General features: G+C 66.0%; 66 protein-coding genes (1 of these 66 only partly in view). 31 read left to right on the top strand and 35 right to left on the bottom strand.

What is annotated here, in order from left to right; genetic code table 11:
- Window positions 1-775, bottom strand: partial view of an alpha/beta fold hydrolase gene (locus tag F5544_RS06260; protein WP_167472295.1) — the 5' portion only. 101 nt of this gene lie to the left of the window's left edge; the window shows 775 of its 876 coding nt (coding positions 1-775); its start codon is at window positions 773-775; its stop codon lies off the left edge, out of view.
- Window positions 776-842: 67 nt separating this feature from the next.
- Between F5544_RS06260 and F5544_RS06265 the strand changes: the two genes are divergently transcribed.
- The 3 genes from F5544_RS06265 to F5544_RS06275 are packed head-to-tail and all read left to right on the top strand — an operon-like array spanning window position 843 to window position 2577.
- Window positions 843-1631 (top strand): exodeoxyribonuclease III, encoded by a 789-nt coding sequence (locus F5544_RS06265; RefSeq protein ID WP_174867283.1) that lies wholly within the window; start codon window positions 843-845, stop codon window positions 1629-1631.
- A complete protein-coding gene (locus F5544_RS06270) occupies window positions 1628-2101 on the top strand; it encodes a ribonuclease domain-containing protein (protein WP_167472297.1) in 474 nt (157 codons plus the stop codon). The genes F5544_RS06265 and F5544_RS06270 overlap by 4 nt, the downstream gene beginning before the upstream one ends.
- Complete coding sequence (locus tag F5544_RS06275) at window positions 2101-2577, top strand: barstar family protein (protein ID WP_167472298.1); 477 nt, start codon at window positions 2101-2103, stop codon at window positions 2575-2577. Before F5544_RS06270 ends, F5544_RS06275 begins: the two co-directional genes overlap by 1 nt.
- A 60-nt stretch (window positions 2578-2637) precedes the next feature.
- Here the strand turns inward: F5544_RS06275 and F5544_RS06280 are convergent, their stop codons facing one another.
- On the bottom strand, window positions 2638-3111 hold the full coding sequence (locus tag F5544_RS06280; RefSeq protein WP_167472299.1) for a protein-tyrosine phosphatase family protein: 474 nt from the start codon (window positions 3109-3111) through the stop codon (window positions 2638-2640).
- An 82-nt stretch (window positions 3112-3193) separates the two neighbouring features.
- Window positions 3194-3835 (bottom strand): TetR/AcrR family transcriptional regulator, encoded by a 642-nt coding sequence (locus tag F5544_RS06285; RefSeq protein WP_167472300.1) that lies wholly within the window; start codon window positions 3833-3835, stop codon window positions 3194-3196.
- A gap of 99 nt (window positions 3836-3934) precedes the next feature.
- Here F5544_RS06285 and F5544_RS06290 point away from each other — a divergent pair, with 99 nt between their 5' ends.
- From F5544_RS06290 to yhjD, 3 genes are read left to right on the top strand one after another with little or no spacing between them, the layout of a single operon-like run.
- Complete coding sequence (locus tag F5544_RS06290; protein ID WP_167472301.1) at window positions 3935-4867, top strand: oxygenase MpaB family protein; 933 nt, start codon at window positions 3935-3937, stop codon at window positions 4865-4867.
- Window positions 4868-4889: 22 nt separating this feature from the next.
- Window positions 4890-5924 carry a tryptophan--tRNA ligase gene (gene trpS, locus F5544_RS06295; RefSeq protein WP_167472302.1) on the top strand — a complete coding sequence of 345 codons (1035 nt, stop codon included), beginning with the start codon at window positions 4890-4892 and terminating at the stop codon, window positions 5922-5924.
- 55 nt (window positions 5925-5979) lie between these two features.
- Window positions 5980-6999, top strand: coding sequence for an inner membrane protein YhjD (gene yhjD, locus F5544_RS06300; protein ID WP_167472303.1), 1020 nt, complete (start codon window positions 5980-5982; stop codon window positions 6997-6999).
- 9 nt (window positions 7000-7008) lie between these two features.
- On the opposite strand, the gene F5544_RS06305 is transcribed toward yhjD, so the two are convergent.
- Complete coding sequence (locus F5544_RS06305; RefSeq protein ID WP_167472304.1) at window positions 7009-8280, bottom strand: D-alanyl-D-alanine carboxypeptidase family protein; 1272 nt, start codon at window positions 8278-8280, stop codon at window positions 7009-7011.
- A gap of 147 nt (window positions 8281-8427) precedes the next feature.
- Between F5544_RS06305 and F5544_RS06310 the strand changes: the two genes are divergently transcribed.
- Window positions 8428-9966 (top strand): MFS transporter, encoded by a 1539-nt coding sequence (locus F5544_RS06310; RefSeq protein WP_167472305.1) that lies wholly within the window; start codon window positions 8428-8430, stop codon window positions 9964-9966.
- Window positions 9956-10570, top strand: coding sequence for a TetR family transcriptional regulator (locus tag F5544_RS06315; protein ID WP_238847114.1), 615 nt, complete (start codon window positions 9956-9958; stop codon window positions 10568-10570). The genes F5544_RS06310 and F5544_RS06315 overlap by 11 nt, the downstream gene beginning before the upstream one ends.
- Before the next feature lie 12 nt (window positions 10571-10582).
- Here the strand turns inward: F5544_RS06315 and F5544_RS06320 are convergent, their stop codons facing one another.
- Complete coding sequence (locus F5544_RS06320; RefSeq protein WP_167472307.1) at window positions 10583-11260, bottom strand: ester cyclase; 678 nt, start codon at window positions 11258-11260, stop codon at window positions 10583-10585.
- A 213-nt stretch (window positions 11261-11473) separates the two neighbouring features.
- Here F5544_RS06320 and F5544_RS06325 point away from each other — a divergent pair, with 213 nt between their 5' ends.
- Both F5544_RS06325 and F5544_RS06330 read left to right on the top strand, forming a co-directional pair.
- Window positions 11474-11938 (top strand): SRPBCC family protein, encoded by a 465-nt coding sequence (locus F5544_RS06325; RefSeq protein ID WP_167472308.1) that lies wholly within the window; start codon window positions 11474-11476, stop codon window positions 11936-11938.
- 26 nt (window positions 11939-11964) lie between these two features.
- Entirely contained in the window at window positions 11965-12588 is a 624-nt protein-coding gene (locus F5544_RS06330) for an RDD family protein (protein WP_167472309.1), read from the top strand.
- Between the two features lie 33 nt (window positions 12589-12621).
- Here the strand turns inward: F5544_RS06330 and F5544_RS06335 are convergent, their stop codons facing one another.
- From F5544_RS06335 to F5544_RS06345, 3 genes are read right to left on the bottom strand one after another with little or no spacing between them, the layout of a single operon-like run.
- Window positions 12622-13533 carry a hypothetical protein gene (locus tag F5544_RS06335; RefSeq protein WP_167472310.1) on the bottom strand — a complete coding sequence of 304 codons (912 nt, stop codon included), beginning with the start codon at window positions 13531-13533 and terminating at the stop codon, window positions 12622-12624.
- A gap of 5 nt (window positions 13534-13538) precedes the next feature.
- Window positions 13539-13880 (bottom strand): WXG100 family type VII secretion target, encoded by a 342-nt coding sequence (locus tag F5544_RS06340; RefSeq protein WP_167472311.1) that lies wholly within the window; start codon window positions 13878-13880, stop codon window positions 13539-13541.
- A 6-nt stretch (window positions 13881-13886) separates the two neighbouring features.
- Window positions 13887-14393: a YbaB/EbfC family nucleoid-associated protein gene (locus tag F5544_RS06345; RefSeq protein WP_167472312.1), complete on the bottom strand. Its 507-nt coding sequence runs from the start codon at window positions 14391-14393 to the stop codon at window positions 13887-13889.
- Window positions 14394-14791: 398 nt separating this feature from the next.
- On the opposite strand from F5544_RS06345, the gene F5544_RS06350 reads away from it, so the two are divergent.
- Both F5544_RS06350 and F5544_RS06355 read left to right on the top strand, forming a co-directional pair.
- Window positions 14792-16123: an amidase gene (locus F5544_RS06350; RefSeq protein ID WP_167472313.1), complete on the top strand. Its 1332-nt coding sequence runs from the start codon at window positions 14792-14794 to the stop codon at window positions 16121-16123.
- Between the two features lie 310 nt (window positions 16124-16433).
- Complete coding sequence (locus tag F5544_RS06355) at window positions 16434-16643, top strand: DUF2510 domain-containing protein (RefSeq protein ID WP_167472314.1); 210 nt, start codon at window positions 16434-16436, stop codon at window positions 16641-16643.
- 10 nt (window positions 16644-16653) lie between these two features.
- Here the strand turns inward: F5544_RS06355 and F5544_RS06360 are convergent, their stop codons facing one another.
- Both F5544_RS06360 and F5544_RS06365 read right to left on the bottom strand, forming a co-directional pair.
- Window positions 16654-17301 carry an RDD family protein gene (locus F5544_RS06360; protein ID WP_167472315.1) on the bottom strand — a complete coding sequence of 216 codons (648 nt, stop codon included), beginning with the start codon at window positions 17299-17301 and terminating at the stop codon, window positions 16654-16656.
- A gap of 27 nt (window positions 17302-17328) precedes the next feature.
- Window positions 17329-18219: a phenylalanine 4-monooxygenase gene (locus F5544_RS06365; protein WP_167472316.1), complete on the bottom strand. Its 891-nt coding sequence runs from the start codon at window positions 18217-18219 to the stop codon at window positions 17329-17331.
- Between the two features lie 204 nt (window positions 18220-18423).
- Here F5544_RS06365 and F5544_RS06370 point away from each other — a divergent pair, with 204 nt between their 5' ends.
- Window positions 18424-18648 (top strand): type II toxin-antitoxin system VapB family antitoxin, encoded by a 225-nt coding sequence (locus F5544_RS06370; RefSeq protein ID WP_167472317.1) that lies wholly within the window; start codon window positions 18424-18426, stop codon window positions 18646-18648.
- A gap of 4 nt (window positions 18649-18652) precedes the next feature.
- On the opposite strand, the gene F5544_RS06375 is transcribed toward F5544_RS06370, so the two are convergent.
- Complete coding sequence (locus F5544_RS06375; protein WP_167472318.1) at window positions 18653-20185, bottom strand: alpha/beta hydrolase; 1533 nt, start codon at window positions 20183-20185, stop codon at window positions 18653-18655.
- 150 nt (window positions 20186-20335) lie between these two features.
- On the opposite strand from F5544_RS06375, the gene F5544_RS06380 reads away from it, so the two are divergent.
- Window positions 20336-21016: a JAB domain-containing protein gene (locus tag F5544_RS06380; protein WP_167472319.1), complete on the top strand. Its 681-nt coding sequence runs from the start codon at window positions 20336-20338 to the stop codon at window positions 21014-21016.
- A 22-nt stretch (window positions 21017-21038) separates the two neighbouring features.
- On the opposite strand, the gene F5544_RS06385 is transcribed toward F5544_RS06380, so the two are convergent.
- Entirely contained in the window at window positions 21039-22073 is a 1035-nt protein-coding gene (locus F5544_RS06385) for an adenosine deaminase (RefSeq protein WP_238847115.1), read from the bottom strand.
- A 153-nt stretch (window positions 22074-22226) separates the two neighbouring features.
- On the opposite strand from F5544_RS06385, the gene F5544_RS06390 reads away from it, so the two are divergent.
- The 8 genes from F5544_RS06390 to F5544_RS06425 all read left to right on the top strand — a co-directional run bounded on the left by F5544_RS06390 (window position 22227) and on the right by F5544_RS06425 (window position 29021).
- Window positions 22227-23648: an MFS transporter gene (locus F5544_RS06390; RefSeq protein WP_167472321.1), complete on the top strand. Its 1422-nt coding sequence runs from the start codon at window positions 22227-22229 to the stop codon at window positions 23646-23648.
- Between the two features lie 95 nt (window positions 23649-23743).
- Window positions 23744-24034 carry a hypothetical protein gene (locus tag F5544_RS06395; RefSeq protein ID WP_167472322.1) on the top strand — a complete coding sequence of 97 codons (291 nt, stop codon included), beginning with the start codon at window positions 23744-23746 and terminating at the stop codon, window positions 24032-24034.
- A 678-nt stretch (window positions 24035-24712) separates the two neighbouring features.
- Entirely contained in the window at window positions 24713-26398 is a 1686-nt protein-coding gene (locus tag F5544_RS06400) for a hypothetical protein (RefSeq protein ID WP_167472323.1), read from the top strand.
- A complete protein-coding gene (locus F5544_RS06405) occupies window positions 26395-27183 on the top strand; it encodes an ESX secretion-associated protein EspG (protein ID WP_167472324.1) in 789 nt (262 codons plus the stop codon). Before F5544_RS06400 ends, F5544_RS06405 begins: the two co-directional genes overlap by 4 nt.
- Window positions 27184-27222: 39 nt before the next feature.
- Window positions 27223-27633, top strand: coding sequence for a YbaB/EbfC family nucleoid-associated protein (locus F5544_RS06410; protein WP_167472325.1), 411 nt, complete (start codon window positions 27223-27225; stop codon window positions 27631-27633).
- Between the two features lie 53 nt (window positions 27634-27686).
- The gene (locus tag F5544_RS06415; protein ID WP_167472326.1) at window positions 27687-27962 is read left to right on the top strand and encodes a hypothetical protein; all 276 of its coding nucleotides are present in this window, start codon (window positions 27687-27689) and stop codon (window positions 27960-27962) included.
- Window positions 27959-28294: a hypothetical protein gene (locus F5544_RS06420; RefSeq protein WP_167472327.1), complete on the top strand. Its 336-nt coding sequence runs from the start codon at window positions 27959-27961 to the stop codon at window positions 28292-28294. The genes F5544_RS06415 and F5544_RS06420 overlap by 4 nt, the downstream gene beginning before the upstream one ends.
- A complete protein-coding gene (locus F5544_RS06425) occupies window positions 28287-29021 on the top strand; it encodes a hypothetical protein (protein ID WP_167472328.1) in 735 nt (244 codons plus the stop codon). The genes F5544_RS06420 and F5544_RS06425 overlap by 8 nt, the downstream gene beginning before the upstream one ends.
- Window positions 29022-29071: 50 nt before the next feature.
- On the opposite strand, the gene F5544_RS06430 is transcribed toward F5544_RS06425, so the two are convergent.
- Both F5544_RS06430 and F5544_RS06435 read right to left on the bottom strand, forming a co-directional pair.
- Window positions 29072-29488: a VOC family protein gene (locus tag F5544_RS06430; RefSeq protein ID WP_167472329.1), complete on the bottom strand. Its 417-nt coding sequence runs from the start codon at window positions 29486-29488 to the stop codon at window positions 29072-29074.
- A 33-nt stretch (window positions 29489-29521) separates the two neighbouring features.
- Window positions 29522-29956, bottom strand: a complete 435-nt coding sequence (locus F5544_RS06435) for a helix-turn-helix domain-containing protein (protein WP_167472330.1) — start codon at window positions 29954-29956, stop codon at window positions 29522-29524.
- A 165-nt stretch (window positions 29957-30121) separates the two neighbouring features.
- On the opposite strand from F5544_RS06435, the gene F5544_RS06440 reads away from it, so the two are divergent.
- Window positions 30122-30526 carry a DUF2000 domain-containing protein gene (locus tag F5544_RS06440; RefSeq protein ID WP_167472331.1) on the top strand — a complete coding sequence of 135 codons (405 nt, stop codon included), beginning with the start codon at window positions 30122-30124 and terminating at the stop codon, window positions 30524-30526.
- 71 nt (window positions 30527-30597) lie between these two features.
- Here F5544_RS06440 and F5544_RS06445 read toward each other — a convergent pair whose 3' ends face one another.
- From F5544_RS06445 to sdhC, 9 genes are all read right to left on the bottom strand, one after another.
- Entirely contained in the window at window positions 30598-31089 is a 492-nt protein-coding gene (locus F5544_RS06445; protein WP_167472332.1) for a hypothetical protein, read from the bottom strand.
- Window positions 31058-31369: a hypothetical protein gene (locus tag F5544_RS06450; protein WP_167472333.1), complete on the bottom strand. Its 312-nt coding sequence runs from the start codon at window positions 31367-31369 to the stop codon at window positions 31058-31060. The genes F5544_RS06445 and F5544_RS06450 overlap by 32 nt, the downstream gene beginning before the upstream one ends.
- Window positions 31366-31734: a hypothetical protein gene (locus tag F5544_RS06455; RefSeq protein WP_167472334.1), complete on the bottom strand. Its 369-nt coding sequence runs from the start codon at window positions 31732-31734 to the stop codon at window positions 31366-31368. Before F5544_RS06455 ends, F5544_RS06450 begins: the two co-directional genes overlap by 4 nt.
- Complete coding sequence (locus tag F5544_RS06460; protein ID WP_167472335.1) at window positions 31718-32419, bottom strand: hypothetical protein; 702 nt, start codon at window positions 32417-32419, stop codon at window positions 31718-31720. The genes F5544_RS06455 and F5544_RS06460 overlap by 17 nt, the downstream gene beginning before the upstream one ends.
- The gene (locus F5544_RS47430) at window positions 32398-32868 is read right to left on the bottom strand and encodes a type VII secretion target (protein WP_428847119.1); all 471 of its coding nucleotides are present in this window, start codon (window positions 32866-32868) and stop codon (window positions 32398-32400) included. The genes F5544_RS06460 and F5544_RS47430 overlap by 22 nt, the downstream gene beginning before the upstream one ends.
- A gap of 179 nt (window positions 32869-33047) precedes the next feature.
- A complete protein-coding gene (locus F5544_RS06470) occupies window positions 33048-33818 on the bottom strand; it encodes a succinate dehydrogenase iron-sulfur subunit (RefSeq protein ID WP_167472337.1) in 771 nt (256 codons plus the stop codon).
- Window positions 33818-35587, bottom strand: coding sequence for a succinate dehydrogenase flavoprotein subunit (gene sdhA / locus F5544_RS06475; protein ID WP_167472338.1), 1770 nt, complete (start codon window positions 35585-35587; stop codon window positions 33818-33820). The genes F5544_RS06470 and sdhA overlap by 1 nt, the downstream gene beginning before the upstream one ends.
- 15 nt (window positions 35588-35602) lie before the next feature.
- Complete coding sequence (locus F5544_RS06480) at window positions 35603-36034, bottom strand: succinate dehydrogenase hydrophobic membrane anchor subunit (protein ID WP_167472339.1); 432 nt, start codon at window positions 36032-36034, stop codon at window positions 35603-35605.
- A gap of 1 nt (window position 36035) precedes the next feature.
- Window positions 36036-36440, bottom strand: coding sequence for a succinate dehydrogenase, cytochrome b556 subunit (gene sdhC / locus F5544_RS06485; protein ID WP_167472340.1), 405 nt, complete (start codon window positions 36438-36440; stop codon window positions 36036-36038).
- A gap of 277 nt (window positions 36441-36717) precedes the next feature.
- On the opposite strand from sdhC, the gene F5544_RS06490 reads away from it, so the two are divergent.
- A complete protein-coding gene (locus F5544_RS06490) occupies window positions 36718-37119 on the top strand; it encodes a cytidine deaminase (protein ID WP_167472341.1) in 402 nt (133 codons plus the stop codon).
- Window positions 37120-37190: 71 nt separating this feature from the next.
- Here the strand turns inward: F5544_RS06490 and F5544_RS06495 are convergent, their stop codons facing one another.
- From F5544_RS06495 to F5544_RS06505, 3 genes are read right to left on the bottom strand one after another with little or no spacing between them, the layout of a single operon-like run.
- Complete coding sequence (locus F5544_RS06495) at window positions 37191-37460, bottom strand: hypothetical protein (RefSeq protein ID WP_167472342.1); 270 nt, start codon at window positions 37458-37460, stop codon at window positions 37191-37193.
- The gene (locus tag F5544_RS06500) at window positions 37457-37735 is read right to left on the bottom strand and encodes a hypothetical protein (RefSeq protein ID WP_167472343.1); all 279 of its coding nucleotides are present in this window, start codon (window positions 37733-37735) and stop codon (window positions 37457-37459) included. The genes F5544_RS06495 and F5544_RS06500 overlap by 4 nt, the downstream gene beginning before the upstream one ends.
- Window positions 37736-37741: 6 nt before the next feature.
- Window positions 37742-38005: a hypothetical protein gene (locus tag F5544_RS06505; protein ID WP_167472344.1), complete on the bottom strand. Its 264-nt coding sequence runs from the start codon at window positions 38003-38005 to the stop codon at window positions 37742-37744.
- 105 nt (window positions 38006-38110) lie between these two features.
- Between F5544_RS06505 and F5544_RS06510 the strand changes: the two genes are divergently transcribed.
- From F5544_RS06510 to F5544_RS06520, 3 genes are all read left to right on the top strand, one after another.
- Window positions 38111-39400, top strand: a complete 1290-nt coding sequence (locus F5544_RS06510) for a thymidine phosphorylase (protein ID WP_174867285.1) — start codon at window positions 38111-38113, stop codon at window positions 39398-39400.
- 293 nt (window positions 39401-39693) lie between these two features.
- A complete protein-coding gene (locus F5544_RS06515) occupies window positions 39694-40791 on the top strand; it encodes an adenosine deaminase (RefSeq protein ID WP_167472345.1) in 1098 nt (365 codons plus the stop codon).
- Window positions 40792-41064: 273 nt separating this feature from the next.
- A complete protein-coding gene (locus F5544_RS06520; protein WP_167472346.1) occupies window positions 41065-41727 on the top strand; it encodes a hypothetical protein in 663 nt (220 codons plus the stop codon).
- Window positions 41728-41812: 85 nt separating this feature from the next.
- On the opposite strand, the gene F5544_RS06525 is transcribed toward F5544_RS06520, so the two are convergent.
- From F5544_RS06525 to F5544_RS06545, 5 genes are read right to left on the bottom strand one after another with little or no spacing between them, the layout of a single operon-like run.
- On the bottom strand, window positions 41813-43075 hold the full coding sequence (locus tag F5544_RS06525; RefSeq protein WP_167472347.1) for a primosomal protein: 1263 nt from the start codon (window positions 43073-43075) through the stop codon (window positions 41813-41815).
- Window positions 43076-43101: 26 nt separating this feature from the next.
- Window positions 43102-43449, bottom strand: a complete 348-nt coding sequence (locus tag F5544_RS06530) for a YbaB/EbfC family nucleoid-associated protein (protein ID WP_167472348.1) — start codon at window positions 43447-43449, stop codon at window positions 43102-43104.
- A gap of 20 nt (window positions 43450-43469) precedes the next feature.
- Window positions 43470-43820, bottom strand: a complete 351-nt coding sequence (locus F5544_RS06535) for a hypothetical protein (RefSeq protein ID WP_167472349.1) — start codon at window positions 43818-43820, stop codon at window positions 43470-43472.
- Window positions 43817-44953, bottom strand: a complete 1137-nt coding sequence (locus F5544_RS06540; protein WP_238847116.1) for an NlpC/P60 family protein — start codon at window positions 44951-44953, stop codon at window positions 43817-43819. Before F5544_RS06540 ends, F5544_RS06535 begins: the two co-directional genes overlap by 4 nt.
- Complete coding sequence (locus F5544_RS06545; RefSeq protein ID WP_238847117.1) at window positions 44950-45288, bottom strand: hypothetical protein; 339 nt, start codon at window positions 45286-45288, stop codon at window positions 44950-44952. Before F5544_RS06545 ends, F5544_RS06540 begins: the two co-directional genes overlap by 4 nt.
- A 129-nt stretch (window positions 45289-45417) precedes the next feature.
- Between F5544_RS06545 and upp the strand changes: the two genes are divergently transcribed.
- Window positions 45418-46041 (top strand): uracil phosphoribosyltransferase, encoded by a 624-nt coding sequence (upp, locus tag F5544_RS06550; RefSeq protein WP_167472350.1) that lies wholly within the window; start codon window positions 45418-45420, stop codon window positions 46039-46041.
- Window positions 46042-46262: 221 nt separating this feature from the next.
- Here upp and F5544_RS06555 read toward each other — a convergent pair whose 3' ends face one another.
- The 3 genes from F5544_RS06555 to F5544_RS06565 form a co-directional block, all read right to left on the bottom strand.
- Complete coding sequence (locus F5544_RS06555) at window positions 46263-46604, bottom strand: hypothetical protein (protein WP_167472351.1); 342 nt, start codon at window positions 46602-46604, stop codon at window positions 46263-46265.
- An 88-nt stretch (window positions 46605-46692) separates the two neighbouring features.
- On the bottom strand, window positions 46693-48210 hold the full coding sequence (locus tag F5544_RS06560) for a phospho-sugar mutase (protein WP_167472352.1): 1518 nt from the start codon (window positions 48208-48210) through the stop codon (window positions 46693-46695).
- On the bottom strand, window positions 48211-48990 hold the full coding sequence (locus tag F5544_RS06565) for a purine-nucleoside phosphorylase (RefSeq protein WP_167472353.1): 780 nt from the start codon (window positions 48988-48990) through the stop codon (window positions 48211-48213). It lies immediately after the preceding gene.
- 293 nt (window positions 48991-49283) lie between these two features.
- Between F5544_RS06565 and F5544_RS06570 the strand changes: the two genes are divergently transcribed.
- The 3 genes from F5544_RS06570 to F5544_RS06580 all read left to right on the top strand — a co-directional run bounded on the left by F5544_RS06570 (window position 49284) and on the right by F5544_RS06580 (window position 52599).
- Window positions 49284-49988, top strand: coding sequence for an enoyl-CoA hydratase/isomerase family protein (locus F5544_RS06570; RefSeq protein ID WP_167472354.1), 705 nt, complete (start codon window positions 49284-49286; stop codon window positions 49986-49988).
- Between the two features lie 98 nt (window positions 49989-50086).
- Window positions 50087-51319 carry a M20 family metallopeptidase gene (locus tag F5544_RS06575; RefSeq protein ID WP_167472355.1) on the top strand — a complete coding sequence of 411 codons (1233 nt, stop codon included), beginning with the start codon at window positions 50087-50089 and terminating at the stop codon, window positions 51317-51319.
- Window positions 51320-51456: 137 nt separating this feature from the next.
- Window positions 51457-52599 (top strand): M20 family metallopeptidase, encoded by a 1143-nt coding sequence (locus F5544_RS06580; RefSeq protein WP_167479020.1) that lies wholly within the window; start codon window positions 51457-51459, stop codon window positions 52597-52599.
- Window positions 52600-52659: 60 nt separating this feature from the next.
- Here F5544_RS06580 and F5544_RS06585 read toward each other — a convergent pair whose 3' ends face one another.
- Window positions 52660-53139 (bottom strand): gamma-glutamylcyclotransferase, encoded by a 480-nt coding sequence (locus F5544_RS06585; RefSeq protein ID WP_167472356.1) that lies wholly within the window; start codon window positions 53137-53139, stop codon window positions 52660-52662.
- Window positions 53140-53183 lie beyond the last annotated feature (44 nt).

Raw genomic sequence — 53183 nt, forward strand, 5'->3', positions numbered from 1 at the left:
TGATGAGGATGCGGTCGGCGGAGTCGGGGAGTTCGCGCAGGTAGCGGCGGGCGAAGGCGCGGTTGGGGATGATGCGGTCGAATTCGCACAGCAGCAGGCGGACCGGGGTGGTCAGGGTGGACAGGTCGCCGACGCCTTGGGCGCGGAAACTGCCGAGGATGAACGGCAGCATGGCCGGGCAGTGCATGGTCGCGGTGATCATGGCGGCGACCTCGCGGCGCGGCACGGCGCCTGCGTTCTTACTCAGCGCGAGCAGGGCGAAACGCTGGACCAGGAAGTTGTCGGCCACGAAATCGCCGAGCCGCTTGCCGATTTCGATGATCGGCACCAGCGACAGGAACTTGAGGCCGACCCGCAGCTGGTTGATCGACGGGAAGGTCCAGCCACCCGCGGGTGCGATCATCGTCAGCGTGCGTGCCCGGCCGCGCCTGGCCAATTCGACGCCGAGCCAGCCACCCAGCGAATTCCCCGCGATATGGCAGGTGCGCCAGCCCATTTCGTCGAGCTGGTCCTCGATCCGGTCGGCCAGCGTCTCGATGTCCACCGACCACCGGTCCACCGGTTCGCCACCCCAGTGCCCGGCCAGCGCGGGCGCGTACACCTCGCAGTGTGAGGCCAGCCGCAGCGCCGACTGCTCCCAGCAGTGCGGCGAGAGCATGAATCCGTGCAGGAGGAGAAGCGGATCGCCCGACCCCACATGAAGTGCCTTGATGGGTTTCGGCCTGGCGGGAACCCGTTCGGCGGCGGCGGGGGACTTGGTGGTGGGTGACTTCATCGTCTGCACCCTTCCTGGACGGCGATGTCCGGGGCGATTCATCTGACCAGCATTGTACGGTCGTCAGGTGCCGCAAATCATCTCGACAGTGAACGTGAACGGTGTCCGCGCTGCCACGGGCAAGACCGGTAAGGGAATGCTCGAGTGGCTCGCGGTCACCGAGGCCGACGTCATCTGCATTCAGGAGACCCGAGCCACCGACGAGCAAACCCGGACCGCGCTGGCCCCGGCCCTCGACGCGGGCTGGCATCTGGCGCGTGCGGAACCGGGGCTGAAGGGCCGGGCCGGCGTCGGGATACTGTCCAGGCGGGAGCCGCGCGCGATCCGGATCGGTTTCGGCAGTGCCGAATTCGACGGCGCGGCCCGCTACGTCGAGGCCGAATTCGACGACGTCACCGTCGCCAGCGTGTACGTGCACACCGGCGAGGCGGATACCCCGATGCAGGACGAGAAGTACCGGTTCCTGCACGAGCTCGGCGCCCACCTGAAAGCGCAGACGCGGGACTTCGTGATCTGCGGCGACTGGAATGTCGCGCACACCGAACTCGATATCAAGAACTGGAAGGGCAATCTGAAGAACGCCGGATTCCTGCCCGGCGAGCGGGCCTGGGTGGACGACATCCTGGCCGCCGGCTACGTCGACGTGGTGCGCACCCTGCATCCCGGCGTGGCAGGCCCGTACAGCTGGTGGTCGTATCGCGGCCGCGCATACGACAACGACGCGGGCTGGCGCATCGATTACCAGCTGGCCCGCGGTGATATCGCGGGCCGGGCCAAGCAGGCGGTGGTGGAGCGGGCGGCGACGTATGCGCTGCGCTGGTCGGACCATGCGCCGGTGACGGTGCAGTACCGATGAGCCCCAAGCTGATTCGGGCGCTCGCGGTGGTGGGCACGGTGGCGGTCGTCGCCCTGCTCGCGGTGCTCGCGCTGCGCGGCAACGGCGGCAGCAACGATCCGGTGGCCGCCTCGCTGACCAAATCGGCGCGGGCCACCACCACCCAGGCCAGGCCGGTGGAGGCGAGTCCGCCCGCGACGCGCGCCCCGGGCGTTCCCGACCGCGCGTACGCGACCCTGCGCGAGATAGATGCGGGCCGCTGGCCGGATTCGGCGAACGCACCCGGCACCAAGGGCGGCGATCCGTGGATGAATCGGGCGGGCACGCTGCCCGCGAAGGACGCCGCGGGCAAGGCGATCACCTACCGAGAGTGGGATGTGAACCCGAAGCAGCGCGGGCAGACCAGGGATGCCGAGCGCATCGTCACCGGCAGCGACGGCTCCGCCTGGTATACCGGTGATCATTACCAAACCTTCACGAGGATGCGCTGATGCCGATCTCGCTGTCCCGGTTCCTCGCTCGCTCCGTTGATACGAAAGCTGCTGCCGGGGAGCATAATTCGCCGGTGCTTGGGGCGCTCGCGGTCGGCGCCGCCGAGCTCGGCGCCGTTCGCTTCGGCGTGCCGCCGGACTACCTCGTCCGCGAATTGCGCGCCGCCAAGATGACCACCGTCGCCGGTGTTTTCGACGAGTTCGCCGCCGCCTTCCAATTCCCGTACTACTTCGGCGCCAACAAGGACGCGTTCGACGAATGCCTGCGCGACCTCGATGAATTCGTCGGGACCGCCGCCGGATACGTTGCGGTGGTCCGGGATTCGGCCCGCTTGCTGGCCGACGCGCCCGGCGAGCGCGGCTGGTTCGTCGACGCTATGCGCGACTGCGCCGACTACTGGGCCGCGAAAGGTATCGCGTTTCGCGTTGTGCTGCAGGGTGAATCGCCGCTGGCGGACGTGCGGCTGACCAACTAGCCCTGTGCCGGAGTCCCAACCGGTGCCGCGACCCAGCTCGGCCGGACCTCGACACCGGGCCTAGGCCGAATGCGGTCCGGGATGCCCGTTCGTCAGGTATTCCACGAACGCCTGATTGTGCAGCGCCCATTCGGACCGCCTACGGCGCACCAGCTCGATCGCGTCGGCCACCGGATAACCGAGCCGCCCCAAAGCACCCGCGACGACGAGCCCGGACCGGTTGTAGCCGTATTCGCAGCGGACCAGCACGCGTCGACCGGAATCGACCGCCCCCGCGGTCAATTCGGCGAGACGGAAAACCTCGTCCAGTTGCTCGGGCAGGAGCGGGCGGTCCGGGATGTTCAGGTAGTGGTGTTCGACGTCGGTCCCCGGACCGTGCCCCTCGCGTTGGAAAAGGCTGACCACCACGTCGAATTCGGCGCGCACCACCACCGGAACGCCGCCGCGGACCCAGTGGCCGCCCATGGACAGCCCCCCGACGATCTCGTTCCATGGTTCGTCCGCCATCGGTGCGGGCCCGATTCTGGTCACCATATGTGCACCCACCTCCGCCGACGAGTCTACGGCGCACCGGGATCGGCCGGCTGGCTCGCGAGAACCGCTGCGCGACTTGTTTTCACCCGCGCCGGATGCGCTGCGCGAGATCCTCGCCGAGCAGCACAAAGACGTCGGTGGTGTGCTCGATCAGCTCGTCACGCGACAGCGGCAGATCGTTGCGCAGCCATGCGGTGAGGGTTTGCACCAGCCCACCGACCAGGTAGGTGGCGCGGAAGTCGATGACGGGATCGGGTTCCGGGTCGGAGATCTCGTAGAAGTCGATGCCTTCCGCCGCCACCATCTTGGCGAACATCAGGACCGTCTGATCGGTGCGGGCCCGCAGCTCGGGCGTCGACATCCCGGCGATGAGCGCGACCTTGGCCTTGCGCGGATCGTCGGTGAGCAGGTGGATGCCCGCGGCGATCACCGCATGCGCCTTGGCCCTGGTCTCCGCGGGCGCGTCGCGCAGTGCGGCGATGATGGTGGTCGCGAGTTCCTCGACGATCCGGTCGATGAGCCCGGACAGCACGGCCTCACGGCTGTCGAAGCTCTCGTAGTAGTAGCGCTCGTTGAGTCCGGCCTGCGCGCACAAGCCGGAGACGGTCAGCTTGGCCAGACCCTGTGTGCCAACGATTTCCAGCGCGGCGTCCAACAGTGCGCTTCGCCGTTGCGCGCGGCGCTCGGCCGCGGAAACCCCACCATAAGTCCGTTGCCCCGTCACAAGTCGATTCTGGCACGGGCACAATTCTGGCAGAGTCTATTGCCAGAATCGCCGCAGTGCGGGACGCTGATACCGGATGGTCTCGACGAGGAGGCGACTATGAGCGATTCCGGGTATTTCGCCGACAACTCCATGGCGCGGCGGGTAATGCGCAAACGCGCCGTCGGACTCACCTACGGACAGCGGGCGCTGGTGATCGGCGCGGTCAATCCGCTGCTCTACGTCGGGACGGCGGAGAACACCGAGCATCGGACCACCCCCTACACCCGCCTGGCGCTCACCGGCCATCTCTTCGAGGCCGTCTTCCTCGGCACCAAGGAGGAGGCCGACCGAGCGCTCGCCTTCACCCATTCGAAGCACGCCAAGGTGCGCGGCACCCTCCCGGAGGACGCGGGTGCGCACCATCCCGCGGGCACCGCCTACTCCGCGCACGACCCGCACCTCATGTACATGACCATGGCCTTCACCTTCGACTCGGCCGAGGTCATGTACGACCTGCTGGTCCGCAGGCTGACCTCGGGCGAGCGCGAAGGCCTCTACCAGGACTATGTCCGCTGGGCCGAACTGTTCGGCATGCCGCGCACCGCGGCCCCGGCGACCTACCGCGAATTCCGGCGCGATTTCGATGCCTATCTGGCCTCGGACGAGCTGTTCCTCACCGAGGAGGCCCGCCTGGTCGGCTCCTATCTCGCCGGGCAGGTGGTGCCGTACCGCCAGAAGATGCCGGTGCATCAGGTCGCTTCGGCCGTTTATCTCCTGGTGCAGGGCAGCCTCCCGTCGCGCATCCGCCGCATGTACGGCATCCGCTGGGGCGCCACCGAACAGCTCGCCTTCAAATCGCTGACCCAGGGCATCCGCACCGCGCATATCGCGCCGCCGCTGGTGCCTCGGGTGTGGCGGGACGCCCTGGCCGGGCCGAGTGCGCCGATCTACAAACTGGTGTCGCGCGGCGAACACAAGCTCGTCAAGGCCGGTCGCCCGAGCATGCCCGGCGTCGACCCGCGCAACTGGGTGCAGCGCAATTCCGCCTGAGCCGCCGTGCGAAGATGCGGGTATGTCCAGTCCTGCAGCATCCCCGGGCACCGCTGAACGCAAACAGCGGGTGCTGTCCGGGATCCAGCCCACCGGCGTCTCCTTCCACCTCGGTAATTACCTTGGGGCGCTGCAGTATTGGGTCACCATGCAGGACGAGTACGACGCCCTCTACTTCATCCCGAACCTGCACGCGATCACCGTCCCGCAGGATCCGAAGGATCTGCGCCGTCGCACCAGGGCCGCGGCCGCCCAGCTGCTCGCCATCGGTATCGACCCGAAGAAGTCGACGCTGTTCGTGCAGAGCCAGGTGCCCGAGCACGCCGAGCTGGCCTGGGTGTTGAGCTGCATCACCGGTTTCGGTGAGGCGAGCCGGATGACCCAGTTCAAGGACAAGTCGGTCAAGCAGGGCGCCGAGAACGCGACCGTCGGCCTGTTCACCTACCCGGTGCTGATGGCCGCCGACATCCTGCTATATCAGGCGCATCAGGTGCCGGTCGGCGAGGATCAGCGTCAGCACCTGGAGCTGACCCGAAATCTGGCCCAGCGCTTCAACACTCGCTTCAAGAAGACCTTCGTCGTCCCGGAGGCGCATATCGTCAAGGGCACCGCGAAGATCTACGACCTACAGGATCCGACCGCAAAGATGAGCAAATCCGCGTCCACCGACGCGGGCCTGATCAACCTGCTCGACGATCCGAAGGTGAGCGCCAAGAAGATTCGCTCCGCCGTCACCGACACCGAGCGCGAGATCCGCTACGACCCGGAGCAGAAGCCGGGCGTCAGCAATCTGCTGGTGATCCTCAGCTCGCTCACCGGAGCCCCGATCGTCACGCTGGAGCAGGATTTCGCGGGCAAGGGTTACGGCGACCTGAAATCCGATGTCGCCGACGCGCTGGTCGAATTTGTCACCCCGCTGCGGGCGAAGGTGGAAGAGTATTTGTCGGATCAGGGCGAACTCGACCGCATCCTCGCCGCCGGGGCCGAGCGGGCGCGCGAGATCGCGGGCAACACCCTCGCACGGGTTTACGAACGGGTCGGTCTGCTGACGCGATAAACGTTGGCGGCCTGGGCCGGTCGGCGCCTGCGAGGCTCTGCAGAGGGGCGAACAGGTGCAGCTGATTGACAATGTCAAGGCCAAGATCGAGCGGTGGATCCAGGCGCATCCGTGGCTGGATCACCTCGTCCGCGCCGGTGGGCGCTATCAGCGTCAGCGCGGGGACTACTACGCGGCGGGAATCACGTATTTCACTGTGCTGTCGCTGTTTCCATTGCTGATGGTGGGTTTCTCGATCGCGGGATTCGTGCTGTCGCACAATCCGGATCTGCTGCGGCAGATGCAGCACAAGGTCATCGACAATATCCCCGGTTCGCTGGGCGGTCAGCTCAACGACCTGATCAATCAGGCCGTCGCGTCGCGCACCAGCGTCGGGGTGATCGGTCTGCTCGGCGGGGTCTACGCCGGGCTCGGCTGGATGGCCAACCTGCGGGCCGCGCTCACCGAGCAGTGGGAACAGAAGACGCCGGAACGCAATTGGTTTCTCGGCAAGCTGTCCGACCTCGGCGCGCTGATCGGGCTCGGGCTCGCGTTGACACTGTCGCTGGGGTTGTCCGCGGTGGCGTCGAGCACCTTGGGTGCGCGCCTGCTGATTTCGGCGGGGCTCTCGCACGCGCCGGGGGCCAGGCTGCTGCTGGTGCTGCTGTCGACTCTGCTTGCGCTGCTGTCGAGTTGGGCGGTGTTCGCCTGGATCATCGCCCGGCTGCCCCGCGAACCGGTCACCCTGGCCAGCGCCGCCAAGGCGGCGTTGATCGCGGCGGTGATCTTCGAGATCTTCAAGCAGATCGCGTCGTTCTATCTGCAGATCGTGCTGCGCAGCCCGGCGGGGGCCGCCTTCGGATCGATCATCGGGTTGATGGTGTTCAGCTACATCACTTACCGGATCATCCTTTTCGCCACCGCATGGGCCGCCACCGCCGCGGAGAACATGCGCGAGGCCGATATTCCGCCGCCGGGTGCGGCGATCATCCGGCCGCGGGTGAGCGTGCGCGATCTGTCCATGGGCGCGGGCGCGGCCTTCTTCGGCGCGGGCGCGCTCGCGACGCTCGTGCTCACGTTCTTCCGGCGGCGGTGAGGTAATCCGTTATCGCCGTTGGCGATTCACCTGCCGGGCGCCGAGCAGGAATACCAGCACCAGGATGATGCCGCCGATGATCAGCAGGGTGCGGATGCCGCTGTGGTTGCCGTGTTCGGCCGGTTGCCGGTCGGCCTGGTCGTCGCTTCTCGCCGGCGGGGAGGCAAGCGGCACACCGGTTTCGGCCGCCTGCGCACCGGTGTCGGGCAGTTTGCCGACCGAGGCGTCCTTGGGCAGCGCGAAGCCGTAGTCGAGCAGTCGCGCCGCCTGCTCCCACGGGCGCAGCGGCTGCACATCGGCCTTCAGCAGCGTCACCGCGAGCCTGCGGCCGTTGCGCTGCGCGCCCGCGACGAAGGTTTGGCGCGCGTCGTCGGTGTAGCCGGTTTTGCCGCCGAGCGCGCCGTCGTATTCGTAGAGCAGATGGTTGTCGTTGGCGATGGCGAATCCGGGATGGTCCTTGTCGTCCGGATTCTTCGGATCCTTCGGATATCCGGGAAAGTCGACCTGCTCGGTGTGGATGATCTGGGCGAACAGCGGGATGGTCATGGCCTCGCGGAACAGCACCGACAGGTCGTATGCCGAGGTGCTCATCCCGGGGCCGTCCAGGCCGGACGGGGTGGCCGCGCGGGTGTCCAACGCGCGCAACGATTTCGCCAGCGCGTTCATCTTCCCGACGGTCGCCGCGTCGCCGCCGAGCTGGGCCGCGATGGCGTGTGCGGCGTCATTGCCCGAGCACATGATCAGCGCCTGCATCAGTTGCCGATTGGTGTATCGGCCGCCGGGGCCCATGCCGACCCGGGTGCCGTCCGCGTTCGCGTCCTCCTGGGTGCCGGTGACCACCTTGTCGAGGTCGAGGTTGCGCAGCGCGATCGTGGCGAGCAGCACCTTGATGGTGCTCGCGGGCCGGTAGCGGCCGTGCGGATCCTTGGCGGCGAGCACCTGTCCGGTGTCCAGGTCCGAAACCACCCACGCGGTCGCCGAAATGTCCTGTGGCACCGGCGGTGCGCTCGCCGGTACGACGAGGCCGCATTCGCCCATCCTGGTGCCGCCGATCGGCGGCGACGGGATCGACAGCGGTCTGGGCGCGGACTGCCCGGGCGTCGGGACCTCCGATTCGTCGATCGGTGACGGCGGGGCCGACTTCTGCGGGCAGCCGTCGGTATTCGGGGTGGTGAACGGCGTCGTCGTGGTCGGCGGCGCGGCGAGTACCGGCGGTGCGGCGAGCATCAGCGCGGCGCCGGCGCAGACGGCGGCTAGGAGGCGTGGATCCCGGGTTTTCATCGCGGTCGAGCGTAATGGGCACGGCCGGTTGTGGCCGGTCGACAGACGGTACGGGGCGGTCGGCCCGGTCCTGAAAGCGGTGTTGACATCATCTATCTAATGAGAGAAGCTCTCAAGTAGTAGAAACTCTCATTTTAAGGAGAGGTTATGAACGTGGATTCGACTCGCCGCTGGCTGGCGCTGGGCGCGCTGGCGGTGGCCATGCTGACCATCGGACTCGACGTCACCGTCCTGACCGTCGCCCTGCCGACCCTGGCCGCGGACCTACACGCGGGTACCGGTGCGCTGCAGTGGTTCAGCTCGGCGTACACCCTCGCGCTCGCGGCGCTGATGCTGCCCTTCGGCGCGCTCGGCGACCGCTACGGACGGAAGAAGGTGCTGCTTGCCGCGCTGCTGCTGTTCGGCGTCGCCTCGGCGGCCTGCACCTTCGCCACCTCGCCCGGCCAACTGATCGCGGGGCGCACGGTACTCGGCGTGGCGGCGGCCGCCATGATTCCGCTTTCGCTGGCGGTATTGCCCGTGCTGTTCCCGGGGCAGGAGGAGCGGCAGCGCGCGCTGACCGTCTGGATCACGGCCACCTCGGTGGGAATTCCACTCGGGCCATTGGTGGGTGGATGGCTGCTCCGGCACTTCTGGTGGGGCTCAGCGTTTTTGATCAACGTGCCCATGGTGATCATCGGCGCGCTCGCGGTCGCCGCGCTCGTCCCCGAGTCGCGCAGCGCGAACCGGCTCCCCATCGATCTGTTCGGCGTGCTGCTGTCCGCGCTCGGAATGCTCGGTCTCACATACGGTTTCATCCGCTTCGGCGAGCACGGTTGGGGTGACCCGACATCATGGGTGATCGTCGCGGCGGGCGTCGTCGGCTTGACCATCTTCATCTGGTGGCAGCGCAGGATCGATCATCCCCTCATCGACCTCGGACTGTTCGCCGTCTCCGGATTCCGTTGGGGCACGGTATTTCTCATCGTGGTCAACTTCGCGATGTTCGGCATGTTCTTCACCGTGCCGCAGTACTTCCAGGCGGTGCTCGGGGTCGATCCGTTCGGCAGCGGACTGCGATTGCTGCCGCTGATCGGCGGCCTCCTCGTCGGCAGCCGGTTCGTGAACGGGCTACTGTCCGCGCTGGGGGTGCGGACAGTGGAGATCATCGGCTTCGCGCTGCTGGCCGCCGGACTCGGAATCGGCGCGCTGACAACGGTCGACAGCGGCTACGGCTACACGGCGCTGTGGATCACCGTGCTCGGCATCGGCATGGGCTTCGTGATGCCCGCGGCGAACGGTCAGGCGATGGGTGTGCTCACCGCCGAGCGGTCCGGCAGCGGTTCGGCGCTGCTGCAGGCGTTGCGGCAGGCGGGCGGCACCATCGGCGTCGCGGTGCTGGGCACCGTGCTCGCCAACCAGTACCGCGCCGAACTCGGCCCGCTCGACCGGGAGCCGATCTCCGATGGAGTGACCGCCGGAGTCGCCGTCGCGCGCAAGCTCGGCAACGCCGATGCGCTGAGGCAGGTGCAGTCGGCGTTCCTCGGCGGAATGGGCGCGATGCTGTGGGTTTGCGCGGCCATCTGCGTCATCGCGATTCCCCTCGTCTGGTTCGTGCTGCCCGGGCGATCGGCCGACTCGGCGCAAGCGCAAGCCGCCTCGACCGAACCCATTCCGGATGAGCCAGAATCAACACATGTCGGTTGAGCTGTCGGGCGACAGGCCGCCCGTTTCAGGCCTGCGCGAGCGGAAGAAGGAACGGACCCGCCGGACGATTCGCCAGGAGGCGTTCCGGCTGTTCCGTGAGCAGGGCTACGCCGAAACCACCGTCGAGCAGATCGCGGCGGCGGCGGAGGTCTCGCCCAGCACCTTCTTCCGCTATTTCCCGTCCAAACAGGAGCTCGCGCTTGTCGACGACCTCGACCCGGTGATGTTCGCGGCGATCGACAACCAGCCGGCGGATCTGCCGGTGCTGGAAATGATCCGGCGCGCGACCATCGAGGCGTTCGACTCGTTGACCCCGGAGGAACTCGCCTTCGAAACCGAGCGGATCAACCTGATCTATTCGGTGCCGGAGCTGCGCGGCGCGATGGCGCAGGAGTTGGAACGCAATATCGAGATAACCGCCGGAATCGCGGCCCAGCGCAGCGGCAGGTCCGTCGACGATTTGGAGGTGCGGGTCTTCGCGGGCGCTTTGGTCGGCGCGATGTTCGCGCTGATCCAGAAGGAGCCGTTCAGCCAGGACCAGATCCTGCGGGTCGTCGAATTCCTGTCCGCCGGGCTACCGCTCAGTGGGATCGAAACCCACTGAGCGGTAAGGGGTTTACTGTGCCTTGGTGACCGGGCAGCCGTGCGCGAGCGGGCCGAGCAGCTTGTTGTTGTCGTAGAAGTGCTCCAGCTCGAGGATGCGCAGGTCGTCGCTCACCCTGGCGATGGTGACGCCGAACATCTCGATCTGCTCACCGGTGGGCTGGTGGCCCTTGTACTCGCCCTCGTACCGGCCCCAGTGCCGCCAGCGGAAGGTGACGGCGGGCGGGCCGGACAGCACCTCGAGCACCTCCCAGAAGAATCCGCCGGGGAAGGCGGTGTGGAAGGTGTGGTGCGAGGACTCGAAGGTCTCCTCGGCGACGTCGTAGAACGGGTTGTCGCCGATCAGGATGTTGTAGCTGCCGATGCGGGCGAATTCCTCGGCGTCCTGCCACGGGCCGCCGTTGACCCGGCCGCGGTAGTGCTCGGCCACCAGCGAGACCCAGGTCGCCGGGTCGTGCTTGTGCGAGACCTCCATTTCGAAGACCCGGACCAGGTCCTCGACGATGGCCTCCAGCGAGCCCGCCGCGTGCGAGGTGGTGCGTTCACGCGGCACCACCTCGTTGGTCAGGTGGTAGTCGGGTGCGCCGTTGCGCCAATCCTCGGCCGGGGTGGCCGCGACCACCGCGTCGCGACCCTGCAGCCACAGCGGTGTTTCGTCGGCCGTCTTGGAATCCGTTGCGTCAACTGTCATTTCGGGACTGGTCCCTTCGTCGAGATCGAACCCGACGAACCTAGCAGTCTGTGTCCGGATTGTCTCGACAAGGGCTCGCATGTGAAACGTCAATGAACAATGTTGTGCCGCAATAGACTTCGTACATAACCGAAATATGCTGGGTAGAAGCCTATTTCACGATCTCGGCGCGCGGTCTGGCGTGAACGGGGCTTTCGGTGCTTCGATCTACCCATGAGCGGCAACAGCGAATCCGCGCGCATCGTCAGCACCAGCCGGGAGATCGCGGCCCCGGCCGATCGCATCTTCGAATTGATCGCAGACCCGTCGCGGCAGCCCGAATGGGACGGCAACGACAACCTCGGCCACGCGGCTCCCGATCAGCGCGTCCACGCGGTGGGCGACGTCTTCGTCATGACCCTCACCAAGAAGGACACAGTCCGGGAGAACCACATCGTCGAATTCGAGGAGGGCCGCCGCATCGCCTGGCTGCCATCCGAACCCGGCAAGCAGCCGCCCGGCCACCTCTGGCGCTGGACCCTCGAACCCCTCGACCCGAACACCACCCGGGTCACCCACACCTACGACTGGACCAACCTCACCGACGAAAGTCGTTACCCCCGCGCCCAAGCCACCACCCCCACCAAACTCCAGTCCTCCCTGGACCGCCTCGCCGCACTCGCCGAGAAGAGTTCATAACCGGCGGCTGTGCCATCATCGTCGGTATGGGGTTCATGCGGCGGGGACTACTGCGGGTCAACAATTATTTGGATGAGCTGGACCGGAAGAAGCCATCCGGTCCCCGCTACCACGGCGACAAGAACGATCCAAGGTATCCGTCGCCGCGCGAATTACGTACCGCGATGGCCGTGGTGCCGGACATCGCATTGCACGCCGGGGTCGCGTGGCTGGCGTTCGCACGCAGTAGCGGGATCGTCTCGCTGTTGCTCGCCGTGCTCGCCTATGTGGGCGCGTCATTCGTACACACGGTGTTGTTCCAGCGGGTGACGGGTGGCGCGACCGTCGGCAAGCTGCTGTTCGGGGTTGTGCTCATCCGAGGCGGCGACGGACGCCGACCTACTCTCTGGAACCTTCTGGTCGCCTTCTGCGGTCGCGGCATCCTTCTGATGATCGACGGGGACTCGCCGACGGATTACGGAGGGTTCCTGGTACATGTGCGGCGGCGTGACGTCCGTGCACTGCGAGCCGCGGAACGTCGAAACCAGGCGCTGTCACCCGCACCCGGTTACCCAACGTCTCCGCAAGGCTATCCGGCGCGGTCGCAAGGGTTTTCGGATCTTCATGGCTATCCCTCCGGCCAGCACGGACATCCGCCGCACCTGGGTTGACAGCCTCGATTTCCGAGCGGCCGAGCCGAATGATTATTGCGGTGGCAGATCCAAACTGCTCGGATTCTGACCCGTTGTTTGCGGCTTCGACAGTTCGTCCACGATCTTCTCGCGGAGCTTATCTTCGATCTTCCCCGTCAACCGGTCGGTGATGCTGGTCTCGTCCCAAACGGAGCCGACGGTTTTGCTGCCGACTTCGTGTCCGATCCGATTGTTGAGCAGCCAGTCGCCTGCTTTGGTGCCGGTGGAGATGCCGCTCTCCTTCAGCAGCTTCGTCGATGTTGCCGACACCGGGGAAGCGATCGCCCCGGTAATCGCGCCCCGTGCGCTTTCTGTCGCGATATCGCCGACGTCAAGGCCGTTGCGAACGCCGAGTTTTATCTCCAGCTCCTGAAGTCCGAACTCCTTCAACGCACCCAGAGAACCGCCGATGGCCGCGCCTTTGACCACGGTCCACACCGTGATGTTCTCCAGTAGTTTGCTCAGTGCTTTGTTGATCGCGGCCCGCACGGCGACTTCTTGAGCGGCGCCCTCCGCGACGCTCGCGCCGAGGGTCTCGACAGCTCCGGCCGCGGCGATCGCCAATTGGACCGCCAGATAGATCAGCATCGAGATGATGAACAGCTTTACGGCCAAGACCAGATACGCCATGATCTGCAGCACTTGGCCCAACTCATGACAGAGATCGGCCAGCTGTTTCAGTGCACCGTCTTTGCCGCCGACCTTCTTCCAGAACTGCTCGATCGAGTCGTGCGTCTTGCCCTCGGTGTGGGCGAGCAAGATCTTGACTATGTCGTCGCCATCGTCGTTCAGTTTGTCGAGCAGGTCGCCCATTTGGTTCCAGCGATCGGCGGCGCCTTGTAGGCCGGTCTCGTCGGACTCCGGCCATTTGGCGACGACCAAGGCCGCGACCGGCTTCAGCTCGCTCGGAATCTCGATTCCCATCGGGCTCAAGCCTTCCCGTCGATCTTGCCGGTAATTTTCTGCAGCGCGTCCTTGAATCCCTGGTCGACCTCGGTGGTCTTATTCGCGATCAGCTCGGCGGCTTTCCCCAGATTCTCGAACATGCTGATCGCGCTGCTGATCGCGCTGGCTGCTTCCTCGGCCTTGTGTTCGTAGTTCTGCGCGAAGCGTTGTCCGAATTCATCATTGCCCCAGACCTTGCCGAGCGAAGCCAGCCCGCTCTGCAACTCGGACAGTCCGTTGCGGAGATCCGAGCTGACCTCTGCGAATTTCGGCGCCTGCGCCTTGACTTGGTCGGGATCGACCGAGAAGTTGTAGTTATCAACCATTTTCTGCTACCCGATGCCCTTCCAATGTGGCCCCTCGTCTTCGTCCTCGTACGCCCGCTCCGACTCCTGCGGTGCTGTGGGTTCGGCTGTGGGTAGTGGTGGCAGGACGTCGCCGATCGGACGACCGATGAACGGCAGGCTTTCGAAGGGATCTTCCGGCGGCGTGAATTCGGCGGCTGCCGCGGTCACCGGGCCGAGGACAGCATCGATCTCGGATTTAGCCGCACGGGCCGCCGCCTGGGCTGCCTGTAGGAATGAAATGCCCAGCTTGTCGGGTTGCGAGCGCTTGAAGGCCGACGGGTCCACCCAGACCTCGATCGGCACTCCGGCCGAGTTGGTCGTCACCCGGACGAGGTTGTCGTCCGACCACCCCTCCGACTTCGCGATGGCGAGCACGTCGCGCGCCTGCCCGATATCGCGCAATTGCTGCTCGTAGGTGGCCATCATCGCGTCTGCCTGCGCCTGGAGCGCTTCGGTGCGCGCCCGCAATTGGTCCCGCTCGAATGAAGTCACAGCTGATCCTCGGGTCGATGGTTAACTCTTCAGAGAGGTTGGACGCGCAGCCGACGGCTTCGGTTCCATCAATTTGCCGAGCATACGTGGGCCTTCGGTACCGAGGTGGTATCCATGGCTGGCGTCATTGCGAGATGCGTTGGGGTGGAGGCGTATTCGTGTGGAGATCATTCTCATGCCTTGGCTTTGCCCAGGTAGGCGGCGTAACGCGATGGGTTGGCGCCGAATGAGTAGCGCGATGTGGCCGATTTCTCCTACCAATCGGTTTTGAAATAAGACCATTGGTGTTAGGTTCGAGTCCTACTGGTGTGGGGGCCGAGTTGTATGACGGGCACTGTCCGTACCTCGGGTTGCCGTATCGGGTCTCGGCGGGTGAAGTGAGCCGAACCGTCGATGGCATGGAGAAGTCTGTAGTGGTGGCTGATCGATTGCACGGCATGTCCGCCAGCGAGATTCGGGAGCGCGTCGTCGCGGGGGAGTGGAGTCCGCACGAGGTCTGCGAGATGGCGTCGGGGGCGGCCGCCGAAATCGGTGGTGCGCTGGGGGCGTTCATCACCATCACGCCGGAGGTCGCATATCGCCATGCCGCCAACGCGTTGCGGCAGTTGGAGCAGGGGGATCCCGGTCCGCTGTGCGGGGTGCCGATCGGGGTCAAGGATGTCTTCGACGTCGCGGGCGTACCTACCACGACGGGGTCGCTGGCGCGCCGCGAATCCGTTGCGGCGCAGGACGCGTCGTGTGTCGCCCGGCTGGTCTCGGCCGGTGCGATGGTGATCGGCAAGACGAATATGCCGGAATTCGCCATGCTGCCGCGGACCGTGAACCGGCTGGGCGGCGAATGCGTCAATCCCGTTGACGGGACCCGTATTTCCGGTGGCTCCAGCGGCGGGTCGGCGGCGGCGGTCGCGGCCGGTATCGTGCCGATCGCACTGGGCACCGACGCGGGCGGTTCGACGCGGATTCCGGCGGCGCTGTGCGGAACGGTCGGCGTGCATTCGACCCCGGGCGCGGTCGACGGCCGCGGAACCTACCGCAGCAGTGCGCTTTTGACGTCGATCGGCCCGATTGCCCGCACTGTCGGCGATGCCGCGCTGGTGCTGGATCTGCTCGGCGCGCAGGCGGATTACCGCTCAGCCGCGCTGCGCGGTCGATGGGTCGGCCGATCCGGCCTGGACTCGAACGCCGACCCGAGGGTGCTCGCGGCGGTGCGCGGTATCTGTGATCGATTGGGCGACAAGGGTATCGATATCGCCGACAGTGATGCGAGCCTGTCGGCCGATCGCTACATCGACTCCTTCCATGTCGTGCTGAACGGTGACCGCTACCGCCAGCTGCATCGGTTCATCGACGACCCGGCCGCGCACGCCCTGCTGACCGACTACGCCCGCCGCATTCTGGCCGAGGGCGCCCGCGTCACCGATGCCGAATACGCGACGGCCGTCACCACCCGCCGAGACGCGGCGGCACACCTCGAAACCCTGCTCGCCGGAACGGATTTCCTGGTCACACCGACGGTATCGGTGACCGCCCCGCGCGCCGCGGACCCGCTCGACCACGCGGGCCTCATCGCCTTCACCTATCTGGTGAACTACACCGGATACACCGCCGTCAGCGTGCCGTGCGGCATCGTCGACGGCCTGCCGATCGGCATTCAGCTCATCGGCCGCCCCGGCGCCGAGTCGACTTTGTTGGACGCGGCCCGCCGGATCGAGCGCCTGAACGCCGAATAGGCGCTGTCGCTGAGCCGTTCTCAGCCCGTGCCTGGGCGGAGCGGAGCCTGATGGGCGTTGTCGGGGTACCTGTCTGTGGCCCGTGCATGGGCGGAGCGGATGCGAGATACGCCTGATGGGCGTTGTCGGGGTACCTGTCTGTGGCCCGTGCATGGGCGGAGCGGATGCGGAGGTGCGCCGCATGGGCGTTGTCCGCGTAGCCGTGTGTAGTCCGCGCATGGGCGGAGCGAATGCGGAGGCATGCCCAATAGGCGCTATCGGCGTAGCCGTCTTCGAGCCCCTTTCCGGGCCGAGCTCCTAGCATTCGTGCATGGGCGCGTTGAGCATTTGGCACATCCTGATCCTGCTCGTCCCGATCGTGTTGATCGGTGGTGTGGTCGCGATAGTCCTCGCAGTCGCGAAATCCGGGAAGCCTCGGCCGCTCGCGTTCCCGCCGGGGTGGTATCCCGATCCCACCGGTGCGCCTATCCAGCGTTACTGGGATGGCACGAAATGGACCGCGCAGCAGCCACTTCCGTAGGTTTGTCCGGTCACCGGCGATACTGGCCGGGTCCATGGTTTTGCGGCAGGTAGGGCTGGCCCTGGTGTGGATACCCTGGTGCGGGAACGGGATTCGATTGCCCCGGCGGGAAAGGCGCTGCGGGCGGATACGGCTGCGCCTGCGGATATGGTTGCGCGGCATAGGCATTCGCAGCCTGTGCCGCACGCAACGCCAGCACATCCCGCCGCCGCACCACCGTCAGATACCAGAAATCATGGTTGGTGTTCTCGTCGAACACCCAGTCGGTGAACCAATCCCAGATCTTCTCGAATACGCCGCCGATCCACCGGCGTGCCAGATTCCCGAACGTCGGCCACGATCCGTCGCTGCGGCGGATCACGACCAGCCCGAACAGCGCCTTGCCGAGCGTCGCGTGGGCGATCCCCTGGATCACCGTCATGTGGACGAACGTCACCACGACGAAGGTGCCGACCGCCGCCGCGAACAACGTGATGAACTGCTTCGGCGTGTGCTGCCCATGCGTGGCCGCGAACAGTATCGCGAACGGCGGTACAACGTGCACCGCCACATCGACGCAGGCCGCCAGGAACTTGCGAAGCTCACGGGGCGAGGGGTATCGCGGATCGTCCTCGCCGCCGTGTGGTCCGTGCGGATACTTCCCCCGGTAATCGCTCACGCCATGCGGCATGGCATGGCGATGATCTCAGGCGTGCGCGGAATGCGCTGCCCGGTCCGGGGTTTCGTCGTCCATGGTGGCGAAGAAGCCGCCGATCACGTCCTCGATCTCGGAGACCGATTCGGCGCAGTACAGGATCGGCTGGTAATGGGTGATGTCGTAGACGGCGGTACCCATCGCGACCACATCGAGCGGACGCAACTGCGCGTGCCGGAATTCCTCGATCTCGCCGAAGGAGGAGAGCAGGCCCGCGCCGTAGCAGCGGATATCGTCACCCTCCCGGACCACGCCGAATTCCATCGAGAACCAGAACACGTCGGCCAGGAACTTCAGCGCCCGATCGGTTTCCAGCCGATTGACGGCCTCGCCGACGGCCGCGTAGATCTCGGCGAAGCGCGGGCTGGCGATCTGGTTGGCATGACCAATGATCTCGTGGATGGCATCCGGCTCCGGCGTGTACAGCGGCGCGGAGTGGTGCCGGATGTACTGGGTGGAGTGGAAGATCCGGTCGGCGAACGATCCGAAGAACTGACGCAGCGGCACCAGCCCGGCGGCGGGCACGTAGCGGAAGCCGGTGAGCGGCGCGAGCAGGGCGGAGACCTCGTCCAGCTGTGGAATGTGGTCGGTGGGCAGGCCGAGCAGCGCCGCCGCGTCCCGCACTTCCGAGCAGGCGTATCTCTCGTGTTTACGCCGCAGTTCGGCGGAGACGATGCGCCATACCTGCTGCTCCTCGTCTGTGTAGTCGATGCGCGGTTGCGGCTGGCCGGGTCGGTATTCCAGTGCCATCGCGGCGATCGCGTTGCGGCGCGCCCGGTAAGCCGGGTCGTGCACGCCAGGGTGCTCGTCGCTCAAATGCACCGTCACGTCGCCGTCGCCGGTTCGGGTCACGGGCGAATACAGCTGTGCCTCGGTGAACATACTTCGATGCAAGCACTACCGGGTCTGGTCGACAACAAAAGCCCGACGAACTACGCAAATTGCCTATCTGACCCGGTTATTTGGTGTCACTGCTAGCCGTGCATGGGCGGGTCGGTCCAACGATGGAGTGAATGAATCTTGCATTATTCGGCTACGGCGTTGCGGGCCGTGACGCAAGATGACGGAGTAAGTGAAGGAGGGCGCATGAAAAACGAAGTCCCCGTCAGCGGCGCCGTACGGATCGAACCCGATCGGCGACTGCTCGCCGCGGCCGCGGCCATCATGGGCACCGCGACCAGCACCGCGACCGTCAACGAGGCGCTGCGCCGCATCGTGGTGCACGAGCGCCAGCTGCGTCACCTGGAAAGGCTTGCGGCAGGGGTACTTTCGAACGCATTCGCCCCGGACCCGCTGGCGGTGGAACGCTAGGCCCTCAGTGCTCGGCGGCCCGCGCCGGGCAGTTGGTATCGGGTGGCGGCGTCAGATCGGTCAGATATTTGATCACCGGCTCGTCGACGCATGGACCGCTGGTGAACGCCGCGCCGTGCTGGACCCCGTCGAAGGTGATCAGCGCGGCGTTGAACGCCTGGGCCATGTGCAGCGCGCCCTGATACGGCGTCGCCGGATCGATCTTCGCCGCGACGACGACGATCTTCGGCAGGCCCGGCGCCTTCGGCTGATGCGGTTGGGCATTCGTCGGGATCGGCCAGAAGGCGCAGGTGTCGAGGGCCGACAGCTTGCTGCGCAGCCCATCGTCGAAGGCCGGGCCTGCGGCCCTGGCACGACGGTCGATCTCGGCGGCCGTCACCCGGTCGGTCACCCGGATATTCTCCAGGCAGCGCACCGCCTGGTTCAGGCCCTGGTCGGCCGACTCCTGATACGAGGTCGCCTCCTGCTGCATGCCGTCGCCGTGGCCGTGCGCGAGCTCGGTCAGGCCCTTGGTCAGCGCGGGCCACAGTTTCGGGCTGTACATGGCGGAGATGGTCGCGGTGATGGCGTCGGTGTAGTCGAGCCCCCGCTTGTCGGCCGTCGGCGCCGGCCGCTCCATGAGCGGCAGCACCAGCTTGCGGTAGGCGTCGGTCGTCTGTTTGGGATCGGTGCCGAGCGGACAGTCGGGTGATTTGGCGCAGTCCGCGGCGTACGCGTCGAAGGCGGCCTGGAAACCGCCCGCCGAGGCGACCGGATCGACGATGTTGGTGGTCGGGTCGACGGGCGCGTCGAGCACCATCGCCCTGACCCGGTCCGGGAACATCTCGGCATAGGTCGAACCGATCCTGGTGCCGTACGACGCGCCGAAATAGGTGAGCTTCGCATCGCCGAGCACCGCCCGGATCACATCGAAATCCCGTGCCACGTCGACGGTTCCGACGTGGGCGAGTAGTGCCGCTCCGGTGCGTCGCAGACAGGAATTGGCGTAGTTCTCGTGCTCTTCCTCGGCCTCGTCGATCTCAACCAGCTGGCCGGTGTTCAGCACGCGCAGATCGGTCATCCGCTCCTTGGCGGTCTGGCACTGGACCAGCGGGGTAGACGCGCCGAGCCCGCGCACGTCGATGCCGATGATGTCGAAGTGCTCGGACAGCGGGGTTTTGCCGAGGTAAATCGGCAGATCCAGGCCGGGCCCGCCCGGACCGCCCGGATTGGTGAGCAGCGAGCCGGTCTTCGAACCCTTGGCGCGCAGCCGGGAAATGGCGATTCGCGCGGTCTCCCCGTTGGGGTCGGCGTAGTCGACCGGCACCATGATCCGCGCGCAGTCGAGGCCGGCCTCGGTCAGGCCGCGCCAGCCCGGGTAGCCGTCGCAGGAGCCCCACGAGACGGTCTGGTGGTAGAAGCGGTCGAGCGTCGGCGCGGGCGGTGGCGCGGGCTTTTCGGTGGTGCAGGCCGTCACGAGCAGCACGGCGGCCGCGATCATGGTGGGCGGCAGGAGGATTCGCTGGGATTTCGCGGTTCCCTTGCGCCGATTGAGCATTCGTTTGTCCCCGAGTACGTCCAGTGGTCCCCTCAGTCTGCCGTACCGGCGCGGATCCGCAATCGGGGATACCCGCCGCGGCCGCCCGCACCCGACATGTCGGTGGGTGCTGGCATGATCCGAATCCACCACCGCACCCGAGGGGGACCGATGTCGATACCGATTGCCAATCTGCCCTCCGCCGCGCGCCCGCGCGAGCGGCTGCTCGCCCTCGGCCCACACGCGCTCAGCGACGGCGAACTGCTCGCGCTGCTGCTGCGCCAGGGCCGCCGCGGTACGAGCGCGCTGGACATGGCCACCGAACTGCTCGCCGAACACGGCGGACTCACCGGGCTTTCCGGCGCCCGCCCCGAGGAACTGTCCCGGCGCACCGGCGTCGGCGCGGCGAAGGCCGCCGCGATCGTCGCGGCATTCCACCTCGGTTCGCGGGCCCGCGGCCGCACCGATACCGCGCCGCGGCTGACCGGCACCGCCGAGGTCGCCGCGGTGGCGCTGCCGATGTTCGCGGGCGTCCGCGTCGAGCGGCTGCTGGTGCTGGTATGCGATGCGCAGAATCGCCTGCGGCACAAGATGTTCGTGGCGGAGGGCGCGCTCGACCAGGTCATCGTCCCGGTGCGCGAGGTGCTGAATACGGTGCTGCGGCACGACGGCCGCGCCTTCGCCATCGTGCACAACCACCCGTCCGGCGATCCGAATCCGAGCATGGACGACCGCCGCACCACCGCCCGGCTCATCGCCGCCGCCGATACGGTCGGCCTGCGCTTCCTCGACCATGTGGTGATCGCGGGCGAGCGCTGGTCGACCGTGCCGCCGCTGGTCCAGGTCGAATGAGCGGGCGTGCCCGGGTCGCCGATCACCGGGCGGCGAGCCAGGATTCGGTATAGCCGTCGATCTCGCCGATCAGTGCGGTCTTCGCGGCGTCGTCGAGAAATGAGGCGGTTACGGCATTTCTCGCGAGGTTCGCCAGGCCGCGCTCGTCGAGGTTCAGCAGGTCGGCCGCCACCGCGTACTCGGTATTGAGGTCGGTGCCGAACATCGGCGGATCGTCGGAGTTGATCGTGACCAGCACGCCGGCCTCGATCATCCGCGCGATCGGATGATCGGCGAGCGAGGGCACGGCGCGGGTCGCGACATTCGAGGTCGGGCACACCTCGAGCGGGATGCGCAGGTCGGCCAGGTGCCGCAGCAGCCGCGCATCCCGCACGGCGCTGGTGCCATGGCCGATCCGTTCGGCGCGCAGCTCGGTGAGCGCGTCCCAGATCGTGGCGGGGCCGGTCGTCTCGCCCGCGTGCGGCACGCTGTGCAACCCGGCGGCGATCGCGCGGTCGAAAACCGGTTTGAATTGCGGTCGTGGCACACCGGTTTCCGGACCGCCGAGGCCGAACGAGACCAGTCCGTCGGGGCGCAGGCGGTCGGCGGTGGCGAGCCGGACGGTCTCCTCCGCGGCCGCCAGCCCCTGCTCCCCGGGTATGTCGAAGCACCAGCGCAGCCGGATGCCGAAATCGGCCTCGGCCGTAATTCTGGCGTCCTCGATCGCGTCGAGGAAACCGCGCGGATCGATGCCGCGGATCACCGAACTGTATGGCGTGACGGTGAGTTCGGCGTACCGGATGTGCTGCCCGGCCATATCGCGGGCGATCTCGTAGGTCAGCAGCCGGACGTCCTCCGGTGTGCGGATCAGATCCACCACCGACAGGTAGACCTGGATGAAATGCGCGAAGTCGGTGAATCTGAAGTAATCGGCAAGTGCCTCAGCGTTTTTCGGAACCGGTGAATCCCGGTGGCGGGACGCCAATTCCGCGACGATGCGGGGTGAGACGGAGCCGACGTGATGGACGTGCAGTTCGGCTTTGGGCAGTTCGGCGATGAACGCGGACAGGGCGGTCAAGCTGTCACCTCCGGCGAAGATCGGGCTGTGGTCAGCGTAAGACATTGCCGCGCACCGGAACTCGGATCGTTCGCATTCGGGTGAGTCGATCGTGACCGAGATCTCTAGTGTGCCTCTTTACCTCGAGTGCGGTTCAGGTTCAAGAATCGTCCCATGACTTCTACGGAACCCGCGGCCGGGTGGCGTGACCTGGTCACGGATGGGCGTATCGGTGCTGCCATCGTGCTGGCCGGTGGCACCGCACTGTACGCGATCAGCAGCTACGTGACCGCGAGCCTACTGCCCACCGCCATTCAGGATATCGGCGGTGCGCGTTACCTCGCCTGGGCCACAACGGTTTTCGTAGTGGCATCGATCTTGTCGTCCACCTTGGTCAGCAAAATGCTCGCGGTGCGCGGGCCGATCGGCTCGTATCTCACCGGCTTCGGCCTGTTCTCGGTCGGCACCGTGATCTGCGCGGCGAGTCCGGTGATGGCGGTCATGCTGGTCGGGCGCACCGTGCAGGGATTCGGTGGCGGTCTGCTGATGGGGCTGGGCTATTCGGTGATCCACATCGCGTATCCGCAGCGGTTGCGGGCGAGGGCGGCGGCGTTGGTGTCGGCGATGTGGGGCGTCGGCACCTTCGTCGGTCCGGCGCTCGGCGGCGTCTTCGCCCAATTGGGCGTGTGGCGTTTGGCTTTCGTGGCGCTGGCGGTGCTGTGTGTCGCGATCGGGGCCGTCGTCCCGTTCGCGTTGCGCGGCAGCGAACCCAGCGGACACGCGCACCGGATTCCGGTCGCCTCGCTGGCGCTGTTGACCACCGCCGCGGCCCTGCTCAGCATCGGCAGCGTGTTGCACGGCGGATGGACGGCGCTCGCCATCGCGGGCGCGCTGGCCGTGATCGCCGGCTTCCTCGCACACGAGCGCCGGGCGGCGGTCTCGGTGCTGCCGCGACTGACCTTCGTTCGCGAATCGCCGCTGCGCTGGATCTATCTGACGATGATCGGCGTCGCGATCGGGATAAGCCTGGAGAACTTCATTCCGCTGTTCGCACAGGAACTCGGCAGGATGGTGCCGCTGGTCGCGGGCTTCGTCGGTGCCGCGGCCTCGCTGGCCTGGACGGTGGCGCAGATCTTCAGCGTCAACGCGACCGGGCACCGCGCCACCGAGCGCTTGCGGATCGTCGGCCCCGTCGTGCTGTCCACCGGGCTCTTCCTCACCGCGATCTGCCAGATCCGCGACGGCGGCATCGCGATGATCGTCGTCTGGATCGTCTGCATGATGGTCGCGGGCGCCGGAATCGGTTTGGCCTGGCCGCATTTGGCCACCGCGGTAATGGGCGCGAGCCCGGATCCGGCCGAGGGGCAGCAGGCCGCCGCGGCGATCGGCACTGTCCAACTCATCGCCAACACCTTCGGCGCCGCGATCTCCGGCGTGCTGGTGAACCTCGGCGATCCGTCCCCGCTGCGTTCGGCTCGCTTCCTGGAAATCGGGCTGGCGGTCATCGCCGCACTCGGCGTCCTGAGCGCGCTGGCCGCTCGGCGGCCCGCGAACCAGGCCGTGCCCGCCGCCGCACTGGCCGAGACCATCGCCTGACCCGTCGGGGGCACATGCCGCGCCTGCGCCCGGATCCTCGATTTCGACCAACTGTGTTCGGCGACAATCGATGTCGTGACGCAGGCGGGGTGTGGATGACGATGCCCGCCACGACGCCGCATGCCGGTCCGGTCGTGGCGGTCATCGTCCTCGGCACGATTCTCGACCCGCTCGACGCCGCCATGGTCGCCGTCGCGCTGGCCCCAATGCACACCTACTTCGGTATTTCCGTCGCCGAAGTCTCGCTGCTGGCTCGAACGACAGTGCCATACGCCTGTTCGCCGCAACCCCTCTTCGCCGCTGGCGTGCTGATCACCATCATGAATGTCGCCCGCCGGGTGAAAAGCCATGGGCACGAGGTGGATTCGCCGAGCGCGGCACGGTGAACGCCCGCGCTCGAGATATGAGTTGACTGCCGATGTCTTCTGCGCCGCTATCTCCGGTTTGCATGTGAACCTGCGCTGCATTCGGGTCGCTACCTGGAGATCGGATAGACGTCCATGGGCCGCGCCCGCCGTGTTCCGGATAAGTCGCCGATAAACCGTTGATGCATCATCAAGTTATTGAGCGCCCCAAAATATATTGGCATTCCGGTACGGCGGACGTATTCAGTAGGGCGCTCATCTGCTGAATTGACTGTTCGCGCATGCGTATTGACTATTCGCGCACGGCGTTGCGCTCGGGCTTTCCGGCGGTGCGCGGTTGATGTAGCCTTTGCAACGGCGGCCTACTTGCGCGATCGCATCGGTGCGGCAGCAGCTGGTGTTAACGTTGGAGTGGCGTTCGAAAACGGGGAGAGTTTGTAGTTGTTCAATTGTGTTCGGGGCGGGTACGTCTTGTGTGTTAATTCATCGCTCGATGTGCGGGGGTCCTCGGTGCAATCGGGCGACGATATGTATGCGACTGGTCGATGGGGGTAGCTTATGGTCACCGAAAATTCGGACCCACGGCCGGATGTCAACCCGTGGCCGGTATTGAAGGAAAAAGCCTCGCGGCGTCAGCTCAAGTTTCGCCCTGAAGTCGCGTATGGAATAGCCGATGCCGCCGCCGCGACCATTGGACATGTGCGTTCGCTGCAATTGGATGCGAGAGCGCTCGCCAAGAAGAAGCCGCTGTCGAATTTGCCTTCGGGGACCGAACTGAGCAATGTCTTCACCGACCGGGCCGCCGCACTCGACGACATCATGGGCACACATCTCGGGATACTGCAGGACCTGGTCGACACGATGATCGCGGCAGGTAAGGCGTACGACCGCGTCGATGTGGACAATGCGGGCTCGGTATCCGCGGCCGGGCTCACCGGCAAGGACTATCAGGGCAAACTCGACGAGATCACGGTGCCGCAGGAGCCGATCCGGATCCGGCCGTACGACGATGTCATACCGGACCATTCCGAACCGAACGGATGCGCTCCCTCGGAAATGTCCAAGGAACTGCGGGCGCTCGCGGACCGCGAAACCATTCCGATTCATCCGGAACCGCCGGCCCAGTCCTGGCGAACTCTGCACGAATTGCGCGTGCACATCGAATACAACATGGTCGTGGCGGAGATGGCGGACTGGGCATACCGCTGTAAACGCCTCGGTGAAGACCTGGATATGTCGTTCGCCGATCTCGGTGGCAAGGCGACCACACACGCCGCGGACTGGGAGGGCGATGCGAAAGAGGTCGCCGCCTCGGCCATCCAAAAATATGTCACGAGTACGAAGCCGCTGCGTGCGGCCATGAATCTGATGGCCGAGAACGCGGATCTGACGAGGCAGTATCTGGCGTGGACGCATGCGGGCATGCCGGTGGAGCCGGAGAATCCGCATGATCAAAGCGCATTGGAGGATTACGACGGGGCGACCGGTGATACGGTCGCGGACAAACTTCCCGAATATCAGCAGAGGTTCGCCGAGCGGTATCTCGCCAATCTGGCATTGACCGCCGAATATGTTCCGGCTTTTCCCCGTCCGGAAGCCTCCTTCAGTGGGCTGTCCGGCCTGCCCGCCCAAGAGATCAGAGGGCGGCTCGGTGATGTCGGCGGCAGGAACTCCATCATCCGGGCCGGGCTGCGCTCGGGTCTGGACGACCTGTTGTCGCGCGGCCCGCTCGACCTTTCCGGGGATATCACCTTGCCGCAGCCGGAAATCGATCAGCCACAGCATATTTCGGAGGACGAGCCGGATCAGGACCAGCCGGAGGGGCAGGGCGAGGACGATCCGCAATCGGACGATCCGCAGCCCGACGACCCGCAACCGGACGATCCGCGGCATTCGGGCCAGTCCGGACTCGACGGTATGTCGTCGGCATCGCAGGGTTTGCAGCAGCTGTTATCGGCCGCGCAACAGGCGGCGGCGCAGCGCTCGCTGGAGCCCGCGATGAGCTCGAAACCGCCTTCGGAGGTCGACAAGGAGAAGCTGTCCATGCCGACGAACAAATCGGCAGGGCTGCCCAAATCAGGGCTGCCCAAACTCGGCGGCAGCCCGTTCGGCCCGGCGTTGCCGAAGGAATTGACCCAGCCGCAGGCGAGCAGGATGTTTCCGCGCGCTGGTCTACCGACGAGCCGCGACGGTTCCCCGGCCCGCGTCAGCGCGCCTGCGCCGGTCGCAGGCGCGTCGGGCGCACCGGGTATGTCGGGTGCGCCCGCGCGCGGCGCCCAAGGCGACGAGAAACACCAGACCTCGCCGGCCTTGAAGTCGCCCGAGAACCTGGATGACGCGATAGGGGATCCGATGATCGTCGGAAGGCCGGTGCTGGATATATGAATCAGCACTGGAGTTTCACCGATCTGGAATTCGTCGCGTTGTGGGCGCCGCTGCGGGAGGATGTGTTGCCGCAGCCGTTCACCCACGTCACCGATATTTCGAGTGGTGCGCAGTACGAGTACGAATTGCGCTCGGCGCGTGCGCGATTGGATTCCATCGCGGATGGCGCGCGCGAGCTGATGCTGCAGGATATCGCGCGTCCGGACCTCACCGTTCTCGTGCGTGCACTGGACGGTCGTGATCGGCGCGATCCCGCGGGCAGCATTCGCATGCTGGCCGCGCGCCGCGAGGAACGGGGATATCTGGTAACCCAGCTACCGGGGCGAACGGTCGACCACAGCGGTGGATTCACGGTGACCGAATGCCACGCTCTCGATCTGGCCGCGACCGTGGTTGCCGCATTGCCGGATGTGCCGCCCGGCCGACAGGGGCGGGTCACCTTACCCGGGCACGACGACGGGATGGATCATTCCTTCGAAATGGCGCGCTGGCGCGACACATTCGACGATACCGAGGAACGCGGCCGGAATTTCCTGCGCGCACCGGCGCCGACCATCGGCCGGATCGAGATCCGTCAGGGTGTTTCGCGTTTCGGCCCCCGCGGCCGGACGATTCGGGTGCTTTTCTGGCGCGATCTGCTCGACGACGGGCGCTATGCGATCGTCCCGGCGAATCCCCCGGTCGCGGCTCCGGCCAATGCCCGAGCACTCATCGACATGCTCGACACCGAGATATCGACGATCGTACGCGCGATCGAGGACGAACAGGCTTTTCAGGAGGCATGAGTGATACCAACGCATTTCCGCGACCGAAGGCAGTGGTAAATGGAAATCGATGATGTAGCGCGGATTTTCGCGGAGACACAAGAACAGATCGCGGCGTTGCAGACACGCATCAGCGAAACCCTGTCGGGATTCGAGCAGCAGACGTTCGAGGGACGGTCGGCCGATGGTCGCGCAATCGTGGTTGTCGCGCCGGACGGCATGGTGCGGCGCATCGAACTTCCCGGCGGACTCGGCAATGATTCGGTGCCGGCCGGGCAACGGTTCAACGAACTGACCTGGGGCTCCTCGGGCAGCGATCTGGCGTTGACCTGCCGGTCCATGGTGGAGGCGATCAATACCGCGCGGAAATCGGCCGTCCAGACCGGCATTGCGGTGCTACGCGAGGAGTTTCCGCAGGCCTTCGACCTGCTGACCGATCTGGAACCCACGCGGCCGGCCACGCCGAGCTGATCGGAGAAAATACTGTGTCGGATTTCGATAAACTATATTCGCGAGTCCAGCAAATGAATCGGGACTGGAATCGCAAAATTCAAAATATTCGGGACGGGCAGCCGGAGCTGGCGCAATGGCTGCACCAGGTCACGGTGCGGGATCCGCAACTCGCCACCGAATTCGGGACGGTGACCATCGACGGACTCGGCACATTGCGGTCCATCGATCTCGACCCGCACAAGGTATCCGATGTTTATGAGGCTGACGTCGTCGCGGCCGTTGTCACCGCCGTCAATACCGCGCTCGAGGACGTGCGGTCGGCCGATACGAAAGGAGTTCGACCATGACGAGCCGCCCCGTTGTTCGCATGGAAGTCAAGGCGGTGCGTCAGGAGGCGAACGCTATCAAGAATTGTGCGACACATTATCGGGCCGCGGCGGATGGAATCGCCCATGCGCCGATGCAGGACGACGATCTCGGTTTGTTCGCCAGGGATCTGGTGGGGCAATTCAATGCCGCCTTTTCCGTCATCGAACAGAAACTTCGGCAGAGCGAGAAAACCGTGACCAGGGCAGGTGAAGGTCTCGACGAGGTCGCCACACTGTTCGAAGGCATGGACGGAAAGGGCTACGAGGAGCTCACCGCCTCGTCCCAGAAGGTGCAGGGCTCGCATGGGTGAGAAGACCGACCAGTGCTATCCCGTACCTCCGGGGCGGGATCTGAAAAGCCTGCCGCCCTTTCCGCAGCATCAGGCGGCCACCCTGGTGGCCGTCGCGGATGATGTCGGGGTGCCCGGCGTTCGCGAGGTGATCGATATGGTGCGCGATCTCCTGGGGCATCCGGAATCGGTGCAGTCCATCATCTACACCTGGATTGATGCGAATTCTCATCTGACCTCGGCGACCGACGGCAGCAGTTCCGCCGATTCGCCGGGCACCGCTGGCCTTCAGGATTCCGCGGAGAACCTGCAGGCGTATTGGACCGGTGATGGTTGCAACAGCGCCGTCGCCTACGTCGGCCACATCATCGATGCGACCGAGGCCGCCAAGGTAATTCTCAAACAAGTATATGAGGAGATGGGTAATCTCCGCGATCGAATCGTCAAGAATTACACCGATTCGATCGACAACATAAACCAGGCGGCCGCTGCGGTCATCGACTATCTGGACGGTATTCCCGAGATCGCCATCAAGCTGGATATCGGTGGCGCCGCAAAGCATGTCGGGGAATTTCTGAAAAAGCTCGTAGACACCCTCCACAAGATCGCCAATGATCTCATCAACTACGTGAATACCGTGCAGGGTGAAGTCTCGAAAATCCATGGCTCTGCATCGCTTTTGAAAGTCCCCATCGCGATCGCCGACGCGGCCTTCAATAGCAAGAAATGGCACGTGAAGCCGGACTAGAAGCATAGGCCGCCTTCGCTTTTCAGCGAAGGCGGCCTTCTCGCTCAGCCCTATTGGGCGGCCAGCTGGGCCAGCCGCAGATTGTTACCGGACGGGTCGCGGAACGCGCAGTCGATCCCGTACGGCCGCTGCTCCGGCTTTTCGACGAACTCGACACCGCGCGCCGACATTGCCTCGTAATCGGCCTGCACGTCGTCGGTGGTCAGAAACACCGTTCCGGCAAAGCCTTTCGACATGAGGTTGCGCACCTCGGTTTGTGTCCCGGCATCCATGACCGGCTCACCGGGGATGGCCATCAACACGATCTCCACGTCGGGCTGACCGGCGGGACCCACCGAGAGCCACCGGAAGTCGCCCATCTCCGGCACGCTGATATCGCTGCGCAGTTCCAGGCCGACCTGCTTGGTGTAGAACGCGAGCGCCGCGTCCTGATCGTGTACCCACAGTTGCACGCTGCTGATCTTCATCGTGTTCTCCTCGCTCTGATGTTCGAGGGAACACTAACTTTCGGCGGCCGTCGAGTCTTCTCGAAACGTGCTGCGTTGCGGTCTGCCGAAGAACCGCACCATGCACGCCGGGATCCGCGCGTAATCCGCCGCCGGGGGAAATGCCGCCCGGTACGCCGTCGGCGAGCGCCCGTAGGTTCTGGTGAAGCTGGTGGTGAAGGATCCGACGCTCTGCCAGCCCACCAGGAAACAGATTTCGGCCACCGGACGGTCGGTCGTCCGTAGCAGCGCGGCGGCCCGTTCGAGCCTGCGGGTCAACAGGTAGCCGTGTGGCGACTCCCCGAACGCCCGCCGGAACTCGCGGCTGAAATGCGCGCGCGACAGTCCGGCGGCGCGCGCCATATCCTCCACACCCAGCGGCTCCGCATACCGCGCGTCGGCGAGATCCTTGGCCTTCAACAGATGCCGGGCGATCGGGACAGAAACCACGTGGTCAGTATGCCCGTATCGCTACCGCGGATCCGGCCTGGGCGGACAAACTCGGGCGGGAATCGACCGAATCGCCTTCGACGGGAAGCGAAATGTCCGCGCAGGCCGGGTGCCTCCGCACCAGCGTTCAATATCCGGGTCCACCCCAGGGGCAATGATCGGCCCATGAGCAAGACCAAGATCGCCGTTGTGCTCCGGGACGATCTCGCCACCTGGCAGCGACTCAACGTGACCGCGTTCCTGGCGAGCGGCATCGCGGTGGGCTGCCCATCCACCGGCGAGGCCTATCAGGACGGGTCCGGCACGAAATATCTGCCGATGTTCACCGACCCCGTGCTGGTCTACGCCGCCGCCCCCGCGGACATCGACGCCGCCTACCAGCGAGCACTGAGCCGCGAACTCCCGATGGCCATCTACCCCGAGGACCTCTTCGGCACCTTCAACGACGAGGACAACCGCACCGCAGTACGCGCCCTCACCCCCGACAACCTCCGACTCGCCGGCTTCGCCCTACACGGCCCGCGCAACGCCATCGACAAAGTAATCAAAGGCCTACCACTACACCCATAACCCAGGTCGCCCTCGAATGACGAAGGCCGCCTTCGTCTTTCGACGGAGGCGGCCTTCGGGTGGGTGTGGGGTCAGCACGCCACGCGTACATAGATCCGGGCCCGGCCGCCGCCGTCAGCGTGCACGACAACCCATCTCGCGGGAATCTGGGACGCTTCCTTGGCGTATTCATTCCCGTAATCGGACTTCAATGCATCCGCTACACCTTTTTCCTGCCAGTATGTCGAACGCCATTCGTTCGGAACCCCCGGCATGAAGTTGCTCAAGCCCGAAAGTTCCTTGAACGACGCCGTTTCGGCTTGCGGAATGTCGGTAACCAGCTCCAGTACCCGGTCACCATTGAAGGATTGATTTCGATTTTCGGCCACCACCTTGGGAGGTGTCGCGAAATGTATATTCCCGCACTTCGCCACTTCGCCCAAGGTATTGGAATCGGTGGTGCAACTGCTCAGTGCAAGCAATGCGGCAACCAAGGCTATGCCCCGATACTGTATCGGTCGCATTTCACCTCCGATCGTGACGGATGCGAGATCAAAGCGCCCCTGACCAGTAGCCGCCGCCATCGGGTGTGCCGTCCCCGCGGACTCGGAAGCTCCGTGCCCAACCGGCCTCCTCCAGCTGCCTCATATCTCCGTCGACACCCGTCTTGAAGGCCCGCTCGATATCCCATGAACCATCCGAGCTCAAATGATAATAGTAGAAGTCGTAGATATATACAGTATACCAAATTTTGGCCGTCAGCCCGTTGGTGTCATCCGATTTGGCCACGGTGACGTCGCTTCCTACGGCGATGGAAAAGTGGCCGAGCGCGTAGGTGATGTCCGAATTGTCGGTGACGTTCACTCCCGCATCCCAATCGCTCGTAATTTCCCTCTTGGGTCCGATGGTGTTGGATCGCGGAGGGCTGTGTTCTTCGCCTGCGTCCTGATCTGGTCGAGCTGTTCCTGAACCGTATTCTTGACCGCGCTCGATGACAAAATCTTTTGCACATTGGCTGGGCTTATCCGATACTCGTAGCCCTCGCGATTATTTCCGAGGTAGGTGCCCAACAGGTCGGAAGCGAAGTCATAGCCATGCAGGTCGAAGTAGGCCTGAACACCTGCGGCCTCGGCGCTGTTCGCGGTCGCGGCCGCTTTGTCCCATGGCCAATTTCGCCAGCCGTATCTGGCTCGATCCGCAGGCAGCGGTTGATCAGAGGGCGGATGCAAGGCTCTCCTCCCACCAAACGTTGCCGCCGAATCCGTAACGGACGGTTCCGAAATCCACGGAAACCTTGTCCGGCGGCCGCAGCAATATCGTGTCGAGCGGCGGCAATGCTCGGCCGACCTGATACTCGAGCGCGCTCCGCATACTCTGGACGATATCCTTTATCGTGTTGTCACGAGATTTGGTGTCGTTCTGGAGGGTGGAAATCGAGGAGGTTATCTCGCTCTTGATGCTGTCTCGCATGGGTCGATCTGCCAGCTGGCCCCAAACGCCCAGTGGCAGTGTGAAACCCAGAAAGCTCATCGGATGCAACAGTCCGGTAGTCAGCGCTATCGTCTGATTGTAGACGAGATGTTCGATGCATTCCCCGCCCTGTTCGAGGATATTAGCGACTCGCTCCATATCAGAACTTCTTACGGCGATATCCTCGCGTAAAGTGGCCGCAGCGCTCATAAATGCCTGTGCCGCTGTTCCGGACCAACTTCCGCTGAGCCACCGAGTGCCGCCGGAAATATTCTCCGAAATCACATAATCGTTCACGCTGAGTAGGCGAATCCGTCGGCCCGATGTACGCAATGTTTCCCAGTCGGAAGCGATTGGTGCGAGAAATTCTGCGGCCGGCCGCATGCCGACCGTCTGCTCCAGTTTCTCATCGAATGGTGATATCAGTCGGATCCCGGCCTCCACGATACGCCGCACCTCGAACTTGTCATCCTGAACCTCCGGCAGGCTGGGGAATTGCAATCCGCTGAAGCGAATCTGGCCAACCGGCGTTGTCTCGCCACCGCGCTGACGGCATCCGGTGAAATGCCCGAAGTTGCTGCCGCCAAAGCATCTGCGTATTGTTGGTCCTGATTCTGATAGCGTTGACTGGCGTTACCGAGTTCTTGGCCGAGCGAATCCAGCTTGTTCCGGTTCTGCTGATGAGCGGCCGTAATATTCTCGTGGAATATCTGAAACGAAGTAGCGAGGGTTGACAACAAGCCGGTTGCCTGATTCGGCAAGGATATCGCGCCGGTTATGCTCGAGGCGCTCGACCAGAAATGGTCTGCGATGGATTTCAAATCTGTCCCGAAGCCCGCTACCTTGGCGGGCGCGGCCATGAAATCATCCATGTGTCCCCCTACCCTGCACATGACAAGACATGTCGGTCGTCGATCGCTGCGGAAACGGTAACAGACAGGTTTGCTTCGGGAAAGAAGATCCGCCTTCTGGTCTGCTGCACCTCGAGAGCGGTGGTAGCGACGCAGGTCGGCCTCGAAAGACGAAGGCCGCCTTCATCTTTCGATGGAGGCGGCCTTCGGGGTGGGTGGGGTCAGCGGGCGAAGAGGAGGGCGCGCTTGACTTCCTGGATGGCCTTCGTTACCTCGATGCCGCGGGGGCAGGCGTCGGTGCAGTTGAAGGTGGTGCGGCAGCGCCAGACACCTTCGACGTCGTTGAGGATGTCGAGGCGTTCGCGGGCGCCCTCGTCGCGGCTGTCGAAGATGAAGCGGTGCGCGTTGACGATGGCGGCGGGGCCGAAGTAGCTGCCGTCGCTCCAGTACACGGGGCAGGAGGTGGTGCAGCAGGCACACAGGATGCACTTGGTGGTGTCATCGAAGCGGTGCCGGTCGGCCTGGCTCTGGATGCGTTCGCGGGTCGGCTCGTTGCCTGAGGTGATCAGGTACGGCTTCACCGCGCGGAACGCGTCGAAGAACGGCTCCATATTCACCACGAGATCCTTCTCCACGGGCAGGCCGCGGATCGGCTCGACGGTGACGGTCAGCGACTTGCCGTCCTTGGGCAGCATGTCCTTCATCAGCACCTTGCAGGCCAACCGGTTCACACCGTTGATCCGCATGGCATCCGAACCGCACACGCCGTGCGCGCACGACCGGCGGAAGGTGAGCGTGCCGTCCAGGTAGGACTTGATGTAGATGAGCACGTTCAGGAAGCGGTCGGTCGGCAGGACCGGCACCTGGAACGACTCCCAGTGCGCGCCCTTGTCGTCCTCCGGATTGAACCGGGCCACCTTCACGGTGATCATCACCGAGCCCTCGGGGACCGGTGCGGGAGCCTGCGTCGTCGGTTCGGCTACGGCAGTCATCAGTACTTACGCTCCATCGGCTCGTAGCGGGTCTGCACCACCGGTTTGAAGTCGAGGCGGATATCGGCGATCAGATCCGCACCCTGCTTGTATGCCATGGTGTGCCGCATGAAGTTGACGTCGTCGCGGTCCGGGTAATCCTCGCGGGCGTGACCGCCGCGCGATTCCTTGCGGTTGAGCGCACCGACAACGGTGACCTCGGCCAGCTCGAGCAGGAAGCCGAGCTCGACCGCCTCCAGCAGATCGCTGTTGTATCGCTTGCCCTTGTCCTGCACCGTGATTCGGGAGTAGCGCTCCTTGAGCGCGTGGATGTCGGTGAGCGCCTGCTTGAGGGTGTCCTCGGTGCGGAACACGGCGGCGTTCATATCCATCGTGTACTGCAGTTCGGTGCGGATATCGGCGACCCGCTCGTTGCCGTGATCGCTCAGCAGCTGCGCCAGCCAGGACTGCACCATCGCGGCCGGATTCTCCGGCATCTCGACGAATTCGGTGCGCTGGGCGTATTCGGCGGCGGCGATGCCGGAGCGGCGACCGAACACGTTGATGTCGAGCAGCGAGTTGGTGCCGAGGCGGTTCGAGCCGTGCACCGAGACGCATGCGCATTCGCCCGCCGCGTACAGGCCGGGCACCACATCGGTGTTGTTGCGCAGCACCTCGCCGCGGATCCTGGTCGGGATGCCACCCATCACGTAGTGGCAGGTCGGCATGACCGGAACCAGTTCCTTCACCGGGTCGACACCAAGGTAGGTGCGGGCGAATTCGGTGATGTCGGGCAGTTTCTCCTCGAGCACGTCCTCGCCGAGGTGGGTGACGTCGATGTAGACGTAATCCTTGTTCGGCCCGGCGCCGCGACCCTCCAGCACCTCGAGCACCATCGAGCGGGCGACGATATCGCGCGGCGCGAGGTCCTTGATGGTGGGGGCGTAGCGCTCCATGAAGCGCTCACCGCTGGCATTGCGCAGGATGCCGCCCTCGCCGCGGACGGCCTCCGAGATGAGGATGCCGAGCCCGGCCAGACCTGTCGGATGGAACTGGTGGAATTCCATGTCCTCCAACGGAAGTCCCTTGCGGAATACGATGGCCATACCGTCGCCGGTCAGCGTGTGCGCGTTGGAGGTGGTCTTGTACATCCGGCCGGAACCGCCGGTGGCGAAGACGATCGACTTCGCGTGGAAGACGTGGATCTCGCCGGTGGCCAGCTCGTAGGCGACGACGCCGGTCGCGACCTGGCCGCGGTCGGTATCGCTCATGACCAGGTCGAGCACGTAGAACTCGTTGAAGAACTCCACGTCGTGCTTGACGCAGTTCTGGTACAGCGTCTGCAGGATCATGTGGCCGGTGCGGTCGGCGGCATAACATGCGCGGCGCACCGGGGCCTTGCCGTGATCGCGGGTGTGGCCGCCGAAGCGACGCTGGTCGATCTTGCCCTCAGGGGTCCGGTTGAACGGCAGACCCATCTTCTCGAGGTCCATCACCGCGTCGATGGCCTCCTTGGCCATGATCTCCGCGGCGTCCTGGTCGACCAGGTAGTCGCCACCCTTGACAGTGTCGAAGGTGTGCCACTCCCAGTTGTCCTCTTCGACATTGGCCAGTGCGGCGCACATACCACCCTGCGCCGCGCCGGTGTGGCTGCGGGTCGGGTACAGCTTGGTCAGGACCGCCGTCCGGACACGCGGACCAGCTTCGATCGCCGCGCGCATGCCCGCGCCACCGGCGCCGACGATCACGACGTCGTAGCGATGCTCCTGAACGGGTCGGGATTCAGTCATCGAGGTGGCCTGTTCCTAACTGATGTTGGGGTCGAAGGTGAAGATGACGTAGGTGCCGACGGCCATGATCAGGATCATCGAGACGGCCAGCAGGGTGTTCAGCCAGAACCGGGTCGAGTCCTTGCGCGAGTAGTCCGCGATCACGGTGCGTAGACCGTTGCCGCCGTGCAGTTGGGCCAGCCACAGCATGGTGAGGTCCCAGAGCTGCCAGAACGGGCTGGCCCAGCGGCCCGCGACGAAGCCGAAGTTCAGCCGCTTCACGCCGCCGTCGAGCATCAGCATGATCGTCATGTGGCCGAAGACCAGCACGATGAGCAGCAGGCCCGAGAAGCGCATGAACAGCCAAGCGTACTTCTCGAAGTTGTTGTTGGAGCGGGCCCGCGGCGAGCGGGGCAGGTCCAGGCTCGCGGGGCGGTCGTAGGACTTACCGAGGACGGGTGCAGTCATATCAGTGCTCCGTGAACAGGTAGAAGAACTGGCGTCCGACGCCCGCGGCGGCGACAACGAACCAGATGGCGAGCACGATCCACAGCATTTGACGCTGGTAGCGCGGCCCCTTCGACCAGAAGTCGACCAGGATCACGCGAACGCCGTTGAGCGCGTGGAACAGTACGCAGACGACCAGGCCCATCTCCATCAGCGCGACGATCGGGTTCTTGTAGGTCTCGATCGCCCGGTTGTAGGTATCGGGATGGACGCGAACCAGCGCGGTGTCCAAGACGTGCACGAAGAGGAAGAAGAAGATGGTGACACCGGTGATCCGGTGCAGCGCCCAGGACCACATTCCGGGGTCGCCTCGGTACAGCGTCTTCCGCTTCGGCTGAGCGGGAGCCGGAGCTTCTAGCGTGGTCATAGAGTACGGTGCCTCCAACGTCGTTGATGGACCCGGTTGTTGGTCCCATTCCGGCTGAGTGGAGGGGCGAATGCCCAGGTGGCTACGCTCCGGCCCACCGCCGGGAACCTGAACCGATCTGTTCTGGACTCTAATCCTCTGCCAATCCCGGAACTAATTCGGCGTGCCGTGCGTTTGGCTACATTCGGTTGAGTTAGGTTTGCCTTTCTTTATACGAAATGGCGCGCCCGGTAGTCGTCCAACCGGTAGGTTGGTCTGCGTACACGGGAGGTGTCCGATGTCGGAAATCGACTGGAATTTGTTGCGCGACAATGCCATTCAAGTTATGCGCAATGCCTATGCGCCGTACTCGCGGTTTCCGGTCGGCGCCGCGGCGCTCGGTGTGGATGGCCGCATCGTGCTCGGGTGCAATGTGGAGAATGTCTCATATGGTTTGGGCATCTGCGCCGAAACCGTACTCGTCGGTAACTTGATTTCCGGCGGCGGAGGGCGTCTGCGCGCCATCGCGGTCACCGATTCCCGCGGCGAAATTCTGTTGCCCTGTGGACGCTGCCGACAGGTCCTCTACGAACACGGCGGGCCCGAGCTCCTCGTCGACCACGCGACCGAACCTGTTGCGCTCGGTGCGCTGCTGCCGGATGCCTTCGGCCCGGAGCACCTTGCCGCCGGGCAGGTTTGACGGTTGGTCGATTCGGCTGTGGCGGCAGCCGAATCGGTCGAGTTACCGGATCGCGTCGGTGGGCGTCGGTTTCACCAGCGCTCGGCCATCGCGTTGTCGATCTCGGCCTCGGTCGGGTAAATGACCTCGGGTATCGGTGTCTGTGGAATTCCGAAATGGTCCGCGATCGCGGTGAGAGCTCGGCCTATGCCGTTGAGTTGATCAGTGGACCGGCGCGCGAAGAGTTCGATCCGGGTGACTCGTCGTAGCAACTCGTGCTGGGTCTCGTCGATGAGGTCCTCGAGATCGGTGACGCGGATCTCCAGGCTTTCGATGCGGCGCTCGATCGATGTGGGCGTCATCGACCACCTCGGCAATCCGCTTCGAGCAGCGCATCGATCTCCGCGTCGGTGGGCATCTCGAGCTCGTAGACATCGATCGGCGGGATGCCCATCCGCTCCATCATCAGCGCGACGCCCTGACCGATGGTGTTCTGTTGATCCGCGACTCGTTCCGCAAAGACCGAGACCTTACGCAGGTCTCGTTCGAGCCTCAGGTGAGTCGCCGCGTGCTTCTCGATATCCACGACACGGGTTTCCAGCATGCTGATGCGATGTTCGATCGGTGTATCCGTCATCGACGATCACCTGCAGTTCTCGTCGAACGACGCCTCGACCTCATCCGGGGTGAGGGGTGCGATCATCGGAATCGGGATGGGCTCGATTCCCATGTGCTCCATCATCAGCGCCACACCACGGCTCAAGCCGTTGAGACCGTCCATGAGGCGAACGTTCTCGAGCGTCAGCTGGTGGATATCCTTCCGCATCTCCAGTTGGGCTGCTCCGAAGTGCTTCTCGATACGACTCTCCAGGTTCGAAACCCGTCGTTCCAGATGTACAGCTGTCATGACTTACCCCCAAACCCCTAGATCGAACGAACTGATGCAGGGAGGCTATCGGAGCCCACCGACAACTACCAAGGTCTTTACGCGAGTCCGTGTCAGACTTGCCGTGTGACGGCATTGGACGCGGTTTCGATCATCACGGCGAAGCGGGACGGCGGTGAGCTGTCGGACGCCCAGATCGATTGGGTCATCGACGGTTTCACCAATGGCCGGGTCGCCGACGAGCAGATGGCGGCGCTGGCGATGGCCATCGTGCTGCGCGGTATGACGCGGCGCGAGACCGCGCGCTGGACCGCCGCGATGATCGGCTCGGGCCGCCGGATGGATTTCACCGACCTGCCGCGGCCGACCGTCGACAAACATTCGACTGGCGGGGTCGGTGACAAGATAACGCTGCCGCTCGCACCGCTGGTCGCGGCCTGCGGCGCGGCGGTGCCGCAGCTGTCCGGACGCGGATTGGGCCACACCGGCGGCACTTTGGACAAGCTGGAGTCGATTCCCGGTTGGCGGGCCGATGTTTCGGTATCGCGGATGCGAGAAATATTGGCGGATCCCGGAATCGGCGGCGTGATCTGCGCGGCCGGTGCGGATCTGGCGCCTGCGGACAAGCGGCTGTACGCACTGCGTGATGTCACCGGAACCGTGGAATCCATTCCGCTGATTGCCAGTTCGATCATGAGCAAGAAGATCGCCGAGGGCACGGCGGCGCTGGTGCTCGACGTGAAGGTGGGCTCGGGCGCCTTCCTCAAGACCTTCGATGGCGCACGCGAATTGGCAAGGGCCATGGTCGAATTGGGCACCGACGCCGGTGTTCGCACGGTCGCGCTGCTGACGGCGATGGATACCCCGCTCGGCCGCACCGCGGGCAACGCGCTGGAGGTCGCCGAGTCGGTGGAGGTGCTGGCGGGCGGCGGCCCGGCCGACGTAGTCGAGCTGACCCTGGCGCTGGCCCGCGAGATGGTCGCGCTGGCCGGGCTCGACGTGGATCCCGCCAAGGCGCTGGCCGACGGGCGCGCGATGGATCATTGGCGCGCAATGGTTCGCGCGCAGGGCGGTGACCCGGACGCGCCGCTGCCGCGCGCCAGGCACACCGAAATCGTTCGGGCGGAACAGGATGGCGTGCTGACCCGGCTCGACGCCATGCCGGTGGGCATCGCGGCCTGGCGGCTCGGTGCGGGCCGGGCGCGGCAGGGCGACCCGGTGCAGGCCGGTGCCGGTGTCGAAATACATGTCAGGCCAGGCGATTCCGTCGTCGCCGGGCAGCCGCTGTTCACGCTGCACACCGATACTCCGGAGGCCTTTTCCGGCGCATCGGACGCGCTGCGGTCGGCCGCCGTACTCGAGTCGGACGCGACGGTGCCGCCCGCCGCGCTCATCTTGGACCGTATCGAGGCCTGAAACCGGATACAGCCCACTGGCAATTCGGACCTGTCGCGTAAATATTCAAGCGGCAGAACGTATTTCGTTCTCGAACTCGGCCAGGCGCGCCGCATGGCCGACCGATCGGTCCGAGCGTCGTCACATCGGGTGGTGATCAGCGGCACCGGTCACACGGTTGCGCGCGACCGGGGCCCGCTGACCAGGGACTTCCGGTGTCGGGATGTGGGCGCGGCCGTGTCCGCGGGGCGAAGAGACGGTTGCCACGTCGCAACTGCGCTGTCTGTGGGCCGCGCGGCGGCTAACGTGTGTACATGACAGGACCGATGCCACTTACCCTTGCCTCGATCCGCCAAGCTCCCAAGGCCCTGCTGCACGACCACCTCGACGGTGGCCTGCGGCCCGCGACCGTACTGGAGCTCGCCGCCGATTGCGGTTACGACCAACTACCCGCCACCGACGAGGCCGCCCTGGCCGCTTGGTTCCGGGACGCGGCCGACAGCGGATCGCTCGAACTCTATCTGGAAACCTTCGCGCACACCGTCGCGGTGATGCAGACACCCGAGGGCCTGCGCCGGGTCGCCCGGGAATGCGCCGAGGACCTGGCCGCGGACGGTGTGGTGTACGCCGAGGTGCGTTTCGCGCCGGAGCAGCACCTGGAGCGCGGTCTCACGCTGGACGAGGTGGTCGAGCACACGCTGGCCGGTTTCCGCGAAGGCACGGCCGCCGCGGCCGAGGCGGGTCGTCCGATCGTGATCACCTGCCTGCTCACGGCGATGCGGCATGCCGCCCGTTCGCGTGAAATCGCCGAATTGGCGGTGCGTTTCCGCGATGCGGGCGTTGGCGGATTCGATATCGCTGGTGCGGAGGCCGGATTCCCGCCCACCCGCCACCTGGACGCCTTCGAATATATGCGGGCCAACCACGCGCACTTCACGATTCACGCCGGTGAGGCGTTCGGCCTGCCGTCCATCCACGAGGCGCTGGCCTACTGCGGCTGCGACCGGCTCGGCCACGGCGTTCGCATCACCGACGATATCAACGTGCCGGGCGCGATCGAGGACGCACAGCTCGGCCTGGTCGCGAATTACGTGCGGGACATGCGAATTCCGCTCGAGCTGTGTCCGTCGTCGAATGTGCAGACCGGTGCGGTGCCCTCGCTGGACAAGCACCCGTTCGACCTGCTGGCCCGCCTGCGCTTCCGCGTCACCGTCAACACCGACAACCGCCTGATGAGCGACACGAGCATGAGCCGCGAAATGCTCAAGCTGGTCGAGACTTTCGGCTACGGCTGGAGTGATCTGGAGCGGTTCACCATCAACGCGATGAAGTCGGCGTTCATTCCGTTCCCGGAGCGGCTGCGCATCATCGACGACATCATCAAGCCGGGTTACGCCGTACTGCTCGGCTGAAATACCGTGCCGCGCAGCTGATTTCTGAGGATGGGGCAACGGGCCGTAATCCGTTGCCCCCGTTGGCGGATGGGTGCCGTGCTGGCTCGCCGAGTTCGTGTGCGAGGCACTCGCTGGATCGGCATGCCGGACATAGGCGGTCGCCGGGCCGAGTTCGTGTGCGAGACGCTCGCTGAATGGGCATGCCGGACGTTGGCGGTGGCCGGGCCGAGTTCGTGTGCGAGGCACTCGCATACCTCGTGGCCGACCGGTTCGCCCGCTAGCGTGTTTGACATGACGACTATCCAGATACCACGCAGGTTCAACGGCCCGCCCGACTCCGGGCAGGGCGGCTACGTGTCCGGACTGGTCGCGGGACTGCGGGAGGAGCCCGTGGTGACGGTGGTGCTGCGCAGTCCGCCGCCGCTCGACAAGCCGCTGCAGGTGCGGGCCGGAAATCTCTATGACGGACCGACGCTGCTGGCCGAATCGCGCACGGGTGGATTCGAACGCGATGTGCCGCAGGTCGTCTCGCACGCCGACGCGGTGGCCGCCAGCAAGGCGTATCAGACGAACGAGGTGTTCTCGCGGTGCTTCGCCTGCGGCACCGCGCGTCCGGACGGGTTGCGGCTCGAACCCGGCCCGATCCGCGCCGGTCTGGTGGCGACTCCGTGGACGCCGGACGATTCGCTGACCATCGATAACCCGCTGCTCTGGGCAGCCTTGGATTGCCCAGGCGGTTGGGCGCTGTCCGACATGCAGGTGCGCCCCGCGCTGCTCGGCTCGATGACGGCCACCGTGTACGACCTGCCCGCGGCCGGTGAACCCTGTGTGGTGGTGGGGGAGGAGCACGGCGACAAGGGCCGTAAGAGCTACGCGTCGAGCGCCGTATACGGCTCCGACGACCGGCTGCTCGGCCGCGCCGAACAGATCTGGATCCGGATGTCCCCCGCCTGATGAGTTACCAAGTGCCGCAGCGTCATCGGTGCACGCACCGGTAACTCGCCGTGCCCGATAGGCGCTGCCGGGCCGAGCGCTCGCTTTACTTGTGCTCGAGCCTGCTTTCGAACGCGTGCTCCAGCTCCCGCCACGCCTGCGCTTCGGCGGCGAACGGCGGATTCGGCGCGAGCCGGTTCGGGTCCGGGTTCAGCAGGTAGGAGACGTACCAGCCGAGCGGGGTGGACTGGGCCAGCGCCTGCTCGACGCTGTCGTCGTCCGCGTAATCGGCCGCGTCGGTGAACAATTCGACGGCGAGGTCGAGCTGTTCGATATCCACCGTCTCCGGGCCCTCGGCCAGATCGTCGGCCAAACCCGGTATGACATAGACGTTTTCGTCCGTCACCTCGACCTCGAGCGATCCGTCGACCGCCGCGGTCTGCACATCGGAGTAGGTGCTCACCCGGGCCAGATCGTGGTCGTGATCGTCGGCCAGGTAGCGGGCCAGCGCGCGCTCGGAATCGAAAACGGTGATCAAACCCTTGCGGCCCAGGAAGATCGGCTCGTCGTCGAGGTAACAGCGCAGCGTGAAGTAGCTGCCGTCGGCGGTGACGATCTTCACCGGGTCGATGCCGACCTCATGCCAGAACGACTCGTCCTCGTCCTCGTCGCCGTCCTCATCGTCCTCGTCGTCCTCATCCAGGTCGACGGGCTCGAACTCCTCCTCGTCGCTTTCCGCGGCGTCGTCGGCGTCGACCACGTTCTCCTCGGCGGCCAGCAGCTCGGCCTCGGCCACCGCGACCGCCTCGGCATCCACCTCGGGGGTCTGCACCACCGAGTCGATGGCGTCGAGCACGGAGTCCCAGTCCTTGGCGATGGCGGCGCCGATCTGATCCCAGAGCTCCTCACCATCCCGGCCGACGAACGCGCTCACCCCGCCGGGCAGCGCGCCGAGCACCGGATGCGATCCGAAGAACTTGGTGACCGTCTCCAGTTCGCAGACCTCGCCGATATTGCGCACCATGCCGAGGGTGTCTTCCAGCTCGGCGATGGTGTCGACATCGGGATCGCCGGCCGCCAGCTCCGGAACGGCGACCAGATCGAAGGTGAAGTTCTCCTCCGGCTCCAGTTCCACCGCCGACAGCCCGGCCACCACCTGCCAGGCCGGATGGTCGACTAGGTCGTTGTCGGAGTTGGTTCGAATGAAGGCGGCCAGCTCGGCCACCGACTCGAAACCGTAGAGGGCGTCCTCGTGTCCGAGGAACGCTTCCCATTCGTCGTCACCGTCCCGCCAACGCGGAGCCCACAGGGTGACGAGATCGCCGTCGGTCAGGCCGAGCTCGATCGGGACGATGTCTCCAGAAGCCATGAGCGGAAGCCTATCGAGCTTCGGCCTCAGGCACTATCCGGCCCGCCCCCAACGCTGCCCGGCGCGTCCTGTCCGGTGGGTACGAACGACTCGTTCAGTGTCGCAACGACCTTCGAGCGTTGGGCGCCGGCGTCCTCGGATGCCTGACGACAGGCCCACACGATGAGTTGGCCGACCTCGGCGGGCGGCACCGAGGTGACCGCCTCGGAGAGGGTGAGCGCGACCAGTGCGCCGTCGCTGTCCACCTCGGCGCTGACCATGCCGTCCTCGGTGGTGAACCGGCCGCGCACCTGCTTGAGGCCGTACAGCGCGGCCTCCAGCGCCTCCAGCTTCGCGGTCGCGTTGGCGACCAGCGCGTCCATTTCGGCGCTCATGACTCCACCTCGCTCATGGTTTAAACCGGCCTCATCCAGCTCGTCGGTCCCGTATCCGCGTCGTCCAGGCGGTCCAGTTCGTCGACCGCGGCCTGCCGGGTGGGCAGGCCGAGTTTGTCGAGAATGTCGTCCGGCAGGCCCGCCTCGGCGAGCACCTCGCGGCGGCGCGCCTTGGCGACGAGGGTGGACCGCTTGGTGAGCCGGAGGATCTCGTTGGCCAGAGACTGTGCGCCGTAACGATATTCGCTGCGCTCGAATTTGATTTCCACCGGCATGCCCTGATCGGTGGCGCGCACCGAGATGGTGCCGGAGCGGTTGGTGCTGCCCGCCACTGTGACGTTCGGGACGCTGGGTACCTGTGAATTGGTCATGCCGTCGGCCTGTAGAAGCCGTTGAACTGCATACCGATGTTCTCCGTTCGAATCGCGGTGATCGAGACCGGATCGCCCGCCTCGATCATCTTTCCGTTGCCGACGACCATCGCGACGTGCCCGTCCCAGACCGCCAGATCGCCGGGCATGAGATCGCCGGGGGAGACCCGACTGCCGACGGCTTGCTGGTCGGCCAGCCGGGGCAGCTCGATGCCCGCCGCCTCGTACGAGCTCTTGGTGAGACCGCTGCAGTCGAGGCCGACGCCGGGGGTATTGCCGCCCCAGACGTAGGGCGTGCCGACCGCCTTCAGCGCCGTGCGCACCGCGGTGGCCGCCTTCTCGTTGGGCGCGGTGACCTCGCTGCCGTCGGGCAGTTTGATCTTGACGCCCTGGCCGGTATCGGTCTTGGTGGTCGGGCTGTCGGTTTTGGTCGGCGTGCCCGCCGACGTGGTCGAGGCGGGCACTGTCGATGTGGATGCCGTCTTCATCAGCCCGCTGAGCGCGGATGTCCCGGTGCCGAGCAGGCCCGTCCCGGTCGAAACCAGTTGTTGCAGACCGGAACTGGAGACGCTGCTCGCGGCGGACTGAACGCCGGAGGCCACCGTGCTCGCCAGCGAGGTGGACGGCGGCGGGGTGAGCTCGCTCATCGCGGTGGTGTGCGTGCTGAGCTCGCTCTGCACCTTGCCGACCACCTTGACGCCCTGCTGGATGTGGTCGATCGCGGAGCCGACGAGCAGCGAAAGACCCGCGGGCGTCGTGAGCGTCGGCGCCAGCTTCGTCGCGTCGTCGACGAAGGACTGCACGATGGTGGTCAGCTCCTTCTTGCCCGACTCGATCTCGGTCGCGGCCTGGCCGACGATGGTTGCCATATCGTTGCCGCGGTCGGAGATGGTGGCGGCGGAGGTCTGCACCCGCAGCGCCTTCGAGGTGGCGGCGTCGGCGGCGACACCGTCCCATGCCGAGCTCATGTTGTTGATGCTGTCGCGGCCCGCGGCGTGCACCTGGTCGACGGCGGTGGACGTGGCGCGCAGCGAGTCGGCGGGGCCGCTGGCGGTCAGCACGCCGGTGCCGAAGCTGGCCAGCAGATCGGTCAGCGGTTTGACCAGCAGGCTGATGTCGATCACGGCTGTCACGCACCCAGCTCCTTGCTGGCGGACTGGAAGCCCTCGGCGCGGCTGTGGTCACCCTCGGTGAGCACGGTGGCCGCCGTGGTCGCCGCGCCGCCGATGCTGCCGAGCACCGCGGACAGCTGGCCGATCGCGGCGACGTGGCCCGCGTGCGTCGCGGCGTACGCCGCCAGGAAATCGCCGCCGATCAGCCCGAAGACCGGTGCGAGCAGCAGGGGATCCGAGCCCGCGGCATTCGCGGCGATCGCGGCCATATCCCCGGACATCGTCGCCGCGTTCGCGGCGTAGGCGGCGATGCCATCGGTATCCGCCGACATCTTTCGCATCAGAACTTCCCCCATCTGTTGTTTCCCAGGCAGAGTACGTCATTCACTGAGTTCGACGCGTCCCGTTCCGGATCGGTTCCCGCCCGTACGAAAAAAGATCGGTGAGGTTCGGCGGCCGACCTGAACCGACCTTATCGTTCCCTCATGCGCACCGACACCGTGGCTCATCCGCTCGCCGCCGCCCTGCTCACCACCATGCGGGACGCCCGCACCGACAACCCGGCTTTCCGCGCCGCGCTGCGCGATCTCACCGGCATCCTGGTCTACGAGGCGCTGCGCGAGGCGCCGGTGACCCGCTTCGAGGTGACGACGCCGGTGGCCGTCACCGAGGGGGTGCGGCTGGCCGCACCGCCGCTGCTGGTTCCGGTGCTGCGGGCGGGGCTCGGCATGGTGGACGCGGCGGCGGAGCTCATCCCGGACGCCAGGGTCGGATTCGTCGGCATCGCCCGCGATGAGCGGACCCACCAGCCGGTGCCGTATATGGAATCGCTGCCCGATGACCTGACCGACCTGCCGGTCTTCGTCCTCGACCCGATGCTCGCCACCGGCGGTTCGATGCGGCACACCCTGGAACTGCTCGCCGCCCGCGGCGCCACCGACATCACCGCCGTCTGCGTCGTCGCCGCACCGGAAGGCATTGCCGCGCTGGAGAAGTCGGGACTTCCGGTGCGCCTGGTCACCGCGACGGTAGACGCCGGGCTGAACGAGAACGCCTACATCGTCCCGGGTCTCGGCGACGCGGGCGATCGCCAATTCGGGCCTCGCTGAGGGCAATTCGCGGGCTCAGGCGAAATGGGCGAGTGCCTCCGCAGGGAACTCGGCCCGGTGGGGGCTGACGGCAGGCCCCGCCAGGCTGCATCTATTGGGAGAGTTCCCTCGCAGGGAGTTCGGCCTGGCGCGGGCGGATGTCAGGCTCCGCCGGGCAGCGCCTGTTGGGCGAGTGCCTCCGCACAGGAGCTCGGCCTGGTGCGGGCCGACGGACGGCCTAGTCAGGAGCCTGCCGAACCGGTGCCCGATCCGGTGCGGTTGGCGTTCTCGGTGCGCCAGACGCCGCAGCCGGTGCTGGAGAAGGCGCCGTCACCGGCCGCGATGCGAATGCGCTGGGTGCCGGATCCGCCGTTGCCGCTCTCCAGCACGTCGCCGTAGGAGGTGAGTCGCGCCCAAACGCAGGATCCGGTGGCCGAATAGGTGACGTAGTCGCCCGGCGTGATGTCGGTGCCGACGACGTAGGTGCCGTCATGGTCCATGATGGTCGGTGCGGCCGCGGCGGGGCCCGCGGAGGCGAGGACGGCGGCTACGCCGAATCCGGTGAGCCACAGTGACTTACGCATGGGGGCCTTCTCTCGGTCGACGCGTTCGCAGCCAGTCTAGGAAGCCGCGATGCGTGCGCAAGCCCCGAGTGTTCCCGCTACCGGTGCGCTAACCCCGCCGCGCCGGTCCGTCGGCGAGCGCGGCGCAGAACTCCCGCAGCCGGGAAAGGCTTTGCGCGGCAGCGGCTTCGGCCTGTGGCAGGGCCGCACGTCCGGCGACGGGCTCGACCACCTCCAGGTAGCACTTGAGTTTCGGCTCGGTGCCGGACGGCCGGATGACGATGCGGGTGTTGGTGCCGTCGAAAATCAGTGCGTCGGTACGCATCCGGCCCCTGGCCTGAGCGAGGTCGGTGTATTTGACCGGCTCGCCCGCGATTTCGCCGGGCGCGGCGGCGCGCAACTGGGCGACGACCGCGGCCGCGGCGGCCGGATCGGCGAGCCGCAGCGCCACCTGACCGGTGGCGTGCAGACCGAATTCGACCGCATAGTCGGCTAATTCGTCGATAAGGGTGCGGCCTTCGGATTTCAGCCGGGCCACTAGGTCGGCGGCGAGCACCGCGGCGGAGATGCCGTCCTTGTCGCGCACCCGGGACGGGTCGACGCAGTGGCCGAGCGCCTCCTCGTACGCGTAGACCAGGCCGTCGCCCGCGCGGGCCAGCCATTTGAAGCCGGTCAGGGTTTCGGCGTAGCGGGCGCCGCGCGCAGGCGCGAGCTTCGAAAGCAGGCGGGAGGAGACGATCGTGGTGGCCACCAACGCATTCGGGGTCGCGGTGCGCAGCACGCAGTCGGCCAGCAGCACGCCGGTTTCGTCGCCGCGCAGCATCCGCCAGCCGTCCGGACCCGGCACGCCGACGGCGCACCGGTCGGCATCCGGATCGAGTGCGATCGCGAGATCGGCATCGATCCGTTCGGCGAGGGCGAGCAACAGATCGGTGGCGCCCGGCTCCTCCGGATTCGGGAACGCGACGGTGGGGAAGTCCGGATCGGGCGCGAATTGCTCGCGAACGACGTGCACATCCGAAAAACCCGCCGCGGCAAGGGCTTCCAGCGCCATCTCACCCCCGACGCCGTGCATGGGGGTCAGGGCGATCCGGATGGAGGCGCGGGCGCCGGGCCCGCCGATGAGCGCGGGCAGCTCGCCGACGCGGGCCAGATAGCGTTGCGGCAGTTCGTCGTCGGACGGCGCGACCGGCGTGCGGTCGAACGGCTCGCGCACCGCGTCGATACAGCGCTCGATCTCGGTATCCGCGGGCGCGATCAGCTGGGATCCGCCGTCGAGGTACACCTTGTAGCCGTTGTCGGTGGCCGGATTGTGCGATGCGGTGATCTGCACCCCGGCCACCGCGCCCAGCTCGCGCACCGCGTACGCGACCACCGGAGTGGGCAGCGGGTGTGGCAGCAGCGTCACCGGAAAGCCCGCCGCGGCAAAGATTTCCGCGGTAACCGTGGCGAATTCGGCGGAGCCGTGGCGTGCGTCCCTGCCGACGACGACCCGGCCGCCGCCGAGGCAGCGTCCGCGCAGCCAGTCGACAAGTCCGGCGGTCGCCCGGCCGACGGTGTCGACATTCATCCCGTCGGGGCCGTCCTGAAGCGGGCCGCGCAGCCCCGCGGTGCCGAAGCGCAGCATCTAGATCCGTTCCACCACGCCGCGCAGCAGTTTGCCCAAACGCGGTGCGGCGGCATGACCTTCGGCGAGCACCTCGGCATGTGAGAGGTGTGCGCCGGTGACGCCCGCGGCCAGGTTGGTGACCAGCGAGATGCCGAGCACCCGTGCCCCGAGCGCGCGGGCGGCGATCGCCTCCAGCACCGTCGACATGCCGACCAGATCCGCGCCCATGGTGCGCAGCATCCGGATCTCGGCGGGCGTCTCGTACTGCGGACCGGTCAGGCCCGCGTAGACGCCCTCGGTCAGTCCCGGCTCGATTTCCCTTGCCAGCGCGCGTAATTCGGGATCCCAGGCGTCGACCAGGTCGACGAAGGTCGCGCCGGTGAGCGGGGTGCGCGCGGTGAGGTTGATGTGGTCGCTGATGAGCACCGGCTCACCGACCGAAAGACCGTCCCGGATACCGCCCGCCGCATTGGTGAGCACCACGATCTCGGCGCCCGCCGCGATCGCCGCCGACACCGGGTGCACCACCTCCGCGGGCTGGTAGCCCTCGTAGAGGTGCTGGCGCCCCATCAGCAGCAGCACCGGCGTTTCGCCGACGGACACCGAGTGCACCATCCCGACGTGACCCTGTGCGCTCGGGGTGCCGAATCCGGGTAGGTCCGGCATCGGCACCGAGGCGGTCGGCGCGCCGATCTCCGCGGCCGCCTCCTGCCAGCCCGATCCCAGCACCACCGCGACTCTGTGGCGCGGCACTCCCGTACGTTCGGCGATAGCCTCAGCGGCCTGTTCGGCAAGCATGCTGTGAGTCTATGGCGGCGCCTCCGGCGCCGCGTGTTCGCGGCCCCCTCAGTCTCGCGTCCCAGCGATCGAGACTCGCGCCTGCGGCGCATGCGCTTCGATCGCTGGGACGCGAGACGGGCCGCGAACGTCGCTCGTAAGACTCGCTCCCAAGGCTGGTTGCGTCGGTCTTGATGCTGGCTGGGCGTTGGCACACCAAACGCTTGCTCGTAGGGTCTCGGGATTCGGCCACACACGTCACGGTCTGCTACCCGTGAGTAGGCAGCGTGGCGCTCACCTATTACGCTGCACGCATGCCGTATCTGGAGCGTGATGGGGATGTGTTCGTCGTCTACCTCGGCAGCGAGGGACAGACCGACAGCGAGAACCGCTTCCACCCCGACTGGATCGACGAATTCCACGGTCTGCTGGACAAGGTGGAAGCGTCGGAGGGGCCTGCCGCGCTGGTGACCACCGCGACCGGCAAGTTCTACAGCAACGGTCTCGACACCGACTGGCTGTTCGGCAATCTCGGCGAGATGCACGGCTACCTGGATCGCGTGCATTCGCTCTACACCCGCCTGCTGCAATTCCCGCTGCCGACGGTCGCCGCGATCAACGGGCACGCCTTCGGCGCGGGCGCGATGCTGGCCACCTCGCACGATTTCCGGGTGATGCGGGCGGACCGCGGCTTCTGGTGCCTGCCCGAGGTGCACCTCGGCATGCCGTTCACGATCGGGATGAACGCGCTGCTCACCGAGCGGCTGAGCAATCAGGTCTGCGTGCAGGCGATGACCACCGGCCACCGCTTCCCGGCCGATGAGGCGATCGCCGCGGGCATCGTCGACGACAAGGCCGATGCCGAGGCGTTGCTGTCCACCGCGGTGGCGCGCGCAGCGGCATTGGTCGGCAACCGGAAGCCGAATCTGCCGGTGATCAAGCGCGCCCTGCATGCGAAGGCGCTGGCGGGGCTCGCGGTCGCGACGACGCCGGAGAATCTGGCCTTCGCCGCCGGGTGACGTCCGGGCTGTGCTGACTGTTCGCCGGCCGCGGTTACCGACTGGTCCGCGGTCGACCGGGTACGCCCGATTCGCGAGGTAGTGCCAGACTGTGTGCCATGCCACCAGCGCGCAGCGGCACCGATGACGAACCCGGCGGGGCGATCACTGCTGCGGCCGAACAGGTCTCGGATCGGGCCATCGCCGCGGCCGCGGCGCGACTGATCGACCTCTCCCATTCGATACACGCCGAGCCGGAATTGGCGTTCGAGGAGACCCGCAGCGTCGCGAAGACCATTGCGCCCCTTGCCGAACGCGGCTTCGAGATCGAGACCGGGGTGGCCGACCTGCCGACCGCGTTCCGCGCCAGCTATGGCAGCGGCCCGCTCACCGTCGGCATCTGCGCCGAGTACGACGCGCTGCCCGAGATCGGACATGCCTGCGGGCACAATATTATTGCCGCGTCCTCGGTCGGCGCGGCGCTCGGTCTCGCCGAGGTCGCCGACGCGCTCGGACTGACGGTGCTGGTGCTCGGCACGCCCGCCGAGGAGAGCGGCGGCGGCAAGGTGCTGATGCTCGAGCGCGGTGTCTTCGACGATGTCGCGATGGCGATGATGGTGCATCCCGGCCCGTTCGACATCGTCGGCGCGCATTCGTTGGCCATGGCCGATCTGTCCATCGTGTTCCACGGCCGCGAGGCGCATGCCAGCGCCGCGCCCGAGGAGGGGCGCAACGCCGGGGACGCGGTCACCATCGCCCAGGTTGCTCTCGGATTGCTGCGTCAACATCTTCAGCCTGGACAGCAACTTCACGGTATAGTCGGCAACGGTGGCGTAGCCCCCAACATCGTGCCCGGACGTGCGGAACTGCTGTATTACCTACGCGCAGTCGACTCCGCATCCCTCGACGATCTGATGCGACGAGCGTTCGATTGTTTCGCGGCGGGTGCCCTGGCGACCGGCTGCACTCACGAAATCCGCACCGTTGCGCCGACATATACCGAGCTCACGCCGGATCCGGCATTACTGTGTGCCTATCGCGAGCACATCGTCGACCTCGGCCGGGTGCCGATCGCACCCGAGTTGGAGCGGCAGCGTCCGCTCGGCAGCACGGATATGGGCAATGTCACCAACGTGATTCCGGGCATACATCCGGTTATCGGCATTGATGCCGGCGGAGCGGTTACTCATCAACCGGGCTTCGCCGAGGCAAGTGTCAACGCCTCGGCGGATCGCGCGGTCACCGACGGTGCGTTCGCGCTCGCGCGTACCGCTATCACCGTCGCCCGCGATGAAGTTCATAGGGACAGGTTGTTGCAACGGCTCGTTCAACGACAGGAGGACATTCGGTGAGCACTACCGGCCGATCGGTGGCGGCAGCGGAGCCGAGCCACGGGGGGATCCGGGTGCGCCGAGAATCGGGCACCTTGGGTTCGGCGGGGACAGGGGAACAGGATCGCAACGGGATCCGGATCGAATCCGGTCCGGAGGTGGTCGACCGATGGCTGGCCGAGCACACCGAGGATCTCGTGCACTGGCGCAGGCACATTCACGCCAACCCGGAGCTCTCGCGCACCGAGTTCGGCACCACCGAATTGGTCTCGACCTGGCTCACCAAGGCCGGGCTCACGCCGCAGATCCTTCCGGGCGGCACCGGTCTCATCTGCGATATCGGGCCGGACGGTCCGCGGATCGGGCTGCGCGCCGATATGGACGCGCTGCCGCTACAGGAGTTCACCGGCCTGAGCTTCGCCTCCACCGTCCCCGGCGTCTCGCACGCGTGCGGGCACGATGCGCACACCGCCATCCTGCTCGGCACGGCGCTCGCGCTGAGCGAGGTCGACGAGCTGCCGATCGGCGTGCGGCTGGTGTTCCAGCCCGCCGAGGAGGTGATGCCGGGCGGCGCCATCGATGTGGTGGCCACCGGCGCGATGGAGGGTGTCGAGCGCATCTTCGCGCTGCACTGCGATCCTCGGCTGGAGGTCGGCCGCATCGGCGTCCGGGTCGGGCCGATCACCTCCGCGGCGGATACCGTTGAGCTGGTGCTGGATTCGCCGGGCGGGCACACCTCCCGCCCACATCTGACCAGCGATCTGGTCTATGCGATCGGCACCGTGATCACCGGGCTGCCCGGGCTGCTGAGCCGCCGGATCGATCCGCGCACCAGCACCGTGATGGTGTGGGGTGCGGTGTCGGCGGGCAAGGCGCCCAACGCGATTCCGCAGACCGGCATGCTCACCGGCACCGTCCGCACCGGCGATCACGCCACCTGGTCGCTGCTGGAGCCGATGGTGCGCGAGATCGTCGACGGGCTGCTGGCCCCGACGGGCGTGCGCTACCAGTTGAACTACAAGCGCGGCGTGCCGCCGGTGGTGAACGACGAGGAGGCGGTCCGCATGTTCGAGGACGCGATTCGCCGTCTCGGCCCGGATGCGCTGGCCGACACCATGCAGTCCAGTGGTGGTGAGGACTTCTCCTGGTACTTGGAGGAGGTGCCGGGCGCGATGGCGCGGCTGGGCGTCTGGTCCGGCCACGGCGAGCAGCTGGATCTGCATCAGCCGACCTTCGATATCGACGAGCGGGCCCTCGCCGTCGGTGTCCGGGTGCTGAGCAATATCGTGCTCAACGCCTGATCGCGGCGAAAAGTGAAGTGGCCGATCCGGATTCGGGTCGGCCACTTTTATATCCGCTGTTCAGCCGGGGAAGTTGCCCGGGCCGACATTGCGGCTGTTCCTGGTGCGCAGCGCGTGCACGTAATCCTCCGGTGCGCCCGCCTTTTCGGCGGCGTCGGCGATGACACCGATGTACCTGGCCGATGGCAGGCCGCCCTCGTAGGCATCGAGCACGTACAGCCACGCGAGAGTGGGTTCCGGGTCGGCGCCGGGATTGCGGGTGACGCGTAGCCGAATCTTCTTGTGAATACCGAAATCCGAGCCCTCCCAGCGGTCGAGCCGCTGCTCGTCCTCGGGGGATACGTCGTAGAGCACCACGAAGACCCGCGAGCCCGGATCCTCGACGACGGTGGCCAGCGGCCCCTCCCACCCGATGTCGTCGCCGGCAAAGGTCAGCCGCCAACCCTCGAGCCACCCGGTTCCGGCCAGTGGCGAATGCGGGCAGCGCTCGAGCATTTGCGACGAGTCCATGTTGGACCCATAGGCGGCGTAGATCGGCACTAGGAAAGGTTAGCCAATAAAGCGGTAGGAGCGCCGATATCCGC

The sequence above is a fragment of the Nocardia arthritidis genome (genome assembly GCF_011801145.1).
Classification (GTDB): Bacteria; Actinomycetota; Actinomycetes; order Mycobacteriales; family Mycobacteriaceae; genus Nocardia; species Nocardia arthritidis_A.

What these genes read in the sequence shown, in the direction of transcription:
- F5544_RS06335 (WP_167472310.1), bottom strand. Translation starts at nt 13,533, where the DNA reads ATGGGAATCGAGATTCCGAGCGAGCTGAAGCCGGTCGCGGCCTTGGTC.
- F5544_RS06565 (WP_167472353.1), bottom strand. Translation starts at nt 48,990, where the DNA reads ATGCTTGCCGAACAGGCCGCTGAGGCTATCGCCGAACGTACGGGAGTG.
- F5544_RS06275 (WP_167472298.1), top strand. Translation starts at nt 2,101, where the DNA reads ATGCCGATCTCGCTGTCCCGGTTCCTCGCTCGCTCCGTTGATACGAAA.
- F5544_RS47430 (WP_428847119.1), bottom strand. Translation starts at nt 32,868, where the DNA reads ATGTGCAGGGTAGGGGGACACATGGATGATTTCATGGCCGCGCCCGCC.
- F5544_RS06570 (WP_167472354.1), top strand. Translation starts at nt 49,284, where the DNA reads ATGCCGTATCTGGAGCGTGATGGGGATGTGTTCGTCGTCTACCTCGGC.
- F5544_RS06535 (WP_167472349.1), bottom strand. Translation starts at nt 43,820, where the DNA reads ATGACCAATTCACAGGTACCCAGCGTCCCGAACGTCACAGTGGCGGGC.
- F5544_RS06370 (WP_167472317.1), top strand. Translation starts at nt 18,424, where the DNA reads ATGAAAAACGAAGTCCCCGTCAGCGGCGCCGTACGGATCGAACCCGAT.
- F5544_RS06545 (WP_238847117.1), bottom strand. Translation starts at nt 45,288, where the DNA reads ATGGGGGAAGTTCTGATGCGAAAGATGTCGGCGGATACCGATGGCATC.
- F5544_RS06340 (WP_167472311.1), bottom strand. Translation starts at nt 13,880, where the DNA reads ATGGTTGATAACTACAACTTCTCGGTCGATCCCGACCAAGTCAAGGCG.
- F5544_RS06420 (WP_167472327.1), top strand. Translation starts at nt 27,959, where the DNA reads ATGACGAGCCGCCCCGTTGTTCGCATGGAAGTCAAGGCGGTGCGTCAG.
- F5544_RS06530 (WP_167472348.1), bottom strand. Translation starts at nt 43,449, where the DNA reads ATGAGCGCCGAAATGGACGCGCTGGTCGCCAACGCGACCGCGAAGCTG.
- F5544_RS06375 (WP_167472318.1), bottom strand. Translation starts at nt 20,185, where the DNA reads ATGCTCAATCGGCGCAAGGGAACCGCGAAATCCCAGCGAATCCTCCTG.
- F5544_RS06270 (WP_167472297.1), top strand. Translation starts at nt 1,628, where the DNA reads ATGAGCCCCAAGCTGATTCGGGCGCTCGCGGTGGTGGGCACGGTGGCG.
- F5544_RS06405 (WP_167472324.1), top strand. Translation starts at nt 26,395, where the DNA reads ATGAATCAGCACTGGAGTTTCACCGATCTGGAATTCGTCGCGTTGTGG.
- F5544_RS06330 (WP_167472309.1), top strand. Translation starts at nt 11,965, where the DNA reads ATGGGGTTCATGCGGCGGGGACTACTGCGGGTCAACAATTATTTGGAT.
- F5544_RS06350 (WP_167472313.1), top strand. Translation starts at nt 14,792, where the DNA reads ATGGAGAAGTCTGTAGTGGTGGCTGATCGATTGCACGGCATGTCCGCC.
- F5544_RS06430 (WP_167472329.1), bottom strand. Translation starts at nt 29,488, where the DNA reads ATGAAGATCAGCAGCGTGCAACTGTGGGTACACGATCAGGACGCGGCG.
- F5544_RS06290 (WP_167472301.1), top strand. Translation starts at nt 3,935, where the DNA reads ATGAGCGATTCCGGGTATTTCGCCGACAACTCCATGGCGCGGCGGGTA.
- F5544_RS06325 (WP_167472308.1), top strand. Translation starts at nt 11,474, where the DNA reads ATGAGCGGCAACAGCGAATCCGCGCGCATCGTCAGCACCAGCCGGGAG.
- F5544_RS06320 (WP_167472307.1), bottom strand. Translation starts at nt 11,260, where the DNA reads ATGACAGTTGACGCAACGGATTCCAAGACGGCCGACGAAACACCGCTG.
- F5544_RS06470 (WP_167472337.1), bottom strand. Translation starts at nt 33,818, where the DNA reads ATGACTGCCGTAGCCGAACCGACGACGCAGGCTCCCGCACCGGTCCCC.
- F5544_RS06505 (WP_167472344.1), bottom strand. Translation starts at nt 38,005, where the DNA reads ATGACAGCTGTACATCTGGAACGACGGGTTTCGAACCTGGAGAGTCGT.
- F5544_RS06555 (WP_167472351.1), bottom strand. Translation starts at nt 46,604, where the DNA reads ATGCGTAAGTCACTGTGGCTCACCGGATTCGGCGTAGCCGCCGTCCTC.
- F5544_RS06305 (WP_167472304.1), bottom strand. Translation starts at nt 8,280, where the DNA reads ATGAAAACCCGGGATCCACGCCTCCTAGCCGCCGTCTGCGCCGGCGCC.
- F5544_RS06410 (WP_167472325.1), top strand. Translation starts at nt 27,223, where the DNA reads ATGGAAATCGATGATGTAGCGCGGATTTTCGCGGAGACACAAGAACAG.
- F5544_RS06315 (WP_238847114.1), top strand. Translation starts at nt 9,956, where the DNA reads ATGTCGGTTGAGCTGTCGGGCGACAGGCCGCCCGTTTCAGGCCTGCGC.
- F5544_RS06365 (WP_167472316.1), bottom strand. Translation starts at nt 18,219, where the DNA reads ATGTTCACCGAGGCACAGCTGTATTCGCCCGTGACCCGAACCGGCGAC.
- F5544_RS06560 (WP_167472352.1), bottom strand. Translation starts at nt 48,210, where the DNA reads ATGCTGCGCTTCGGCACCGCGGGGCTGCGCGGCCCGCTTCAGGACGGC.
- F5544_RS06310 (WP_167472305.1), top strand. Translation starts at nt 8,428, where the DNA reads ATGAACGTGGATTCGACTCGCCGCTGGCTGGCGCTGGGCGCGCTGGCG.
- F5544_RS06415 (WP_167472326.1), top strand. Translation starts at nt 27,687, where the DNA reads ATGAATCGGGACTGGAATCGCAAAATTCAAAATATTCGGGACGGGCAG.
- F5544_RS06495 (WP_167472342.1), bottom strand. Translation starts at nt 37,460, where the DNA reads ATGACGCCCACATCGATCGAGCGCCGCATCGAAAGCCTGGAGATCCGC.
- F5544_RS06490 (WP_167472341.1), top strand. Translation starts at nt 36,718, where the DNA reads ATGTCGGAAATCGACTGGAATTTGTTGCGCGACAATGCCATTCAAGTT.
- upp (WP_167472350.1), top strand. Translation starts at nt 45,418, where the DNA reads ATGCGCACCGACACCGTGGCTCATCCGCTCGCCGCCGCCCTGCTCACC.
- F5544_RS06280 (WP_167472299.1), bottom strand. Translation starts at nt 3,111, where the DNA reads ATGGTGACCAGAATCGGGCCCGCACCGATGGCGGACGAACCATGGAAC.
- F5544_RS06520 (WP_167472346.1), top strand. Translation starts at nt 41,065, where the DNA reads ATGACGACTATCCAGATACCACGCAGGTTCAACGGCCCGCCCGACTCC.
- trpS (WP_167472302.1), top strand. Translation starts at nt 4,890, where the DNA reads ATGTCCAGTCCTGCAGCATCCCCGGGCACCGCTGAACGCAAACAGCGG.
- F5544_RS06575 (WP_167472355.1), top strand. Translation starts at nt 50,087, where the DNA reads ATGCCACCAGCGCGCAGCGGCACCGATGACGAACCCGGCGGGGCGATC.
- F5544_RS06425 (WP_167472328.1), top strand. Translation starts at nt 28,287, where the DNA reads ATGGGTGAGAAGACCGACCAGTGCTATCCCGTACCTCCGGGGCGGGAT.
- F5544_RS06395 (WP_167472322.1), top strand. Translation starts at nt 23,744, where the DNA reads ATGACGATGCCCGCCACGACGCCGCATGCCGGTCCGGTCGTGGCGGTC.
- F5544_RS06480 (WP_167472339.1), bottom strand. Translation starts at nt 36,034, where the DNA reads ATGACTGCACCCGTCCTCGGTAAGTCCTACGACCGCCCCGCGAGCCTG.
- F5544_RS06445 (WP_167472332.1), bottom strand. Translation starts at nt 31,089, where the DNA reads ATGGCGGCGGCTACTGGTCAGGGGCGCTTTGATCTCGCATCCGTCACG.
- F5544_RS06440 (WP_167472331.1), top strand. Translation starts at nt 30,122, where the DNA reads ATGAGCAAGACCAAGATCGCCGTTGTGCTCCGGGACGATCTCGCCACC.
- F5544_RS06525 (WP_167472347.1), bottom strand. Translation starts at nt 43,075, where the DNA reads ATGGCTTCTGGAGACATCGTCCCGATCGAGCTCGGCCTGACCGACGGC.
- F5544_RS06390 (WP_167472321.1), top strand. Translation starts at nt 22,227, where the DNA reads ATGACTTCTACGGAACCCGCGGCCGGGTGGCGTGACCTGGTCACGGAT.
- sdhC (WP_167472340.1), bottom strand. Translation starts at nt 36,440, where the DNA reads ATGACCACGCTAGAAGCTCCGGCTCCCGCTCAGCCGAAGCGGAAGACG.
- sdhA (WP_167472338.1), bottom strand. Translation starts at nt 35,587, where the DNA reads ATGACTGAATCCCGACCCGTTCAGGAGCATCGCTACGACGTCGTGATC.
- F5544_RS06380 (WP_167472319.1), top strand. Translation starts at nt 20,336, where the DNA reads ATGTCGATACCGATTGCCAATCTGCCCTCCGCCGCGCGCCCGCGCGAG.
- F5544_RS06500 (WP_167472343.1), bottom strand. Translation starts at nt 37,735, where the DNA reads ATGACGGATACACCGATCGAACATCGCATCAGCATGCTGGAAACCCGT.
- F5544_RS06515 (WP_167472345.1), top strand. Translation starts at nt 39,694, where the DNA reads ATGACAGGACCGATGCCACTTACCCTTGCCTCGATCCGCCAAGCTCCC.
- F5544_RS06355 (WP_167472314.1), top strand. Translation starts at nt 16,434, where the DNA reads ATGGGCGCGTTGAGCATTTGGCACATCCTGATCCTGCTCGTCCCGATC.